The sequence below is a fragment of the Georgenia thermotolerans genome (assembly GCF_009193185.1).
Classification (GTDB): Bacteria; Actinomycetota; Actinomycetes; order Actinomycetales; family Actinomycetaceae; genus Georgenia; species Georgenia thermotolerans.
The window spans coordinates 56,785-113,241 of the sequence record NZ_VUKF01000006.1; the positions used below are offsets into that span (position 1 = coordinate 56,785).

Here is a 56,457-nt window from a genome sequence, read left to right on the forward strand (position 1 = left end):
CGGCGTCATCGAGCGCGCGGCGGTGGCCGAGCTGCCCGCCGGCGTCGCCGACGCGGCCGCCGTCTCCTACGCCCCCGCCTCGGAGAAGGTCACCGTCCGGGTCGACGTGCCCCTCGCCGCCCCGGGCCTGGCGCGACTGCCCTGGGAGGTCGAGGTCAGCCGCAACGTCGTGAAGGAGCCCCGGCTGTGAGCGGCGCCCGCGTCACCGCCGTGCGCCGCCCCGCCGCGGCGCCCCGGCGCCTGCGCGGCGCCGGGTCCGACCGCGGCTCGGCCGCCCTCGAGATGCTCGGCGTCCTCCCGGTCGTCGTGCTCGTGGCCCTGGCCACGCTGCAGGTCCTCGCCGGGGTCTACACCGTGCACGCCGCCAACCAGGCCGTGCGCGACGGCGCCCGTGCCGCGAGCCTGGGCGGGTCGGTGTCCGCGGCCGTCGACCGCTCGCTGCCCGGTACCCTCACGCCCCGCGAGCTCTCCGGCACCGGCGGGGAGGTCCGGCTCGTCCTCGACGTCCCCCGCATGGCGCCGTTCATCCCGGAGCTGCGGGTCACCCGCACGGCGGTCATGCCATGAGGGGCTTCAGCGACTGGGCGGGCGCCGGCGCCGGCGCCGGCGGCCGCACCCGCGCCGACCTCTCCCTGGCCAAGCAGGAGCTCGACGACGGGCTCGTCGAGAGCTTCAAGCGCAAGCTGCTCGACGAGGTCGACCTGTACGAGCTCGGCCGCCTCGAGCTGGCCCAGCGGCGCATCCGCCTCGAGCGGGTCGTCGCGCACCTGGTCTCCACCGAGGGCGTCATCCTCACCACCCGGGAGCGCAACGCCCTCATCCGGCGGGTCGTGGACGAGTCCATCGGCCTGGGCGTCCTCGAGCCGCTGATCGCCGACGAGACCGTCAGCGAGATCATGGTCAACGGCCACGGCACCATCTACGTCGAGCGGTTCGGCCAGCTCGAGCGCACCGCGAACGCGTTCGCCTCCGAGGCGCAGCTGCGCCAGACCATCGACCGGATCGTCTCCACCGTCAACCGCCGCGTGGACGAGTCCAGCCCCATGGTCGACGCCCGCCTGCCCCCCGACGAGCGCATGCCCCGCGGCGCCCGCGTCCACGTCGTCCTCCCGCCCCTGGCGCTGGACGGGCCGACGATGACCATCCGGCTCTTCCCCAAGGCCTACGGCCTGGACGAGCTCCTCGCCCGCCAGAGCCTCGACGTCGCCACCGCGAACCTGCTGGCGGCGTGCGTGCGGGCCCGGCTCAACGTCATCGTCTCGGGCGGGACCGCCTCCGGGAAGACGACGATGCTCAACGCGCTGTCGGCGTTCATCCAGCCCAAGCAGCGCATCATCACCATCGAGGACGCCGCCGAGCTGTCCCTGTCCCAGGAGCACGTGGTGCGCCTGGAGACCCGGCCGGCCAACGTCGAGGGCCACGGCCAGGTCACCATCCGCGACCTGGTGCGCAACGCCCTGCGCATGCGCCCGGACCGCATCATCGTCGGCGAGGTCCGCGGCGGCGAGGCGCTCGACATGCTCCAGGCCATGAACACCGGCCACGAGGGCTCCCTGGCCACCGTGCACGCCAACACCAGCTACGACGCGCTCAACCGCCTCGAGACGCTCGCCTCGATGAGCGACGTCGAGATCCCCTTCCACGCGCTGCGCGACCAGGTCAACAACGCCATCGACGTGGTCCTCCAGCTCACCCGCGGCTCCGACGGCACCCGCCGGGTGACCGAGGTCGGCTACGTCACCTCCCGCAACCGCGAGGACTTCGCCATCGCGCCGGTCATGTACTGGGACCCCGAGCGGGTGGGCGCGGACGGCCGGGAGGGGGCCTTCGTCCAGCTGCCGGTGCCCGAGCAGCTCCTCGACCGCCTCCGGGTGGCCGGCGAGCTCGACGACGACGGCCGCCCCCGTCCCGTCGTGGACGTCGGCGCCCGTCCCGTCGCCGACGTCGCGACCCCGGCGGCCGGCCCGGTCGACGCCGGCCCGCCGCCCCCGCCGCCGCTGGCCCAGCCCGCCGGAGCGCGGCCATGACGACGGTGCTGCTCGTCCTCCTCGGGCTGCTCGCCGCCACGGTGCTCCTGCTGGCGGGCCTGCGCGACCTCGCCCTTGCCTCCAACCGCCGCCGCGCCCTCGCCGAGGCGGTCGCGACCGCCGACGGCCGCGCCGGCCGCACGCTCGTCGCCCGGCTCGACCGCGCGGTGCGCGCCACCCGGCCCGGGCGCTGGCTCGAGCGCCAGCTCATGCTCGCCGGCATGCAGGACCGGCCGGTCGTCGTCGTCGTCGCCGTGGCGCTGGGCGCCGCCGCCGCGGTGGGCTGGGTGCTCGGCGCGGGGCTGGCCCCGATCTTCGGCCTCGGCGGCGTGGGCGCGTTCGTGCTGGGCATCCGCGCCTACATCGGCCGGGCGCGAGAGCGTCGCCGCGAGCAGTTCGTCGCCCAGATGCCCGAGCTCGCCCGGGTGCTGTCGAACGCGACGAACGCCGGGCTCTCCATCGCCACGGCCCTGGAGCGGGCCTCCCGCGAGCTCGCCGCGCCCGCCGGGCCGGAGCTGGCCCGGGTGGCCTCCCGCATGCACTTCGGGGCGAGCCTGCACACCGCCGTCGCCGAGCTGGAGGAGCGGCTGCCCTCCCGGGAGGTCTCCGTCCTCGTCTCCACGCTCGTCGTCAGCGCCCGCAGCGGCGGGTCGCTGGTGTCCTCCCTGCGCGACATCGCCGACACCCTCGACGAGCGCAAGGAGGTGCGCCGGGAGGTGCGCACCACCCTGGCCCAGTCCACCGCGACCGGGTACCTCGTGATCGTCCTGGGCATCGGGCTGCTCTTCCTGCTCAACCTGCTCCAGCCCGGCACGGTCCAGGCCATGACCCGGGAGTTCCTCGGCCAGGCCGCCCTCGTCGTCGGCGGAGCGCTGTTCGTGGGCGGGTTCGTCGCGATCCGCCGCATGACGAGGTTCGACGGATGAGCGCCGCCCTCGCCCTCGCCCTCGCCGGCGCCGGCGCGGGAGCCGCGGTGCTGTTCCTCGTCGGCTACCGCCTGCTGCGCACCGACCCCGCCAGCCACCTCGACGCCGAGGACCTCGTGCTCCTGCGCCGCGAGCAGCGCCGACGGGCCGAGGGCGTCTCCCCGCTGCGGCGCCTGGCGGCCGCCCTGGCCCCGCGGCTGCGGCGCCTGCTCACCCGCCGCCAGGTCGAGGCGCTGAGCACGCGGATCGAGGAGGCGGGCCGCCCCGGCGGGCTCACCGTCGACGGGTTCCTCGAGCGGACCGCCCTGTGGGTCATCCTCGTCACCCCCCTCGCGCTGCTGCTCCTGGCGATGGGCAACGTGCCCATCGCGCTGCTGTCGCTGACCGTCCCGGTCCTCATGCCGCTGGGGAGCCTGGCCGGGGCCCAGCGCCGCCGCCGTGAGCGCATCGACCGGGACCTGCCCGACTTCCTCGACATCCTCGCCGTCACCGTCAGCGCCGGGGTGAACTTCCGCGCCGCGCTCGTGCGCGTCGCCGAGCGGTTCAAGGGCCCCCTGGCCGACGAGGTCAACCTCACCATCTCCCAGATCGCCAACGGCCTGCCGCTGCGCGACGCGTTCCAGGCCATGCGCGGGCGCAGCGGCTCGGAGAGCGTGGGCCAGTTCGTCTCCGCCCTGCTGCAGTCCCAGGAGCTCGGCGCCCCGCTGGCGGAGTCCCTCAACCAGATCGCCGCGGACATGCGCCGCGACAGCGCCCAGCGCCAGCGCCGCAAGGCCGCCCAGACCGCGCCCCGGGTGAGCCTGGTGACCTCCGTCGTCCTCCTGCCCGGCGCCCTGATCTTCATCATCGTCGGCTTCATCGTGGGCTCCGACGTCGACTTCGGCGCCTTCCTGGGCGGGTGAGACCGGTGAGCACCAGCGCGCCGCTGCACCGCCACGCCGGGACGATGGTGCGCGCCGCCCTGCTGGCCCGCCTGGCCAGCCTGGGCGCCGCGCTGGTGTGGCTGGTCGTCGACGGCGCCGGCCCGGCCGCGCTGGTCGCCGTGGTCGTGCTCAGCCTGGAGACCTTCGCGGCCCTGGCCGTCCCCGGGGTGCGTGACCTCGTCGCCCGGCACCCGCTCGCCGTCGTCGCCGACTCGGTCATGGTCTTCGTGGTGCTGGCGATGGTGGGGACCACCTCGCCGGTGGTGCTCGCGACGCTGTCGACCGCCCTGATGTACGGCGTCCTGTTCGAGCGGCGCCTCGCCGCGCTCCTCGGGGTCATGCTGGTCGCGCTCTACGTGCTGGCCTCCGAGGCGACCCTGGACCCGGAGCCGTCCTTCATGGGGGTGCTCGGCATCCCCACCCTGTTCCTGTCCATGCTCGCGCTCGGCGTGGCCGCCCGCGGGTCCTACGCCCGGCAGGCCCGGCTGGCCGCGGCGGCCGCGGCCGAGAGCACGGCCCGCGCGGCCGCCGAGGAGCGGGCCCGGCTGGCCCGCGAGCTGCACGACTCCCTGGGCAAGTCCCTCCACGGGATCTCCCTGCTCGCCGACGGGCTGCCGCAGTGGATCGACAAGGACGTCGACAGGGCCCGGCAGTACGCCGCCGCCCTGGCCGACGGCGCCCGGCAGGCCGCAGCCGAGACCCGCCAGATCGTGACGATGGCCCGCATGGACCAGCCCGACCGGCCCCTGGCCGAGGTGCTGCACGAGATGTGCGCCCGCTGGGAGGCCGCCCAGGAGGTGCCCTGCACGTTCACCCACCGCTGCGTCGTCGACCTGAGCACCGACGCGCGGTACGAGGTGGTCGCCATCGTGGGGGAGGCGCTGGAGAACGTGGCGCGGCACGCGGCGGCGTCGCGGGTGCAGGTGGAGCTGGCGCGCCGGGACGACGGGGCCATCGAGGTGCTCGTGGCCGACGACGGCCGGGGGTTCTGCCCACGGCCCGACGGGACGAGCCCGCGCGGGCACTACGGCCTGACCGGCATGCAGGAGCGGGCGCGCCTGGTCGGCGCCGAGCTGACGATCGTCGCCGCGCCCGGCGAGGGCACACGGGTGCGGGTGGTCTGCCGAGAGGAAGGGCACGATGACTGAGCTGAGCGAGCTGGTCCCGCCGGAGACCGACCCGGCGGCGCTGTGGCGCGCCCAGGTGGGCGTGGCGATCGTCGACGACAACGCGGTGATCCGCATGGGGCTCCGGGCGCTGGTCGAGGCCTCCGACGCGCTGCGCTTCGTCGGCGAGGCCGGCGACGGGGAGGCCGCGGTGGACCTGGTGCGGGCGACCCTGCCGGACGTGGTGCTCCTCGACGTGCGCATGCCACGCCGCGACGGGGTCGCCGTCGCCCGTGAGGTGGCGCAGTGGACCAAGGTGCTCATGCTCACCTACTCCGACGCCCCCGAGGTGGTCGAGGCCGCCGTCGAGGCGGGCGCCGGCGGCTACCTCGTGCACGGCCAGTTCGACAGCGGGGAGCTCGAGGCGAGCATCCTCGCCGTCGCCCGCGGCGCGTTCCTGCTCTCCCCGCCGGCCGCGCAGGCGCTGCGCACCGCCCGGGCCCGGGAGCGGGAGCCGGCCGCGCCGCGGCGGCCCGAGAACTGCCTGAGCGAGCGGCAGCGGGAGGTCATGGAGGCCATCGCGCAGGGCAAGACGAACGGGGAGATCGCCCGGGAGCTGTTCCTGTCGGAGAAGACGGTCAAGAACCACGTCAACCGCATCTTCGCGAGCCTGGGGGTGCGCACGCGGGCGGAGGCGATCGCGTGGTGGCTGTCCGGGGCGTGACGCGGCGCGGCGGGCTTGGGCCCCGCGGCCGGACGGGCCTGGGTCCGGCACCGCGGCGGCCGGGCGGGGTTGGGCCCGGCGTTGGGCCCGTGGGCCCCACGGTTCCGCCGCCGCGCTTCCTAGCGTGAGGGCTGTCGGGGCGAGCCGTCCGGCTCGACCACCCAGGCAGCAGATGAAGGAGCAGACATGTCCACCCGACTCTACGTGCGGGCCAAGGTCCGCCTGCAGGAGCTGCTCGACCGCCGCGAGGCCGGTCAGGGCACCCTCGAGTACCTCGGCGTCGTCGTCATCGTCGCGATTCTCGTCGTCGCGGCGGTCACCGCGTTCAACAGCTTCAACCTCGGCGAGAAGATCACGACCCAGCTCGACAAGATCGGCAACGCCGGCTGACACCCTCGGCGGCCGCGGCCGCCGCGCCATGGACGCGAGGAGGCGCCGCAGGGGGGGGGCGCCGCCTTCGGTGCGCACCGCGCGGCGGGCAGGACCGGGCCACGCCCGGCAGGAGGGAAGCACAGTGCTCGACGTCGTCCGGCGCCGCCTCGGCGGCCGGGTCGCCGACCGCGGTGCCGCGACGGCGGGCCTGATCCTGCTGGGCGCGTTCGGCGCGCTGGCGCTCGTCTTCCTCGCCGTTCTGCCCCTGCTCAGCGGCACCGAGCAGAGCGCGCGGGCGCAGACGGCCGCCGACGCCGCCGCCCTGGGCGGCGCCGAGCACCTGCGTGACCACCTCCTGCGGGGCGTGGTCTCGCTCCGACCGGGCGACAGCCTGCTCGACCTCCTGCCGGGCACCACCGGCGACGCGACGGCGGCCGCGACCATGGCCGGCCGCAACGGCGCCACCCTCCGCGAGTACGACCGGTCCGGCCGCCGGGTGGAGGTCCGGGTGCGCCTGAACGAGCCGGGCGCCGCCGGCACCAGCCCCGTCGAGGCCCGGGCGGTCGCCCAGCTCGGGCGGAACGGGCTCAACCTGGGCGCGTGCCGGCTCGCCGAGGAGGACCCGGAGCCGACTCCGACGCCCTCGCCGACCCCTGAGGGCGAGGAGCCGACGCCGGAGCCGGCGCCCACGCTCTTCACGTTCACCTGCGCCGGCGTCCTGAGCTGGCAGGGCGAGGACCTCACGGACCTCGCCGGTGCCCTCCGCGACGCGCTCCGCGAACCCCTCCGGCCCCGCCTCGTCGCGTGAGCGGCCCGGGCACGCCCGCCCCGCACCGGCTTTAATCGGACTTGTCCGGACAGAACCACTCGAAGGGATCGTCCATGGAGATCGGGCCCCACCGCCGCCGCGCCGTGCGCGCGGCGGGTCTTGGCGTCGGCCTCGCCGTGCTGGCCGCCGGCCTGCCCGCGACCGCGCAGACCTCGGCGCCGGCCGACGAGCTCGGCTCCCCGGAGATCCCGGTGCGGGCGACGTTCAGCTACCCGTCGTTCTTCCTCGCCGCGAACCCCGAGGTGACCGGCGCCGTGCACGGCGTCAGGCGCGTCGACGGCGGGACGGCCGTCTACTTCTCGGTCGGGGTGGCCGAGGGACAGGCCGAGCACTTCGCCGGCACGACCGCGTTCGAGCCGGCCCCCTCGCCCTACCGGCTCAACGACGTCGCCAACCTCGCCCTCGTCGACACGAGCACCCTGACGGCCTACCGGCCGCTGCACGGCGACGTCGCCCTCACCTCGAGCACCATCGGCATGGAGGGCGAGCCCGGTCAGCTCGTCACGTTCTTCGCGGTGTTCCCCGAGCTGCCGGCGGCCACCACCTCCGTCGACCTGCAGTTCGAGTGGGGCGTCACCGCCTCCAGCGTGCCGGTCGAGGACGGGCCGCTGGAGCCGGCGGTCGACGAGTCGTTCACGATCCTCGGGGAGGGATGGCCGAAGCTGCCCTCGGCCGACCAGATCGCTGCCGCCGACCCCGCCGCCGTCACCTTCGACCTGGTGGCCCGCAGCGAGGACCAGGCCGGGACGGCCGCCGTGGCGGAGAGCCCCGACCAGGTCGAGGTGACCTTCGACGCCGACGTCCTCTTCGCCGTCGACTCCGCGGAGGTCTCGGCCGAGGCACGGGCCCGCGTGGAGGAGATCGCCCGCGACATCGCCGACCGCGGCGTGGGCGAGGTCGCCGTGACCGGGCACACCGACTCCGTGCGGGGCGCGGTGGACAACCAGGCCCTCTCGGAGCAGCGGGCCCAGGCCGTCGCCGACCTGCTCGCCCCGGTCGTCCAGGACGCCGGCGTCACCCTCGCGGTCGCCGGCCGGGGGCCGTCCGAGCCCGTGGCCGACAACTCCACCGAGGAGGGCCGCGCGGCCAACCGCCGGGTCACGGTGGTCTACCAGGTGAGCGAGGAGCGATGAGGATGCGACGGGTCGTCACGGGTGTGGCCGCGGTGCTGCTGCTGGCAGGCTGCAGCGAGTCCGCCGACGCGGACGGCGGCGCCGGCACGGCGCGCCCGACGGCCGGCCAGACACCCGAGCGCACGGCCGAGGAGGTCACCGAGGCGATCTTCGGCGCCGCCGGCGCCGCGGAGCCGATCGCGGAGGCCGAGGGCGAGATCCTCGACAACGGCTCGGGCCGTACACCCGCCCGCATCACGGTCGAGGCCGTCACCGCCGGCCCGGAGAGCACGCTCCTGCGCTTCACCCTCTACGCCACCAGCGGGGAGGAGTCGGTGTCGCTGCAGGCCTTCAACGCCCTCACCCCGCTCACGGCGGACATCCGGGACGTGAAGATCGGCGACCCGGCGTCCGGCACGACCTACGCGCCCTACCTCGGGTACGAGACCGCCGAGGAGAAGGACGAGGCCTCCTTCTGCCTGTGCTCGACGCACCCGAAGACCATCGACACCGACGGGGTGCACCTGTACGCGACGTACCCGGCGCTCGACCCCTCGGCGGAGACCGCGACGGTGTACGTGCCGGGCTTCCCGGAGCTCGAGGACGTCCCGGTCACCCGGACCGGGGAGCAGGGCGGGAAGTGACGCCCGGCGCACGGACGCCCGGCGCCGGGAGCTCGTCCGCCGCCTATCCTTGCCCGGTGAGCACCTCAGACCAGACCCGGCCCACGACCACCGAGCCCGAGGCGCCCGCCGGCACCGAGCGTCCCGTGCTCGTCGTCGACTACGGCGCCCAGTACGCCCAGCTGATCGCCCGGCGCGTGCGCGAGGCGCGCGTGTACTCCGAGATCGTCCCGCACACGATGAGCGTGGACGACATGCTCGCCAAGGACCCCGCGGCGATCATCCTCTCCGGCGGCCCGGCGTCGGTGTACGCCGACGACGCCCCGGGCACCGACCCCGCGCTGTTCGAGGCCGGGGTGCCGGTGCTCGGCATCTGCTACGGCTTCCAGTCCATGGCGCGCGCGCTCGGAGGGCGGGTGGCCCAGACGGGCTCGCGCGAGTACGGCTCCACCGTGGTCCAGCTGCAGCAGGCCGGCGAGCTCCTCGCCGGCTCGCCCACCCAGCAGACGGTGTGGATGTCCCACGGCGACGCCGTCCAGGCCGCCCCCGAGGGCTTCCAGGTGCTGGCCACCTCCGAGGGGTCCCCGGTCGCGGCCTTCGAGGACCCCGACCGGCGCCTCTACGGCATGCAGTGGCACCCCGAGGTCAAGCACTCGGTGCTCGGCCAGGAGGCCCTCGAGCGCTTCCTCTACGACGGCGCCCGGCTGGAGCCCACCTGGACGCCCGGCAACGTCATCGCCGAGCAGGTCGAGGCCATCCGCGCCCAGGTCGGCAAGGACCGGGTGATCTGCGGGCTGTCCGGCGGCGTGGACTCCTCGGTGGCCGCCGCGCTCGTCCACCGGGCCGTGGGGGACCAGCTCACCTGCGTCTTCGTCGACCACGGGCTGCTGCGCGCCGGCGAGGCCGAGCAGGTCGAGAAGGACTTCGTCGCCGCCACCGGCGTCAACCTCAAGGTGGTCGACGCCTCGCAGACCTTCCTCGAGGCCCTCGAGGGCGTCACCGACCCCGAGACCAAGCGCAAGATCATCGGCCGGGAGTTCATCCGCGCCTTCGAGCACGCCGCCCGCGAGATCGTCGCCGAGGCCGGCGACAGCGACGGCGACGTGAAGTACCTCGTCCAGGGCACCCTCTACCCCGACGTCGTCGAGTCCGGCGGCGGCGAGGGCGCGGCGAACATCAAGTCCCACCACAACGTCGGCGGGCTGCCCGAGGACCTGCAGTTCGAGCTGGTCGAGCCGCTGCGCACGCTGTTCAAGGACGAGGTCCGCGCCGTCGGCCTCGAGCTCGGCGTGCCCGAGCAGATCGTCTGGCGCCAGCCCTTCCCCGGCCCCGGCCTGGGCATCCGCATCATCGGCGAGGTCACCGCCGAGCGGCTGGAGATCCTGCGGGCGGCCGACGCCATCGCCCGCGAGGAGCTGAGCAAGGCCGGGCTGGACCGCGACATCTGGCAGTGCCCGGTGGTCCTGCTCGCCGACGTCCGCTCCGTCGGGGTCCAGGGCGACGGGCGCACCTACGGCCACCCCGTGGTGCTGCGCCCGGTCTCCTCCGAGGACGCCATGACGGCCGACTGGTCCCGGGTGCCCTACGACGTGCTGGCCACCATCTCCACGCGGATCACCAACTCCGTCCCGGAGGTCAACCGGGTGGTCCTCGACGTCACGTCCAAGCCCCCCGCCACCATCGAGTGGGAGTGAGCCCCCTCCGCGTCGCCCACGTCTCCGACTGCTACCCGCCGCGGGTCGGCGGGATCGAGACCCAGGTCCACGACCTCGCGGTGCGGCAGGCCCGCGCCGGCCACGACGTCCACGTGCTCACCGCCACGGGGGCGGCGGCGGCCGGCGTCGGCCACCCGGGCGTCGGCGGCCGCGGCGCACCCGGCGGGCCGGGCACGCCCACGGTGCACCGGCTGGCCACGCCGCTGACCCTCGGGGTGCCCGTGCACCCGCTGGAGGGGCCGCTGTTGCGCCGGGCCCTGCGCGCGCTGCGGCCCGACGTCGTGCACGTGCACGCCGGGGTGGTCTCCCCGTTCGCCTTCGCCGGCGCCCGGGCGGCCCGCCGCCTCGGCGTGCCGCTGGCGATCACGTGGCACTGCATGCTCGACGGCGTCGTGCCGCTGTACCGGGCCGGCGCCGCGCTGAGCGGGTGGCGCCGCGCCGCCGTCGCCCTCTCCGCGGTCTCGGCCGTGGCGGGGGAGCGGGTGGCGCGCGTGCTCGCCGTCGACCCGGCCGACGTCCTCGTCGTGCCCAACGGGCTGGACGTCGCCGCCTGGGCCGACCCCTCGCCCCCCGGCGCGCCGCTGCCGCCCGCGGGCCCGCTGCGGGTGGTCGCCACGCAGCGGCTGGCCCCGCGCAAGCGCCCGGTGCCGCTGGTGCGGCTCGTCGCCGAGGCGCACCAGCGGCTGGGGCGCGACGACGCCGGCCGCCCCCGTCTCCACCTGACCCTCATCGGCTCCGGGCCCGCCGAGCAGGCCGTGCGGGCCGAGGTCGCCCGCCGCGGCCTCGGCGACGTCGTCGACGTCGTCGGCCGCGTGCCGCGGGAGGAGCTGGCGGGCCGGTACCGGGGCGAGCACGTGTTCCTCGCCCCGGCGCGCCTGGAGGCCTTCGGCATCGCGGCCCTCGAGGCGCGCGCCGCCGGCCTCGCCGTCGTCGCCGGGCGCGGCACCGGGGTCAGCGAGTTCGTCCGCGACGGCGTGGACGGGCTGCTCACCCCCGACCGGGCCGACGGGCTCGACGACGGCGACGCCGACGCCGCGCTCGCCGCCGCGCTGGTGCGGCTGGCCCGCGAGGACGGCCTCCTCGCCGGGCTGCTCGACCACAACCGGCGCGTCGCCCCCGCCGCGGACTGGGCCGACGTCCTCGGCGCCGCGGACGCCCTCTACGCCCGCGCCCGCGCCCGGCGCTGACCTCAGGCCCGGGCCCAGGTGGGCCCTCCCTTGGGCCCACGGGCCCCACGACCCGTCCGTAATCGCCCCTAGCGTCGTGCCAGACCATCTGGCCGACGTGGGGGAGAAGCATGAGGGCGCTGCTGCGGGAGCGCGAGCGGGGTGCTGCGACGCTGGAGCACCTCGGCACCGTGGTCATCGTCGTGCTCCTGTTCGGCGGGGCCGTCCTCGGGTTCGCCACCTACGGACCGCGGCTGCAGCAGCAGCTGTGCGTGCTGGCGAGCGCGGTCGGGGTGGCCGGTCCCTGCGAGGGGACGCCGGTGGCCCAGCCGGAGGAGAGCGGGCCCACGGACGCGGACTTCCTGCCCGCCGTGTGCACGATCCGGGAGTCGACCACCCAGACCAACGCCAAGATCACCATCGCCTTCCTCGAGATCGGCCAGGACGCCGGGTTCATCGTCCAGGAGAACGCCGACGGCACCGTCCAGGTGACGGTGACGGACGGCGCGAGCCTGGGGGCCTCCGGCGGCTTCGGGGCCAGCCTGGGCGGGAAGGACTCCGGGATCGGCGGGGACGTGTCCTTCGGCGCGGGGCTGAGCTTCAAGAACGGCTCGCAGTGGAACTTCGCCAGCATGGACGACTGGACGGCCATGGAGAAGGACCTCAAGGCCTACCTGATCCAGCAGAAGCAGCTGCAGGGGGAGGGCGCGGTCGGGATGCACCTGTACCTCCTGCTCACCGACGGCTACCTCGACAAGCCCCAGGAGCCCGAGCAGACCTCCTGGACCCAGGCCATCGAGATCTCCGGGAACGGGAAGATCGGCCTGCGCGACACGATCCCGGGCAAGGACGGCGCCGAGCCGCAGGACATCGACCCCAACCTGGGGGTGTACGTGGACGGCAAGCTCGCCGACGAGTACGTCGTCACGGAGAACCACAAGACCGGCGAGACGTCGCGGACGTACTCCTTCACCGCCTCGGGGGAGGCCGGCGGGAACCTCGTCGTCGGGAACGCCTCCGCCTGGGGCGAGCAGAAGGGCGCGTACAAGATCACCGAGAACAAGGACGGCGAGGTCATCTCCATCGAGTTCATGGCCGAGCGCGCCGGCGGCAGCAAGGCCGGCCTCGGCGTCCAGCCCGTCACCGACCAGGGCGGCAGCGCGGGGATGACCGACGCCGCGAACACCCGCACGGTGGTCACGACGACGATCGAGGTCACCGACGCCAACCGCCACATCGTCGAGGACTGGGTCACGGCGGCCGACTCGAACGCCTCCTTCGGGCTGCCGGTGCCCGTGCCCGCCAACTCCCAGCGGCCCGACAGCCCCGTCGCGGACGACGCGTTCGCCAACCTCCTCTACCAGGAGGGTCGGACCAGCGAGCGGGTCTACGACAACGTCGAGGAGGGCTGGTCCTTCGGGGCCGAGTTCGCCCTGGGCATCAAGCTCGGCGCCAGCTTCGGCAGCGAGGAGAAGACAGCGACCATCCAGGACGCCAGCTTCCTCGGCGCCCCCGGGCAGGACGGCGTGCGCCCGATGGTCCCCGAGTCCGCCTGCACCGTTGACTGAGGAGCACCCGATGACGCTGCGGAACTACGTGCGGCCCTGGATCGCCGCGGCCCTGACCTGGGCAGTCGTCGTGCTGCTGAGCAAGCTGCTCTACGGCGCCCTGCTCGGCGCCGGGGACGTGCGACCGGTCGTGCTCATGGGCCTGGCGACGGTCGTGGCGCTCCCGGTGCTCAGCGCCGCCGTCGCCGTGCTGCTGCTCCCGGTGCCGACCACGCGCCGCCCGGCGGCCTGGCTGCTCGCCGGGGTGCCGGTGACGGTGGCGGCGCTCGCGGTCTCCGGGCTGGCCGTGGACGCGCCCACGGGGCCCGGCGTGGGGGCGCTGGCGGCTGTGGTGGCCCTCGCAGCGGGAGCGTCGCTCGGCGTGGGATGGTTGCGGGCGCGGCGCGCGGGCACGGCCCGGCGGTCCGCGCGGGTGGCCCGCACCGGCTACGAGGCACGATGACTGAGGAGAAGCGGCGGATGGCAGGCAAGGTGGCACGGGCGGTGGCCGCGGCGGTGGGAGCCGGGGCGCTGCTCGCCGGGTGCGCGTCGGGGACGCCGGACGGGTTCACCCGGCTCGAGCAGGGCTGGCTCGCGGTGGACGTGCCCGAGACCCTCGTCGAGGTGCCCGAGGCCGAGTCCGGCGCGTACGACGTCGTGCTGCAGGACGCGGTGGAGGACCCGAAGGTCCAGCTGGCCGCGGCCACGGAGTACGGGACCAACCCCGCCCGCGGCACCCTGAGCGCGGTGCGGGCCGAGCAGCCCTTCGGGCCCGTCGACGACGGCGACAAGTTCTCCGAGGTCGAGGGCCGCGGCGGGCAGCAGCTGTGGCGCTGGGACTTCACCTACGACGACGGCGGCTACCACGGCGTGACCTGGGTGGCGCACGACCCCGACGCCGAGCGCACCGTCGTCGTCGCGCTCAGCGCCGTCGAGCTGGACGACGCGACGGTGCAGGCCGTCGAGGACAGCATCGAGGTGCGCCCGCAGGACTCCTGACGGACGAACCTCTGACGGCGGATTGCCGGGACCAAGGTCGCGCCCAGGACCTTGGGCCCCGGGACCAACGTCGCGAAACGCGTGGACATGGCGGATCTACGTTGATGGTGTGCAAATCGGACGGGCACAACGGGTGCCGGGTCCGAGGCCGGAGGAGCCGGGCTCGCGGTGAGCCCGCCGCAGCGTCCTGAAAGGACCCGCCATGAACACCAAGCCCGCCAAGGTCACCGGGATCGTCGCCATCGTCGCCGGGATCGTCTTCATCCTCGCCGGCGGGGTGACGTGGGGGTTGATCACCTCCAACCTCGTCGAGCAGAAGATCGTGGTCGCGGAGGACTCGACGATGCTGCCCGGGGACGAGGTCAACGGCCCGTTCTCGGCGTTCGCCGAGGCGCAGATCATCAACGAGCACGCGATGCACGCCACCGAGGGCAAGACGTACGCCGAGCTGGGCGCGGAGGTCAAGGCCGCCGAGGCGGCCGGGGACACCGCGAAGGCGGAGGCGCTGCAGGGGCAGCGGACCACGGTGATGAACGCCTCGTTCCTGCGGGCCTCGCTGTTCACCTCGGTGATCGCCTACGGTGTGGCCGCCCTGGTCATGGGGCTGGGCGTGATCCTGACCCTGGTCGGCTGGGCCTTCACCACCCTCGCCGCCCCGTCCGGCGCCGTGGCCGCCACCAAGGCGGGGCGGCGCGAGGCGGCGCTGGTCTGACCTGACGCACCACACCGAGGACCCCGCGGGCACGCGCCCGCGGGGTCCTCGCGTCGCGTGGCGGGGCGGAGCGGTCCGCCGCGGGCGGGTCACTGCCCTGTCCTGCCGTGCGCGGACGCGGCCGCTCCGGTGTACTGCCTCCTGCAGGGAGCCGTGCCCGGCGCCGACCGGGGCGCCGGGCACGGTGACCGCGGAGGGGAATCCCGGTGGCGGGCACGCGGCAGGCCCCGTGGATCGAGCCACGGGGCCTGCCGAGGGGTGAGGGCGCTCAGTCGTGCGTCACGTCCGGGAGCCGGGAGCCCGGTCGCGTCCACGCCGCAGCAGCGGCGTCAGGAGCAACGTCACCGCCGCCAGCAGCAGCAGGGCGATGAGCGTGAGCTGCAGGTCGATCCGGTAGCCCAGGGCGACGACGACGGCCGCCGCGCCGCACACGGCCAGCACCAGGCCCAGGATGAGCGTCCCCGAGCGGGGACCGCGGGGTCGCTCGACCGGGGCGCTGTGCGCCGACCAGACCGGCGGCGCGGCCGTGTCGGGCCGCGTCGCGGCCCAGTGCGGCGGGGCGTCTGCCGACGGTGCGGACATGCGCGGCCCGTCCTCGGTGCGCGGCAGCGGGCGCGTGGCGTCCGCGGGCGGCCGCGGGCGCGTGGCGTCCGCGGGCGGCCGCGGGCTCGTCGGGAGCTCGGTGGTGGCGTCCGCCGCCGCCGGCTGGCTGGCGAGGCGCTCGGTGGGCTCGCCGGCGGGCTGCCGGCCGGCGACGTCGTCGGGCCCGGGGGTGATGCGCTCGGTGGGCTCGCCGCCGGGCTCGGGGCGGGTGCCCTCGTCGGGGCCGGGGCGGGTGCCCTCGTCGGACCCGGTGGTGTCGTGGGTGCTCATCGCTGCTCCTCCTCGTTCTGCACGGTGGTACCGCCGGGGCCGACCAGCGCGGTGGCCGCGGTGGTGGCGGTGCCGCTCGGCTCTTCCGTGCTCGCGCCGCTCGGCGCCTGGCTCGGCTGTTCGGTCGTGGCTGCGGGGACGTCCTCGATGACGTAGACGCGGCCCGCGCCCGCGTCGACCTTGACGACGATGTCCGGGCTGCCGGTCAGCGCCTCGGGCGAGGACAGGGCGGTGTCGAGGCCGAGGCCGTTGGCCCAGGTCTTGTGGACCCGGCTGCCGTTGTCCTCGGTGAAGACGGACCCGGTGGTGTCGGAGGACCAGCCCGGCCCGGTGCGCGACTCGACGCTGCCGGCCCCGACCTGGGCCTCGACGCGGACGGCGGAGCCGGCGGGCACGCGGATGGTGATGTCGCCGGCGCCGACGTCGACCGGGACGGTCAGGTCGCTGCCGGCGGGCAGCTGGCGCAGGTCGAGCTCGAAGTCGCCGGCCGCGAGGTCGTATCCGCCGGAGGCCTCCTCCACGGTGTGGGGAGTGACGGACATCGTCCCCACCCGTGCACCGGGACCGAAGTGGAGGTTGACCGGCAGCGCCGTGGTGGCGGCCGTGGCGGGCACGACGAGCAGGGCCAGCAAGATCCCGAGGACGGACAGCGCCCCGCCGCGGCGCCCGCGGGCACCGGAGATGAGCACGCCGAGGCCGAGCAGGCCGAGCACCGCGCCGCCGATGAGCAGCGGCAGCTGCCAGCCGATGGCGTTGACGCGGTCTAGGAGCAGCAGGGCCGCGACCGCGATGAGGCACAGCGCGAGGACGACGGCGACCACCGCCTGGCCCGGGCCCGGGGTCACCGGGCGCGGGGGGACCGGCGCCTGGGCGGCCGGGTAGGGTCCGCCCGGTCCGAGGGGCCCCGGCCCGCCGGATACGGGCCCGCGCGGCCCGCCGGGGGCGGCGGGCGCGGCGGCGCCGGACCACACCGGGCCACCCGTGCTGCGCCAGTCGTCGGGCTGCTTGCCCGGGCGGGGCGTGGCCGGCGGGGGAGTCGTCGACCGGGCCGCGGCGGGCACGGGAGCGGCGTCCGGGGCGGCCGCGGAGAAGGTCGGCCCGGATCCCTCGGGCGGCGTGCCGACCCAGCCCCGCTGGGGGGACGTGCCCGCCCACCCCGGCTGGGACGCGTTCCCCGGGCGGCCGGGGCCGGCGTTCGGCGGCCCGGCGAAGCCGGACGGGCCGGACCAGTCCGGCGTGGGGCGCGGCGGCCGGTGGCTGCCGCGCCGAGCGAGCGCCACGATGACGACGATCACGAGCGCGACGGTGGCGAGGGAGACCAGGGACCAGAAGAACCCGTCGCCCCACCACCACCAGTCGCCCCACCAGGTGCCGGGCCGGGACAGGCCGACGACGACGAAGGCGGCCGCCCCCGCGAGGGCGGCGTCGACGTTGCCGTGCAGCGCCTCCTGCAGGTGGATGCGCCCGTCCGACTCCTCGGGCAGGAGCGCCCAGCCGAGGCCGTACAGCAGCAGGCCCAGCCCGCCGAAGAGCGTCATGACCACGAGGACCCCGCGCACCAGCAGGGGGTCGACGTCGAGGCGCCGGGCGATGCCGGCGGCGACGCCGCCGATCCACCGGTCCTCGCCGCGCCAGATCCCGGTGCGGCGGAGGGACTCGAAGAAGCTCGCGGTGCTGGACGACGGGAAGCGGGGCGGCGGGCCGGACGGCACCGGGCCACCGGACGGGCCGGGGCCCGGGGGGACGGGGCCGCCGCCGAAGGACCCGGCGCCCGGGGGGACGGGGCCGCCCGCGGAGGGACCGGTGCCCGACGGGCCGGCGCCCTGCGGACCGGCCGCGCCGTCGCGGCGCTCGCCGCCGGAAGGCATGTCAGTGGTGTTCATGCTCCCAGCCAACCGCCCGGCGGGGTGCCCGGACCATCGGGGACCCCCCTGGGCCGACCCTGATCTTCATCCGGCACGACCCCGGAACAGGGCTCGGGACCTGGGGTGACGGCCCCGCGACGTGTGACGATGGGCCCGTGACCGCCTCCGCCGCCCCGCGCGCCCGCCTGCCGCTGCGCCGCCCGACCTCCGGGCGCGTGCTCGGCGGCGTGGCCGCCGGCGTCGCGGCGCACCTGGGCTGGCCGGTGGGCGCGGTGCGCTGGGCCTTCGTGCTCACCTCCCTCGTCGCCGGCGCCGGCGTCGCCATGTACCTGTGGCTGTGGGCCACCGTCCCGGCCGGTGACCCGCACGACGCCGCCCCGGCCGGCCGCACCCGTCTGGCGCCCCGGCTGCGGGTCGGCCAGCTCACGCCCGGCGCCCGGGACGTCACCCTCGCCGTCGTGCTGCTGGGCACCGCGGCGCTGCTGCTCCTGTGGCGCACCGACCGCGCCCAGCCGGCCACCTGGCTCGTCCCCCTCCTCATCGTCGCCGCCGGCGCCGCCCTCGCCTGGGGGCAGCTGGCCGAGGTGTCCCGCACCGGCGTCAGCGCCCGCCGCCGCGGCGCCGTGGTCCTGCGGGTCGTGGCCGGCGTCGGCCTGGCGGTGCTCGGGGCGCTGCTGCTGGTCGGCCGCGGGGAGAGCCTGGTGGTCCTGCTGCGCGGCGCCGCGGCGGGGCTGGCGATCGTCGCCGGGGTCGCCGTCGTCCTCGCCCCGCTGCTGCTGCGCCTGGTGCGCGAGCTCGGCGCCGAGCGCGAGGCCCGGGCGCGGGAGGCCGAGCGCGCCGACATCGCCGCCCACCTGCACGACTCGGTCCTGCAGACCCTCTCGATGATCCGCTCCCGGGCGGCGGGCAACGAGGACGTCGCCCGGCTGGCCCGTGCCCAGGAGCGCGAGCTGCGCGAGTGGCTCTACACCGACCGACCCGCCCCAGGCACCTCCACCGCCGACGACGTGCGCCGGGTGGCCGCCGAGGTCGAGGACCGCCACGGCGTCCCGATCGAGGTCGTCACGGCCGGCGACGCGGTCCCGGACGCCGGGACCCCGGCGATCACCGCCGCCACCCGCGAGGCGCTGGCCAACGCCGTCGTGCACGGGCGCCCGCCGGTCAGCCTGTACGTCGAGGTGGACCCCGAGCGGGTGGAGGTGTTCGTCCGTGATCGCGGCGACGGGTTCGAGCTCGACGCCGTGCCGGACGACCGGCACGGCGTGCGCGAGTCCATCATCGGGCGGATGCGCCGCCACGGCGGCGACGCCGAGATCCGCACCCGGGCCACCGGCACCGAGGTGCACCTCACCATGCCACGAAAGGGGCAACCATGAGCGAGACCACCGCGGGGGCGGCACCGATCCGCGTGCTCATCGTCGACGACCACGCCCTCGTGCGCGCCGGGGTGCGCGCCGAGCTGGCCGGGCACGCGCCGGACCTCGACGTCGTGGGCGAGGCCGACGACGTCGAGGGCGCGATCGCGGCGGTGCACGCCCTCCTGCCCGACGTCGTCCTCCTCGACGTCCACCTGCCCGGCGGCCGCGGCGGCGGCGGCGCGGAGGTGGTCGCCGGCTGCGGCGACGTGCTGGGCCAGACCCGCTTCCTCGCCCTGTCGGTCTCCGACGCCAGCGAGGACGTCGTCGCCGTCATCCGCGCCGGCGCCCGCGGCTACGTCACCAAGGCCATCAGCGCCGACGAGCTCGCCGACGCGGTGCGCCGGGTGGCCGCCGGTGACGCCGCCTTCTCCCCGCGCCTGGCCGGGTTCGTCCTCGACGCCTTCGGCACCGGGGTCGCGGACATCGCGGTGCACGACGACGAGCTCGACCGGCTCACCGCCCGCGAGCAGGAGGTCATGCGGCTCATCGCCCGCGGCTACGCGTACAAGGAGGTGGCCGCCGAGCTGTTCATCTCCATCAAGACGGTCGAGACCCACGTCTCGGCCGTGCTGCGCAAGCTCCAGCTCTCCTCGCGCCACGAGCTCACCCGGTGGGCCGCGGCCCGGCGGCTGCTGTAGCCGGCGGCCGGACGCGGCCGGCCCCGCCGCTGTGAGCAGGGTCTCCGGACCCGCTGCGCCACCGGGGCACGGCCCGGCGCCGCTTGTTCCCTAGGGTGTCCGGTATGAGCATCCTGCTGGGCATCCTTCTCGTCATCCACATGATCGGCTGGGCCATCGTGCTCGGCGGCACCCTGACCAACCTGCGCCCGCCGCGCATCGCCACGGGCGTCACGCACGGCGCGCTGACGGCGCTGGTCGCCGGGATCCTCATGGTCGGCGTGGCCGAGATGGGCGGCCGCGACCTCGACTACGCCTGGGTCGCGGTCAAGCTGGTCGTGGGGCTGGCCGTCACGGCCCTGGCGATCTTCGGGGCCCGCCGGGAGGAGAAGGTCACCACCGGCCTGGTCGGTGCCATCGCCGGGCTGACCGTCCTGAACATCGCGGTGGCCGTCCTCTGGCGCTGACCACCGCGCCGGCGCCGCGCGGCGCCGGCCCGAACCTGAGGAGGCACCGTGACACCGCTCGCTGAGGTGGTGGTCGGGCTCGTCGTCGTCGTGGGGCTGGTCGGCGCCGTCGTCCAGGTCTACCCCGGCGGGCTCATCGTGCTCGGCGCGGTGGCGGTGTGGGGCGTGGTCACCGGCGGGCCGGTCGGCTGGACGGTCCTGACCGTCGCCGCCCTGGCCGTGCTCGGCTCGGCGGTCGCCAAGTACCTGCTCGCCGGGCGCTACCTCACCCGCGCCGGCGTGCCCGGGCGGTCGCTGCTGGCCGGGGCGGTGCTCGGCGTCGTCGGGTTCTTCGTCGTCCCGGTGGTGGGCCTCGCCCTCGGCTTCGTGCTCGGGGTGTACCTCGCCGAGCTGGCCCGCCGCCACGAGCAGGGCGCCGCGTGGCGGGCCACCGTCGTGGCCATGAAGGCCACCGGGCTGACCATCCTCATCGAGCTGGCCGGGGCGCTGGTGGCCACCGGGGCGTGGGTGATCGGGCTGTTCCTCGCCGGGTGAGCGGGCCGTTCTGCGCCGGGTGAGCGGGCCGTTCCGCGCCGGGCGAGCGGCGTCTTGCCCGCCCGGTGAGGGGGCTGTTCCTCACATGACGGCGCCGGTGGCCCCCGGTGTCGGTGGGGCCGCATAGGCTTGCCGTGCGATGACCTCACTGTTCGACAACCTGCCCCTCGCCGGCCTCTCCGCCCAGGACCTGCCGCCGCTGCCCGCCGCCGTGCCCCCGCGCGACGACTCCGTCCCCAGCTGGGCGGTGGAGCCGCCGGCGCGCGACGTGCCCGAGGCGTCCCTCGTCGACGACCCGGTGGCCCGGGCGCGCCGCCGCGCCGGGCTCGACGGCGCCACCCCGCCGGGCCGGCCCCGCCTGGACCCCGCCACGCTGGTGGCCGACCTCAACCCCCAGCAGCGCGAGGCCGTCGTCCACTCCGGCTCCCCGCTGCTCATCGTCGCCGGCGCCGGCTCGGGCAAGACCCGCGTGCTCACCCACCGCATCGCCTACCTGCTGGCCACCGGACGGTCCCGGCCGGGGGAGATCCTCGCCATCACCTTCACCAACAAGGCCGCCGCCGAGATGCGCGAGCGGGTCGAGGACCTCATCGGCCCCTCGGCGAGCCGGATGTGGGTCTCGACCTTCCACTCGGCGTGCGTGCGGATCCTGCGCCGCGAGCACGCCGCCCTCGGCCTGCGCTCGAGCTTTTCCATCTACGACGCCGCGGACTCCCAGCGGCTCATGACGCTGGTGTGCCGTCAGCTGGACCTCGACCCCAAGCGGTACCCGCCCAAGACGTTCTCCCGGAAGGTCTCCGACCTCAAGAACGAGCTCATCGACCCCGAGGAGTACGCCCGCAGCGTCTCGGAGTCGAACTCCTTCGACAAGGCCCTCGCGCAGGCGTACGCCCAGTACAACGAGCGGCTGCGGCAGGCGCACGCCCTCGACTTCGACGACCTCATCATGACCACCGTCAACCTCCTGCAGGCCTTCCCGGCGGTGGCCGAGCACTACCGGCGCCGGTTCCGCCACGTGCTGGTGGACGAGTACCAGGACACCAACCACGCCCAGTACATGCTCGTGCGCGAGCTGGCCGGGGTGGACCGGGACGGCAACGGCGAGGACGATCGCGACGGGCTGCCGCCGGCCGAGCTCACCGTGGTCGGTGACTCCGACCAGTCGATCTACGCCTTCCGCGGCGCCACCATCCGCAACATCCTCGAGTTCGAGGAGGACTACCCCGACGCCCGGACCATCCTGCTCGAGCAGAACTACCGCTCCACGCAGAACATCCTCACCGCGGCCAACGCCGTCATTGCACGCAACCCCGGGCGGCGGCCGAAGAACCTGTGGACCGACTCCGGAGCGGGCCCGCTCATCGTCGGCTACGTGGCCGACTCCGAGCACGAGGAGGCCCGGTTCATCGCCGAGGAGATCGACCGGCTGGGCGACGACGACGGCACCCGGCCGGGCGACGTGGCGGTCTTCTACCGCACCAACGCCCAGTCCCGGGCGCTGGAGGAGGTGCTGGTGCGCACCGGCATCCCCTACAAGGTGGTCGGCGGCACCCGCTTCTACGAGCGCAAGGAGATCAAGGACGCCATCGCGTACCTGCGCGCCGTCGCCAACCCCGACGACGCCGTCAACCTGCGCCGCATCCTCAACGTGCCCAAGCGCGGGCTGGGGGACAAGGCCGAGGCGATGCTCGCCGCCCACGCCGAGCGCGAGCGGGTCTCCTTCGGCCAGGCCGTCGCCGACGCCGCCGCCGAGCCGGGGGCCACGCGCGACGGCGCGCCGGTGCCCGAGGTCATCGGGCTGGCCAGCCGGTCGCGCACCCAGGTGCGCGCCTTCCACGAGCTCATGAGCGGGCTGCGGGAGATGAACGACGCCGGCGCCACCCCGGCCGAGGTCCTCGACGCCGCGCTGGACCGCTCGGGCTACCTCGCCGAGTTGCGCGCGAGCGAGGACCCGCAGGACGCCACCCGGGTGGAGAACCTCGCCGAGCTGCACGCCGTCGCGGCGGAGTTCTCCGAGCAGGACCCCGAGGGCGACCTCGGCGACTTCCTCGAGCGGGTCGCCCTGGTGGCCGACTCCGACCAGATCCCCGACGCGCATGCCCAGGACCAGGGCCAGGTCACCCTCATGACGGTGCACACCGCCAAGGGCCTGGAGTTCCCGGTCGTGTTCGTCACCGGCCTGGAGGACGGCACCTTCCCGCACCAGCGCTCGCTCACCGAGGAGGACGAGCTCTCCGAGGAGCGGCGCCTGGCGTACGTAGCGCTGACCCGGGCCCGCGAGCGGCTCTACCTCTCCCGCGCCGCGGTGCGCACCGCCTGGGGCATGCCCCAGCAGCTGCCGGCCTCGCGGTTCCTGCAGGACATCCCCGAGGAGCTGGTGGACTGGCGCCGCGCGGAGTCCTCGATGGAGGCGCTGCGTGCCCGGCCGGGCGGGTGGGGCGGCGGGTACGGGTCCCACGGCGGCTTCGGCGGGCGCGAGGGCTACGGCGCGCGCACCCCGGGCGGGTCCGGCGCCCGCAGCGGCCCGGTGCGCACCGGCAAGCTCGGCGCCACGACGTCCACCGGCGCGAAGTTCGGTTCGGCCACACCCCGCCCGGAGGCGGACGTGCCGGGCCTGGACGTGGGGGACAAGGTCACCCACGACAGCTACGGCGTGGGCACCGTGATCGCGCTGGAGGGCTCCGGGTCCTCCGCCGTCGCCAAGATCGACTTCGGCGGCGGGCAGACCAAGCGCCTGCTCCTGCGCTACTCCCCGGTCACGAAGCTGTAGCGGGCCGACGACGGCGAGGCCTCCCGCGCGGGGGACGCGGCGCGCCCCAGCAGCGCCACGCCGAAGAACTGCAGCACCTCGGCGTAGCCGGGATGGGCGAAGTCCGAGCCCACCGCGCCGAGCAGGAGGGTCAGCGCGAGGCCGCCGCCCGTCGCCGTGAGCAGGACGGCCGGCAGCCGCATCTCCGGCCGGCGCAGCAGCAGGATGCCGAGCACGGTGCTGACCGGGAAGCCGACCACGAACCCGGCGGTCGTGAGGCCCAGCAGCCAGGCGGGCGCGTCGTCGAAGCGGATCGCCGTGTCGAGCAGGAACGAGACGGCCAACAGCGCCAGCAGCGCGATCAGCACGCGTCGCACCCACCGGACCGCGCCCCGGCCGGCGTCGATCCGGCTGCCGTTCACCACCAGGACGGCGGTGAGCAGCGCGTAGAGCAGCCCGTGCGTGACACCGGCGACGTAGAACGCCCAGGCGGGGCCGCCGTCGGCGAAGACCGAGAACTCCCCGGTCAGGCCGTGGGTGACGGCGTCGGTCAGGGCGATGAGGGCGACGGGGACGGCCGCCGCGAGGGCGGCCCAGGTCAGGCGGGTCATGGTGGGTCCTTCCGGTCCGGGGCGCACCGGTGTGCGCCGACCCCTGGACGGTAGGAACCGGCCCCGGCACGGGGCGTCCTGCGCGGCGCGCACGGTCCCGGCCGCCGTCGTCCTCCCCGGTGGGCGGGACCCGGACCCTCCGGCAGGACAGGGGGTCCTCCGAAAGGAGGACGCCCGCCCCGCCGGGCCGGGCCTATGCTCGCGCCGTGCTGGCGCCGCGGCGGGAGAACCTCGGCATCCTCGGGGGTGCCCTCCTCGTCGGCGCCCTCACCGGCGCCCTCGTGGGCGGCACCGTCACCGACGCGCTGTTCGTCTCCTGCCTCGCGCTGGGCCTGCTCCTCGCGCTGCGGCACCTCGCGCGAGCCACCCGGCGGTGGCGGGCGGCCCGCACCCGCGCCGCCGAGGTGGCCGCGCTGCAGCCGGGGGCCGTGGCCCGGGCGGCCGTCCGGGAGGAACGGGCCCGCCTGGCCGCGGACGTCCACGCCGTGGTCCGCGCGGCCGTGGTGGACATGCAGGACGGCGCCAGGCGGGCGGCCCGGTCCTGGGACGCGGATCCGGTCGCCGCCCTCCGCGGGATCCAGCGCGCGGGCACGGCGGCCACCAGCGAGCTGCGCCGCATGCTCGGGCTCCTGCGCGAGCCCGCCGAGCCGGCGCCCCCGGCGGCCCCGGACCCGGACGGCATGCGCATCCGCCCGGCCGAGGTCGTGCTGGCTGCCGTCGCGGCGGCCGACGTGCTCGGGGAGGCCGCGATCGCCCACCGGATGGCCTGGCCCGAGGCGGCGTACATGACGCCCGTGGCCCTCGTCCTGACCACCCTGGCCGCCCTCACGGTCCTCGGCCGCAGGCTCGCGCCGGGCGCGTCCACGCTCCTGCTCGCCGCCCTCGTCACCGCCGGGACCCTGGTGGGGCACTCGGTGGTCGAGGGGGTGTGGATGCTGGTCACGGTCGGTGCGCTCGGCTGGGCGTGCGGGGCGTGGGAGCGCCGGATGCCCTGGGCGCTGGCCGGTCCGGGGATGCTTGCGCTGGCCCTGGTCCACAAGCACGCCCAGGACCGGCCGGAGAACCTCTTCATCGCGCTCGTCATCCTGGGGGTGGGGCTGCTCACCGGGTTCCTGGTCCGGGCGGTGCGCTCCCGGGCGGAGCGCACCCGGCGGGCCACCGGCGCCCGTGAGGCCGAGCTGGGCGCTGCGTCCGCCGCGGCCGTGCGGGCCGAGCGGCTCACGGTCGCCCGCGAGCTCCACGACCTCGTCTCCGGCGCGGTCGGCGTCGTGGTCATGCAGGCGGGGGCGGCCGAGGTGCTGCTCGCCACGGACCGGGCCGGCGCGCGCCGGGCCCTCGACGTGGTCCTGACCACGTGCGCCCACACCCTCGATGAGCTGGACCGGTTCCTCGCCGCGAAGGACGGCGCGCCCGGCAGCGCCGGCCACGACCTGGCGGACCTGCGCGGCCTGGTGGACCGGATGCGGCTGGCCGGGCTCGCCGTCGACCTCACCATGGCGGGGGACGCCTCCGCGGCGATGCCGACGGTGTATCGGGTGGTGCAGGAGTCGTTGCTCAACACCCTGCGGCACGCGCCGGGCGCCCGGGCCGCCGTCAGCGTCGCCGTCGCGGGCGGCCGGGCGCGGGTCGCCGTCGTCGACGACGGGCCGGGACCCGGCACCGACGCCCCCCGCGGGTTCGGGCTCGTCGGCATCGCCGAGCGGGTCCAGTCCGATGGCGGCACGCTCACCACCGGGACGGGCCCGGAGGGAACCGGCTTCCGGGTGGAGGCCGAGCTGCCCCTGCCGGCTGGGCCGGCGCCGAGCTCACCGGCGCGTGCCGCGCCTCCTGTCGACACCGCGGCCGGCGCGGCGCGTCCGGCAGCGGGAACGGGGGTGCCGTGACCGTTCGGGTGCTGCTGGCGGACGACCACGACCTGCTGCGGCAGGGCCTCGCCGCGATCCTCGGAACCGACCCGGACCTGGAGGTGGTGGGGGAGTGCGCGGACGGTCCGAGCGCCGTGCGTCGCGCCCGGGTGCTGGAGCCGGACGTGGTGCTCATGGACATCGAGATGCCGGGCGGGGACGGCCTCGCGGCAACCGCCCAGATCCTCGCCGCGCAGCCGGGCGCGCGGGTGATGGTGCTGACCACCTTCGACCTGGACGAGTACGTGCTGGCCGCGCTGCGCGCCGGCGCGAGCGGGTTCCTGGTGAAGACGATGCCGCCGGCGAAGATCGTCGCCGCCGTCAAGGCGTGCGCCGGCGGGGAGCTGATGCTGGGGCCCACCGTGCTGGACCGGCTCGTGGCGAGCTACGTGCAGCGGACCGAGCCTGCCGCGTTCCCAGGCCTGGACGCCCTGACCGACCGGGAGCGGGAGGTGCTCCTCGCCATGGCGCAGGGGCTGTCCAACGTCGAGATCGGGCAGGCCCTGTACATGGCGGAGACCACGGTGAAGACCCACGTCACCCGGGTGCTGGCCAAGCTCGGGGTGCGCGACCGGGTGCAGGCCGTCGTCGTGGCGCACCGCAGCGGGCTGGCCCGGCGCGGCTGAGATTGCTCACGGTCCGCGTGCCGCGCCCGGTCGTGTGGGTGGGCACCCCTAACCTCGGCAAGCAGGAGGTCGGGCCCGGGGAGGCGAGGCGATGAGCACCCAGGTGCGGGAGCGGCAGGCGGACGATCGCGCCGCCGCGGGCGCGGGGCGCATCGAGGGCCTCGACGGCCTGCGTGCCCTGGCGGTGACCGCCGTGCTCGTCTACCACCTGAGGCCCGCCTCGCTGCCCGGCGGGTTCCTCGGGGTCGACGTGTTCTTCGTCGTCTCCGGGTTCCTCATCACCACCCTGCTGCTGCGCGAGCTGCGCGCGAGGGGCCGCCTGGACCTGCCGCGGTTCTGGGTGCGGCGCGTGCGCCGGCTGGTGCCGGCCCTGGTCGCCGTCGTGCTCGTGACGATCCCGCTCGCCTGGCTGGCCGACACCGACCTGCTCGTCGGGATCGGCCGGCAGACGCTGGGCGCGCTGACCTTCTCCACCAACTGGGTCGAGGTGGCCGCCGGCACCAGCTACTTCACCGCGACGGCGCCGCAGCTGTTCGTGAACTTCTGGTCCCTGGCGGTGGAGGAGCAGTTCTACCTGCTCTGGCCGCTGCTGCTCGCCGCCGTGGTGGCGGCGAGCAGCAGCGCCCGCCACCGCGCCCTCGCCGCGCTCGCGGCCGCCGTCGTCTCCGCCGTGCTCATGGCCGTCCTCTACGTGCCCGGCGAGGACGCCACGCGGGTGTACTACGGCACCGACACGCACCTGTTCGGGCTGATGATCGGCGCCGCGCTCGCGTTCGCGTGGGCCGCGCCGGGCGGGGGGCCGCTGGCGGCCCCCGCATGGCGCCGGCGCCGCGGGCTGGTGGCCGCGGGCGCGCTGGTGGGGCTGCTGCTCCTCATGCTCACGCTCCGGCAGGCCAGCCCGCTGACCTTCCGCGGCGGGATCCTGCTGGGCTCGGTGCTCAGCGCGGCGCTGGTCGCCGCCCTCCTCGGGCCGCCGACCCGGTTCCAGCGGCTCATGCGGCTGCGGCCCCTGGAGTGGCTGGGCCGGCGCTCCTACTCCGTCTACCTCTGGCACTGGCCCGTCATCCTCATCGCCGACGCCGTGGTGCCCACCGCGTACGACTCCGCCGCGCACTGGGTGCTGCGGGCCGCGGCGGTGGGCGTGACGCTCGGCGCGGCGGCGCTGTCGTTCCGCCTGGTCGAGGAGCCGGTGCGGCGGCTGGGCTTCCGCGCCTGCGTCCGCCGGGCCCGGGCCCTGCTCGTCAGCCGGGTGCCGGCCCGGCGGGCGCTGGCCCGCGCCGTGACCGGGGCGGGCGCGCTCGCGGTCGTCGCGTCCCTCGCGGCCATCGCTGTCGCGCCGGAGCGCTCGCGCACGCACGACCGGATCACCGCCGGGCAGGAGGCCGTGGACGCCTCCGCCGACCGGGCCGAGGTCGTGGCGCCGGCCCCGGCCGACTACTCGATGCCCACCGGGGAGGAGATCACCGGCTTCGGGGACTCCATCGTCGTCACCAGCGCCGACGGCCTGGAGGCCCGCTTCCCCGGGGTCATGCTCGACGCCCGGTCGATCCGGCAGTGGCCCGACGGCGAGCGGGCCGTGCGGACCCGGCTGGCGGAGGGGACCGTGCGCCGGGCGGTCTTCCTCGACTTCGGCACCAACGCCGGGGTGCGCGACGAGGCGCTCGTGCGACGGGTGCTCGACTCCCTGGGGGACCGGCTCATCGTCGTGGTCAACCTCTACGGCGGCAGCCACTGGGTCCCGGACGCCAACGCCACCCTCGAGCGGATCGTCGCGGACTACCCCAACGCGGTCGTGGCGGACTGGCACGCGGCGATCTCCGAGCAACCGGAGCTGCTGCAGGCGGACGGCATCCACCCGGGCATCGAGGGCGCGCACCTGTACGCCGACGTCGTCGCCCGCGCCTTCGCCGCCCTCTCCGAGCGCCTCACCGGGATGCCGGTCGACCCCGATGCCCCGGCCGCGGCCGACGAGCCGGGGGCCGACCCGGCCGGTTCGCCCGCCGCCGACGAGCCGGCGGCCGGCGCCGCCGAACCGTCCGCGGCGGCGACGCCCGCCACGAGTTCCGCACACCGCACGGGCTGACCGCACACCCCCAGGGCCATCGTGCGACCGCCCAGGTCAGCGCCCCGACGGGCCGTCGCTCGGCGGCCGCCGGCCCCGGGACCGGGCCGGCACGGGACCAGTGCGCTGCGCCGTCGGCGATGGCACCCGGTGTGAGACGCGCGCCACCGCGCGGTAGGCTCCCCCGAGATGTCTTGATGTCGAGGCATCTTGTGATGTCAACGGAAGGACGCAGCGGGGTGGACCTCTTCGAGTACCAGGCTCGTGACATGCTCGAGAAGCACGGCGTGCCCGTGCTTCGCGGGATCGTCGCGACGACACCGGCGGAGGCAAGGGCAGCGGCCGAGCAGCTCGGCGGCGGCACGGTGGTCGTCAAGGCGCAGGTGAAGACGGGCGGACGCGGCAAGGCGGGCGGGGTCAAGCTCGCCCACAACCCCGAGGAGACCGAGGCGCGCGCCGCGGAGATCCTCGGCATGGACATCAAGGGCCACACGGTCCACCGCGTGATGATCGCCGAGGGCGCCCAGATCGCCGAGGAGTACTACTTCTCGGTCCTGCTCGACCGCGCCAACCGCAGCTACCTCGCGATGGCGTCCGTCGAGGGCGGCATGGAGATCGAGCAGCTGGCCGTCGAGCGGCCCGAGGCCCTCGCCCGCGTGGCGGTGGACCCGCTCACCGGCATCGACGAGGCCAAGGCCGCCGAGATCGTCGGCCAGGCCGGCTTCGCCCCCGAGGTGGCCGACGAGGTCGCCGCCGTGATCCGCAAGCTCTGGACCGTCTACGACGCGGAGGACGCCACGCTCGTCGAGGTCAACCCGCTCGTGCGCACCGAGGGCGGCGCCATCGTCGCCCTGGACGCCAAGGTCTCCCTCGACGCCAACGCCGACTTCCGCCACGCCGACCGCGCCGAGCTCGAGGACAAGGCGGCCGCGGACCCGCTCGAGGCCAAGGCCAAGGACCTGGGGCTGAACTACGTCAAGCTCGACGGCGAGGTCGGCATCATCGGCAACGGCGCGGGCCTGGTCATGTCCACCCTCGACGTCGTCGCCTACGCCGGCGAGGAGCACGGCGTGCGGCCGGCGAACTTCCTCGACATCGGCGGCGGCGCCAACGCCGAGATCATGGCGAACGGCCTGGACGTCATCCTCGGCGACCCGCAGGTGAAGTCGGTCTTCGTCAACGTCTTCGGCGGCATCACCGCCTGCGACGAGGTCGCCAACGGCATCGTCAAGGCGCTGGAGATCCTGGGCAACAAGGAGACCAAGCCGCTCGTGGTGCGCCTGGACGGCAACAACGTCGAGGAGGGCCGCCGCATCCTGCGCGAGGCGAACCACCCCCTCGTCACCATGTCCGACACGATGGACGGCGCGGCCGCCAAGGCCGCCGAGCTCGCGGCTGCGAAGTAAGGACCCCAAGAATGTCGATCTTCCTCAACTCCGACTCCCGCGTCATCGTCCAGGGCATGACGGGCACGATGGGCCGGATCCACACCAGCCGCATGCTCAACGCCGGCACCCAGATCGTCGGGGGCACCAACCCCAAGAAGGCCGGCACCACGGTCGAGTTCGACGTCGAGCCCCTGGGCCCCGGCGCCGAGTCGCGCCAGGCCGGTCAGGTCTCCGTCCCGGTGTTCGCCTCCGTCGCCGAGGCCAAGGAGGCCACCGGCGCCGACGTCTCGGTCATCTTCGTGCCGCCGGCCGGCACCAAGGCCGCCGTCATCGAGGCCGTCGACGCGGGCATCCCGCTCGTCGTCATCATCACCGAGGGCGTGCCGGTGGCCGACACCGCCGAGTTCTTCACCTACGCCCAGTCCAAGGGCGTGCGCCTGGTCGGCCCGAACTGCCCCGGCGTCATCACCCCGGGCCAGTCCAACGTGGGCATCACCCCGGCCAACATCACCGGCCCCGGCCGCATCGGCCTGGTGTCGAAGTCCGGCACGCTGACCTACCAGATGATGTACGAGCTCTCCGACATCGGCTTCTCCACCTGCATCGGCATCGGCGGCGACCCGATCATCGGCACCACGCACATCGACGCCCTGCAGGCCTTCCAGGACGACCCCGACACCGACCTCATCGTCATGATCGGCGAGATCGGCGGCGACGCCGAGGAGCGCGCCGCGGAGTTCATCAAGGCCAACGTGACCAAGCCCGTCGTGGGCTACGTCGCCGGCTTCACCGCCCCCGAGGGCAAGACGATGGGCCACGCCGGCGCCATCGTCTCCGGCTCCTCGGGCACCGCGGAGGCCAAGAAGGTCGCCCTCGAGGCCGCCGGCGTCAAGGTGGGCAAGACCCCCTCCGAGACCGCCCGGCTGGCCCGCGAGATCCTCGGCGCCGCCGTCGCACGCTGAGCGGACGCGCCCCGCAGGCACGCACCGTCGCCGGACAGGCCCCGGCGGGCAGGACCTCCTGCCCGCCGGGGCCTGTCGCGTCCCGGCGGCACGGCAGGATGGGCGTCATGGCAGAGAACCTCACCCGGCCGACGACTGCGTCGGCCGCCGACCTCGTCGAGCGCGCCGAGCCCGCCGGGCGACGCGAGGACGCCCGCGCGCTGCTCGACCTCATGACCCGGGTGACCGGGACGGCCCCGGTCGTGTGGGGCGCGACGATGATCGGGTTCGGCGAGTACCACTACCGCTACGCCAGCGGGCACGAGGGCGACACCTTCGTCGTCGGATTCTCGCCCCGGAAGGCCTCGATGTCGGTGTACGGGCTGCTGCACCCCGACGCCGAGGACCTCCTCGCCGCGCTCGGTCCGCACCGCCGCGGCGCCGGCTGCCTCTACCTGGGCCGCCTGCGGGGCGTCGACCTGGCCGTGCTCGAGCGTCTCGTCGCCCAGGCGTGGGCGCGCGGCGGCCAGGCCTAGCGGCGGGCGACACGCCGTCGCGCCAGCCGGGTCCCGGCCCGCGCAGGTCGGACCATGGGGGTGATGCCCACCACCGGCCCCACCGCCCCGCACGTCATCGACGTCCGCCCGACCAGCCCGCGCCTCAGCATGCCCGCCGGCTGGCTCCGCGGCCTCGTCGCCGGCGTCGAGGCGGCCATGATCAGCTGGCTCACCGTGGTCGTGCCCGCCGTCGCCACGTACGTCGCCACCGCGGCGGCGCCGGCGCTGGGCGAGGCCTCCTGGCAGGCGGCGGCCGGGCTGGGCACCTCCGTGTGGCTGCTCGGCCACGGCGGATCCATGCGGGCGGCGGGGGCGACGGTCTCCCTCGTCCCGCTCGGCATCACCCTGCTGAGCCTCGCCCTGGTCTACGGCGCCGCACGGCGCATGCGGCTGACCACGGTGGGAGCCGGCGCGTTCGTCCCGGCGGGCTTCACCCTCACCACGCTCGTCCTCAGCGCGTTCGCGACCGTCCCCGGCGCCCGGCTGGCGGCGCTGGCCGGGGTGGTCCTCGTCGCCGTCGGCGGCACGGCGCTCGCGCTGTGGCGCGCCGGCGCGGCCGCGCCCGAGGCCCTGAACCGCTGGCGGGTGCCGTCCCCGGTCACCGCCGGTCTCGCGGGCGGCGGCTGGGCGCTCGCCGGGCTCCTTGCGCTGGCGACGGCGGCCGCGGTCGCCGCCGCGGTGGCCGGGTGGGACCGGGTGCTGCTCGTGCAGGGCTCCTTCGCCCCCGATGTCGTCAGCGCCGTCGTCATGTCCCTGGCCCAGCTGATCTACGTGCCCACCGCGGTGGTGTGGGCGCTCGCGTGGCTGGCGGGGCCGGGCTTCGCCGTCGGGCAGGGCACGGTCTTCAGCGCCACCGAGGTCACCGCCGCGCCGCTGCCGGCCGTGCCGCTGCTGGGGGCGCTGCCGTCCCCCGGGACCCCCGCGCTGCCCTGGGTGGTGCTGGTGCCCGGGCTGGTCGGGGTGGTCGTCGGGGTCTGGCTGCACCGGCGCCGGCCCCAGGAGTCCCTCGCGGGCGCGGCCGGCGCGGCGCTGACCACGGCCGCGGCCGTGGCGCTCGCGGCGCTCGTGCTCGCCGCGGCCGCGTCCGGCGGCATCGGGCCCGGCCGGATGGCGGAGGTGGGACCGGCGCCCGCGCCGGTGGCCGGCCTGCTCCTCGTCGAGGTGGGGGCCGGCGCCCTGCTCGGGGTGCTCGTGCCGCACCCGCGCACCCGTGAGGGCCTGCGGGCCGCGGTGGGGCGCGTGCGCGCCGACCGCGAGCGGACGACGACCGGGGACGCGCCGGCGGCCACGGGCCCGGTGCCGGGCGAGCCGACCGGCACGGCGACCCCGCCCACCGCGCACGGCTCGGCGGCCAAGCCGCCGGTGAACCGCTCGGCCGCGACCCCGGGCACCGCGCACGCCTCGGCCGCCACCCCGGCGGCGGCGCCCGAGCCGGCCGAGGACGCCGGACCGTCTCCCGAGCCGGGCCGCCGGCCGTGGGCCCCGCGCTTCCCGCGGCTGGGCGAGCACGACACGGACGGGCCGCCCTCGGGCCCGGCGTCGGGGGCCTGGGGCGGTCCGCGGCTCTCGGACTGGCCGCGCCCTCAGGACGCCTGACGCATCAGCTGCTCCATCTGCCGCACCCGCTCGTCGAGGGAGTGCTGCAGCCGGGCGTCGCAGGCGTCGCGCGCCTGCGCGGTCAGCGCCGCCCGCACGCACGAGGAGTACGCGGAGTACTCGCGCCAGAGCACCACCTGGCCCAGCGACGCGATGCCGAGCATCCCGGCGACCACCAGGCCCAGCGTCACGACGCCGGTGAGCGCCCCACGGATCCGCGCGCCGCGGACCTTGACGAGCGCGACGATGCCCACGGCGAGCGCCGCCATGCACAGCACGCCGGACAGCAGCGGCCACGGCCACGGCAGCGTGAACGCCCCGACGGCCAGCCCGGCCAGCAGCAGCAGACCGAAGCGCCGGACCCAGCGCAGGGCGGCCACCCGGCTCTCCCCGGGGGGCTCGGCGGGCGCTCCGGGCGGGCGGCCGCGATGGGGCCGGGGCTGAGGCGTGGGCATGGGAGCATCATCGCGCACGGCGCGGCTACGCTCGCGCACGTGAGCGTCTCCACCCCCCGCCCGGCCCGGCTCGTCGTCCTCGTCTCCGGGGGCGGATCGAACCTCGCGGCGCTGCTCGAGGCGACGCAGGACCCGGCCTACGGCGCCCAGGTGGTCGCCGTCGGCGCCGACCGGGAGGGCACCGGCGGGGTGGACCTCGCCCGGGCCGCGGGGCTGGCGACCTTCGTCGAGCGGGTCGGCGACCACGCCACCCGTGAGGAGTGGGACGCCGCGCTGACCGCCCAGGTCGCCGCGCACCAGCCGGACCTCGTCGTCTCCGCCGGGTTCCTCAAGCTCTGCGGCCAGCGGTTCCTCGAGCGGTTCGGCGGGCGCTACATCAACACCCACAACACCCTGCTGCCGGCCTTCCCCGGCATCCACGGCCCGCGCGACGCCCTCGCCTACGGCGTCAAGCTCGCCGGCGCCACCCTCTTCTTCGTCGACGCGGGGGTCGACACGGGCGCGATCGTCGCCCAGGTCGCGGTGCCCGTCCTCGACGACGACGACGTCGCGACGCTGACCGAGCGGATCAAGGTCGCCGAGCGCGCCCAGCTCGTCGAGCAGGTCGGCCGGCTCGCCCGGGAGGGCTGGCGCATCGAGGGCCGCCGGGTGCTGGTCGGGGCCGGGCGCTGAACGGGGCCGCGCGTTCGGGCGCCGCGCGTTCGGGAGCCGCGCGCTAAGATGGGTGGCGGCCGTAACTGGCGAGGAAGGTGGCGTCCACCACCGGGGAGCGGCCGGAAGTCCCCTGAGAGAGCACCGCGCGCCTGGGTGCCTGGGTCGGGTGCCCGCGGGCACCGCAGCCACGACCGCATCGAACCAGGAGCGCTTCATGAGCCAGACCTCCCAGCCCGCCGTCGAGCCCGTCGGTGACCGCGTCCCCGTGCGCCGGGCCCTGCTCTCCGTCTACGACAAGACCGGCCTCGAGCCGCTCGCCCGGGCCCTGCACGCCGCCGGCGTGCAGCTGGTCTCCACCGGCTCCACCGCCGCCCGCATCGCCGCCGCCGGCGTGCCGGTCACCCCGGTCGAGGAGATCACCGGCTTTCCCGAGTGCCTCGACGGGCGCGTGAAGACCCTCCACCCGCGCGTGCACGCCGGCATCCTGGCCGACCGGCGCAAGGAGACCCACCGCACCGAGCTCGCCGAGCTCGGCGTCGCCCCGTTCGACCTCGTCGTCGTCAACCTCTACCCCTTCACCCAGACCGTGGCCTCCGGGGCCGGGGTCGACGAGTGCGTCGAGCAGATCGACATCGGCGGGCCGAGCATGGTCCGCGCGGCGGCGAAGAACCACCCCTCGGTCGCCGTCGTCGTCGACCCCGCCCGCTACGACGACGTCGCGGCCGCCGCGGCCGGCGGCGGGTTCACCCTCGCCCAGCGCCGCGCGCTGGCCGTGGCCGCCTTCGAGCACACCGCCGCCTACGACGTCGCCGTCGCGTCCTGGATGAGCGGGGTCTTCGACACCGACGCCGAGGCCGGCGACGGCGCGCTCCCGGCCTTCACCGGCGGGGCGTGGCAGCGCCGCGCCACCTTGCGCTACGGGGAGAACCCGCACCAGCGCGCGGCCCTGTACACGGCGGAGGGCACGACCACCGGCATCGCCAACGCCGAGCAGCTGCACGGGAAGGCGATGAGCTACAACAACTACGTCGACGCCGACGCCGCCGTGCGCGCCGCCTACGACCACGCCGGGCCCGCCGTCGCCATCATCAAGCACGCCAACCCGTGCGGCATCGCCACCGGTGCGGACGTGGCCGAGGCGCACCGCAAGGCCCACGCCTGCGACCCGGTCTCCGCCTACGGGGGCGTGGTGGCCGCCAACCGGCCGGTCACCGCCGCCATGGCCGAGCAGCTCGCCCCGGTGTTCACCGAGGTCGTCGCGGCGCCGGGCTTCGAGCCCGAGGCCCGCGAGATCCTCGAGCGCAAGAAGAACGTGCGCCTGCTCGTCGTCGACCCCGGGGAGCGGACCGGCACGGACCTGCGGCCGATCAGCGGCGGCGTGCTGGCCCAGGACCGCGACGCCGTCGACGCCCCGGGCGACACCCCGGACGGCTGGACCCTGGCGGCCGGTCCCGCCGCGGACGAGGCGACCCTCGCCGACCTCGCCTTCGCCTGGCGCGCCGTGCGCGCGGTGCGCTCCAACGCCATCCTGCTCGCCGCCGACGGCGCGAGCGTGGGCGTGGGCATGGGCCAGGTGAATCGGGTGGACTCCTGCCGCCTGGCGGTCGAGCGCGCCAACACCCTGGGCGCGCCGGTGGAGTCGGCGGTGGACGCGGCCGGCGGGGCGGAGAACGCCGACGCCGCCGCGCGGGCCGCGGCGCCGGAGCGGGCCCGCGGGGCCGTCGCCGCCTCGGACGCCTTCTTCCCCTTCGCCGACGGGCTGCAGGTGCTCGTCGATGCCGGCGTGCGCGCCGTCGTCCACCCCGGCGGGTCCATCCGCGACGCGGAGGTCATCGCGGCCGCCGAGGCGGCCGGGATCACGATGTACCACACCGGCGTGCGCCACTTCGCGCACTGAGCCGCCGCCGCGGCCCCGGCAGGTCCGCCCTGCCGGGGCCGCGGCGTGCCTGGCTGCCTGGCGGTCAGTCCGCCCCGACGCGGTCGAGGAACGCGATGACGCGGGCGAGCATGAGCGCCGCGGCCTCGGGGTCGTGGTCCGGCAGCCCGGCGTCGGCGAACAGGTGGGAGTCGCCCGGGTAGACGTACGCGGTCCCGCCGGTCTCGGCCGCCACCGCGCGGGCCTCGGCCGCGTCGCACCACGGGTCGGCCTCGTGGGTGTGGATCTCCACCGGCAGCCCGGCGGGCCACGGCGCGCCGACCGCCTCGGTGGGCAGGCAGCCGTGCATGAGCGCCGCCCCGCGCGCGCCGGGCCGGGTCTGGGCCAGCACCTGCGCGGCCGCCGCGCCGAGGGAGAAGCCGGCGTAGACGAGGTCCGCCGGAAGGCCCTCGACGGCGGCCTGGGCGCGGCGGGCGATCTCCGCCTGGCCGAGGGCGTCGCGCTTGACGACGCCCTCCTCGACGGTGTCGAAGGTCTCCCCGTCGTAGTAGTCGGGGGTGTGGACCTCGTGCCCGGCCGCGCGCAGCGCGTCGGCGAAGTCGTGGACGGCGGGCCGCAGGCCCAGGGCGGAGTGGAAGAGCACGACGGTGGCCATGCCGGTGAGCGTATGGGTGACCACCGACACAGGGCACGGTTACGCCGGCCCGGCCGCGGGGCCGGCGCGGTCCGCGGCGAGGACCGCCTTGCGCAGGGGGACGGCGGCGTCGGCGGCCCGCGCGCGGTCGAGCAGCGGGCGGGCCCCGCCGGCGAGCAGCTTGCGCAGCGGGACGACGTCGCGCGGCCGGTCCACGGTGAACCCGGCGGTCAGCCGGCCGGTCCCGTCCGGGCCCGGCTCGACGAGCAACGCCGTCCACGCCCCGTCCGGGTCGCCGCGCAGGAGGACCGTCGCGGCGTCGGTGGGGGCCCCGACGAAGGCGAGGTCGTGGCCGAGCTGGGTGGAGAAGACGTACGGCGCGCCCGGCGCAGGCACCTCGTGCCCGAGCAGGCCCGCGACGAGCCCGGCGGGATGGGTCAGCGCCGCGTCCCAGTGCCCGCCGGGGACCAGGCCGAGCCCGGGGACCTCCATGTCCGCGCAGTCGCCCACGGCCCGCAGCGACGCCGGCGCGCCGGCCACGCGCCCCGCCGGATCCACGCGCAGCGCGCCGCGCCCGGTCAGCGGCAGGGTGCCGGCCAGCCACCGGGTCGCCGGGCGCACCCCGACGGCGGTGACGACGACGTCCGCGGCGAGCCGCTCGCCCGGCGCGCCGTCCGGCCCGGCCAGCGTGACCGCGCCCGGCTCGACCGCGGTGACGGGGGCGCCGCAGCGCAGCTCGACGCCCGCGGCGGCGTACCAGGGCGCCGTCCGGGCGCCCAGGTCGGCGCCCAGCTGGCGGTGCAGCGGCGTGGGCGCCGCCTCGACGACCGTGACCGCGCAGCCCTGCGCGGCGGCCTGGCCCGCGAGCTCGGCGCCGATCCAGCCGGCCCCCACCACGACGAGCCGGGTGCCGGCGCTCAGCCGCCCGCGCAGCGCGGCCGCGTCGGCCACGGTGTGCAGCTCCGCGGCCCCGGTCCAGCCCGCCGGGCGCACCGGCTCCGCGCCGGTGGCGAGGACGGCGACGTCGGCGTGCAGCGTGAGCGCCTCGCCCGCCGCGCCGTGCCCCTGGGCCGGGTCTCCGGCGTCCGCGGGGCCGACGGTGAGGTCGACGCCGTCGTCGTCCGCCCGCACGGCGGTGGCACGCCGCCCGGGCAGCACGCGGTCGGCGAGGTCGGCGAGGTCGCCGTAGCCCTCCCCGGACAGCCAGACCGGCTCGACCCGGCTGAACAGCTCCTTCGACAGCGGCGGGCGGTCGTAGGGCGGGACCGCCTCGGCGCCCACCACCGTCACCTCGCCGTCGAAGCCCTGCGCGCGCAGCTCGGCCACCGTGCGCAGGCCGGCCAGGCCGGTGCCGACGACGACGACGGAACGGGGGGCGGGGGAGGGGGCAGCGGGGACGGACACGCTGCCACGGTAGTCTCGCCCCATCATGTCGAGCACGAGAGCCGCCCGCCTCGCCTTCAAGGTGTTCCTGCTGCTGGCCGTCGCCGCGGTGTGCGGCCTGGCCGTGGCGGTCAGCGCCCGGGCGGCGGCGACCGGGCTGGCGGTGGTGCTCGGCGCCTGCGCGGTGCTGCGCGCGCTCGCCCCGGTCACCGTGGTGCCGCCGGCCCGCTCCCGCCGGGTCGACGTCGCCCTGCTCGCCCTCGCCGCGCTCGCCCTGCTCTACCTCGCGCCCTGGGGCGACGCGCTGCCCACCGCCACCCGGTGACCGGTTCGCCCGGGGCGGGCGGGAATCGCCGTGTGATGATGACGGCGTGAGCGATCTCGCCCTCAACATCGTCCTGGTGCTCTTCTTCGTGCTGCTGGGCGGGGTGTTCTCGGCCTCGGAGATGGCGCTGGTGTCCCTGCGCGACAGCCAGGTCCGCACCCTCGCCGGCCGCGGCGGCGCCGGGGCGCGAGTTGCCAAGCTCACGGCCGACTCCAACCGGTTCCTCTCCGCCGTCCAGGTGGGCGTGACCCTCGCCGGGTTCTTCTCCGCCTCCTTCGGCGCCGCGCAGATCGCGCCCGCGGTCGCCCCGCCCCTCAAGAGCCTGGGCGTGCCGGCCGGGCTGGCCTACGGCATCGCCTTCGTCGGCACCACGGTCGTCATCTCCTACCTCTCGCTGGTCTTCGGCGAGCTGGTTCCCAAGCGCCTGGCCATGCAGAGCGCCGAGAAGTTCTCCCTCGCCGTCGCCACGCCGCTGGACTGGATCGCCACCGTGCTGCGCCCGGTGATCTGGCTGCTCGGCGCCTCGGTCAACGTGGTCATGCGGGTCCTGGGGCGCGACCCCAACGCCCAGAGGGAGGCGATGGGCACCGAGGAGCTGCGCTCGCTCGTGGCCCAGCACGAGTCCCTCGGCGTCCAGGAGCGCGACATGGTCGTCGACCTGCTCACCGTCGGCGAGCGCACCGTCCAGGAGATCATGACCCCGCGCACCGAGGTCGAGTTCCTCGACGCCGGCATGCCGATCGCCGAGGCGCAGCCGCTCGTGCGCGACCTCGAGCACTCCCGCTACCCGGTGCGCGGGGAGAACAACGACGACGTCGTCGGCTTCATCCACATCCGCGACCTCATCCACCCCGACCCGGCGGTGCGCACGGTGCGCGACCTCGTCCGCGACATCACCTTCTTCCCCACCGGCACCCGGGTGCTCAGCGCCCTCACGGTCATGCGGCAGAACCACGCCCACCTCGCCGTCGTCGTCGACGAGTACGGCGGCACCGACGGGATCATCACGCTGGAGGACTGCGTGGAGGAGTTCGTCGGGCAGATTCAGGACGAGTACGACCGCGAGCCGCCCGAGTTCGTCGCCAACGGCGTCACCGAGGACGTCGCCGGCCTGCTCGGCCGCGCGGAGGTGGCCAAGGTGCTCGACCGCGAGCTGCCCGACGGCCCCTTCGACACCCTCGGCGGCTTCATCATGGCCCGGCTCGGCCGGCTGCCCCGCGTGGGGGACGCGATCACCTGGGACGACCTCGTCCTCACCGTCACCGCCCTCGACGGGCGCCGGGTGGACCGGGTGGAGATCCGCCGGGCGGCCGACGCCGTCGTCGCCTGACGCGGCGGCGAGGGGCTCGCCGCCTCGATGCCGACGGCGCCCGCGACCCGCCGTCGGCCCGCCGACAACGCACCCCCGGGCCGGCGGTGAGCACGGTCACCGAAATATCTCGATGTCGAGTAATCTGGTCGGCGGCGTCGGTGCCCCGGCGCCCCGCGAAGTCGAGGCGCCCCCTCCCCGGGGGTGGTCAGGAGTGTGGCAGGACATGGCGAAGATCAAGGTGGCGGGCCCGGTCGTCGAGATCGACGGCGACGAGATGACCCGGATCATCTGGCAGTTCATCAAGGACCGCCTGATTCATCCGTACCTCGACGTCGACCTGCGGTACTACGACCTGTCGATCCAGAACCGTGACGCGACGGACGACCAGGTGACCATCGACGCCGCCCACGCGATCAAGGAGCACCACGTCGGCGTCAAGTGCGCCACCATCACCCCCGACGAGGCGCGGGTGGAGGAGTTCGGGCTCAAGAAGATGTGGGTCTCGCCCAACGGCACCATCCGCAACATCCTCGGCGGCGTCGTCTTCCGTGAGCCGATCATCATCTCCAACGTCCCGCGCCTGGTGCCCGGCTGGACCAAGCCGATCGTCATCGGCCGTCACGCCCACGGCGACCAGTACAAGGCCACCAACTTCAAGGTGCCCGGCGCCGGCCAGCTGACCATCACCTTCACCCCCGAGGACGGCTCGGAGCCGATCCAGCACGTCGTCGCCAACTACGGCGAGGACGGCGGCGTGGCGATGGGCATGTACAACTTCAACAAGTCGATCGCCGACTTCGCGCGCGCCTCGTTCAACTACGGCCTGCAGCGCCACTACCCGGTGTACCTGTCCACGAAGAACACGATCCTCAAGGCCTACGACGGCGCCTTCAAGGACATCTTCCAGGAGATCTTCGACACCGAGTACAAGGACAAGTTCGCCGAGGCGGGCCTGACCTACGAGCACCGCCTCATCGACGACATGGTCGCCTCCGCCATGAAGTGGGAGGGCGGCTACGTCTGGGCCTGCAAGAACTACGACGGCGACGTCCAGTCCGACACCGTCGCGCAGGGCTTCGGCTCCCTCGGCCTGATGACCTCCGTGCTCATGACCCCGGACGGGCAGACCGTCGAGGCCGAGGCCGCGCACGGCACCGTGACCCGCCACTACCGCCAGCACCAGCAGGGCAAGCCCACCTCGACGAACCCGATCGCGTCGATCTTCGCGTGGACCGGTGGCCTCAAGCACCGCGGCAAGCTCGACGGCACCCCCGAGGTCATCGGCTTCGCCGAGACGCTCGAGGACGTGGTGGTCAAGTCCGTCGAGTCCGGGAAGATGACCAAGGACCTCGCCCTGCTGGTCGGTCCGGACCAGGGGTGGCAGACCACCGAGGAGTTCCTCGCGACCCTCGACGAGAACCTCTCGGCCCGCCTGGCCTGAGAACCGACGACGAAGGAGTTGTGCTTATGACCACGCCCGTGAACGTGACCGTCACCGGCGCCGCCGGCCAGATCGGCTACGCCCTGCTGTTCCGCATCGCCTCGGGCCAGCTGCTCGGCGCCGACACCCCGGTCAAGCTCCGCCTGCTGGAGATCCCGCAGGGCGTCAAGGCCGCCGAGGGCACCGCGATGGAGCTCGAGGACTGCGCCTTCCCGCTGCTCGCCGGCATCGACATCTTCGACGACCCGAAGGCCGGCTTCGAGGGCGCCAACGTCGCGCTGCTCGTCGGCGCCCGCCCGCGCACGAAGGGCATGGAGCGCGGCGACCTGCTCGAGGCCAACGGCGGCATCTTCGGCCCCCAGGGCGAGGCCATCAACGCCGGCGCCGCGGACGACATCCGCGTGCTCGTCGTCGGCAACCCGGCCAACACCAACGCCCTGATCGCCCAGCAGCACGCCCCCGACGTGCCGGCCGAGCGCTTCACGGCGATGACCCGCCTGGACCACAACCGCGCGCTGAGCCAGCTCGCGGCCAAGACCGGCGCGGCCGTCTCCGACATCGCCGACCTCACCATCTGGGGCAACCACTCCGCCACCCAGTACCCCGACGTCTTCCACGCCACCGTCGCCGGCAAGGCGGCCACCGAGCTGGTGGACCAGTCGTGGCTGGAGAGCGACTTCATCCCCACCGTCGCCAAGCGCGGGGCGGCGATCATCGAGGCGCGCGGGGCGTCGTCGGCGGCCTCGGCCGCCAACGCCGCGATCGACCACGTGCACGACTGGGTCAACGGCACCGCCGACGGCTCGTGGACCTCGGCGGCCATCGTCTCCGACGGCTCCTACGGCGTGCCCGAGGGCCTCATCTCCTCCTTCCCCGTGCGGGCGAAGGACGGGAAGTGGGAGATCGTCCAGGGCCTGGAGGTCAACGACTTCTCCCGGGCCAAGATCGACGCCTCGGTCGCCGAGCTCGTCGAGGAGCGCGACGCGGTGAAGGGCCTCGGCCTGATCTGACGCGCACGGCTGCCCGCCGGCGCCCCGCCCCTTCCGAGGAGCGGGGCGCCGTCGTCTGCCCCGGTCTGGCGCGGAGGGACGGGGGCCGGGCCTGGCCCGGGGACGGCGGCGGGCCCGGCCCGGGGCGGCGGCCGGCCGCGGCCGCGCCGGTCGGTCAGTAGCCGGCGTGCCGCAGGCAGTCCTGGACCGCCTGGGGGTTGTTGCCGTAGGTCTCCACGCAGCGCTGGAAGTCCGGGCCGAAGACCTCGGGGGCGACCTGGGAGAACAGGTAGGACCCGAAGATCGCCGAGGCGATGCCGAGCAGGACGGCGAGGGCGCCGAGGACGACGCCGGCGATGGACTGCGAGCGGTTGGTCGCCTCGCCGCGACCCACCCGGCTCAGCGACACGGCGCCGAGGATGATCGCGACGACGCCGCCCACGAGGCCCAGCAGCCCGACGAACGGCACCCAGGCGACGAGCACGGCGATGATTCCGATGACCAGCGCGGCGACGCCCAGGCCGTTGCGCGGGCCGCCGTGAACCGTCGCGCCGTACGGGGTGCCGGCATACGACCCGCCCGGCTGGCCGTACTGGCCGGTGCCGTAGCCGGGCTGGCCGTAGCTGCCGGGCTGGCCGTACGGGCCGGGCTGGCCGTACGGGCCGGGCTGGCCGTAGGGGCCCGGCTGACCGTGCTGCGGGGCGCCGTACTGGGGCTGTCCGTAGCCGGGCTGGCCGTAGCCGGGCTGACCGTGCTCGCCCGGCTGCCCGTAGGCGGGCGGCCCGGCTGGCTGGCCTTGCTGGCCCGGCTGGCTGGGCTGGCCCGGCTGGCTGGACGAGCCGGCCGGCTGGGCGTAGGGGCCAGGCGCGCCGGCCGGGGGGACGTCGTCGCGGGGGCCGCCGTCGGTGGGGCGCTCGTCCGGGTTGCCCGAAGGCGGTGGTGCGCTCATGATGACCCACTCTCGTCGTAGGACGCGTGGTCTCATCGTCGCACCGACGGTGGCGGGGCGGGACGTCCCCCATGTGCGGGGCGGCGTGCGGGGCGGCGGCCTCGGCTCGTCCGGCGGCTCAGGGGACGACGAACCGGGTGACCTCGGCGACGACGCCCGGGTCGCGCAGGATCCGCTGGTGCCCGAGGGACTCGGTGGTGTGCAGGCGCGCCGCCGGCCACGCGCCGGCGACCCGCACGCCGTCGGCGTAGGGCACCTCCTTGTCGTGGCGGTCGTGGACCACGAGCGTGGGGGTGGGCAGCGTCATCTCGGCGAGGTCGAAGTCGCGTACGGGTCGGCCAGCGAGCGCCTCGAGCCGGCGCTCGAAGCGCGTCCGGGTCCGCTCGCCGTAGCCGAGCACCCGGGCGAGCTCCGCGGTCATCGACATGACGTCCACGCTGGGCGCGACGAGCGCCAGACGGCCGACCGGCAGCCCGGCGCGGACGGCCAGCGCCGTCGTCGTGCAGCCGAGGGAGTGGGCGACGACGGCGACGGGCGCGCCGTGCACGTCCGCCACCGCCGTGAACGCCTCGGCGATCTCGATGGCGGTGCTGCGCCGGGGGCCGAGGTGCCCGGGCGGGGACTCGCCGTGGCTGGGGGCGTCGAAGGCGACCACGCGCCGTCCGGCGGCCACGAGCGGGGCGACGAACGCGCCCAGCTGGCCGCGCCACCCGCCCCAGCCGTGCGCCAGGTAGACCGGCTCGCCCGCGCCCCAGCTCTCCACGACGACGCGGCGCCCGCCCGGCAGCGGCACGGCGGAGGTCGTCCCGGGCTCGGGGCGCTCGTCGCGCCGTCGTCCGCCGTTGCGGGGCAGGGTGCACCACACCCGCAGCGCCCAGCGGGCGGCGAGGTCGGGGGCGAGCCGGTCGGCGGCGGCGAACGCCGCGCGCAGGGCCGCGAGCCGCGCGGATGCCCGGACGGCGGACGGCGTGGTCGTCATCGGTCCTCCTCGTGCGTGCCCGTGGGTGCCCGGTCCGGCCGTCGTCGGCCAGCGACGGCCGGTCCGCCCCGGTGAGGGCGGCGCCGTCAGCCCTTGACGGAGCCCGACATCAGGCCGCCCACGAAGTACTTGCCCAGGATGACGTACACGACGAGCGTGGGCAGGGAAGCGAACAGCGCGCCGGCCATCGAGACGCCGTAGTTCTGCAGCAGCGCGCCGTTGGCGAGGTTGTTCAGCGCGAGGGTGACGGGGCCGTTCTGGCTCGAGGAGAAGAAGACGGCGAAGAGGAAGTCGTTCCACGCCGAGGTGAACTGCCAGATGAGCACCACCACGAAGCTGGGGATCGAGATGGGCAGCACCACCGAGGCATAGGTGCGCAGCATCCCGGCGCCGTCGACCCGGGCGGCCTCGATGAGCTCCCTGGGCACCGACGCGTAGTAGTTGCGGAAGATCAGCGTGGTGATCGGGATGCCGTAGATGACGTGCAGCAGGATCAGGGTGGGGATGCCGCTGGGCAGCCCCACGGCCAGCACGATCTGGTTGAGCGGGATCATCACCGCCTGGTAGGGGATGAACATCCCGAACAGGATCAGGGTGAAGACGACGTTCGCGCCCTTGAAGCTCCAGCGGGAGAGCACGAAGCCGTTCATCGAGCCGAGGAAGGCCGAGATGACCGCGGCGGGGACGACCATCTGCACCGAGCGCCAGATCGACGGCGACAGCGCCTCCCAGGCGGCCCGCCAGTTGTCCAGCGTCCACAGCGTCGGCAGCGCCCACGCCCGGGCGGGCGAGGCGTCCCCGGTGCCCTTGAAGCTGGTGACCAGCAGGACGTAGACGGGGATGAGCACGATGACCACGGACAGGAGCAGCAGCGCGTAGCGCACCGTGCGGGCCACGGAGAACCGCCCGGCCGGCGGCCGCTTGGCGCTCGGGCGAGGGGCGCGCGCGACATCGCCCAGCGGGGCGGCCGTGGTGGAGGTGGTGGTCATCGCCCGGCGTCCTTCCGCGAGGTGTGGATGAGGTAGGGCACCACGAGCACCGCGACGATGATCAGCAGGATCGAGCCCACCGCGGCGGCGTTGGCGTAGTCGTAGCTGGACTTGAAGACGTACATGTCCACCGCCGGCACCTTGGTCTGGTAGTTCGACGGCTTGGAGATCGACATGATGAGGTCGAACGCCTTCAGCGACATGTGGCCGATGATGATCAGCGCCGACAGCGCCACGGGGGAGAGCTGGGGGAAGAGCACGTGGCGGTACAGCTGCCACTCGCTCGCGCCGTCCATCCGGGCGGCCTCGCGCAGCTCCTCGGGGATGCCCCGGAAGCCGGCCAGGAACAGGGCCATGACGTAGCCCGACAGCTGCCAGATCGCCGGGATGGCGATGGCGGCGATGCCCACCGAGATGTTGTTCCACCAGGGGTTCTGGAGGAAGTCGAGGCCGACCATCTGGAACAGGCGGTTCAGGCCCAGGGCGCTCTCGCCCTCGTTGGAGTTCAGCAGCCAGCGCCACACCACGCCGGAGGCGATGAAGGAGACCGCCATCGGGAAGAGGTAGACGGACCGGAAGAATCCCTCGCCCCGCACCGGGCGCTCGAGCAGCCAGGCCCAGACGAAGCCGATGACCATCGTGCCCACGAGGAACACCGCGGTGTAGAGCAGCAGGTTCTTCAGCGAGTGCTGGAAGTCCGGCGAGCCCAGGAGGTCGAGGTAGTTCTTCGCCCCGACGAGCGCCGTCGGTGCCTGCCCGGTGGCCTGCTGGGCGGTGTGGCTGTCCGTGAGGGAGGTCTGGAGGTTGACGACGATCAACCCGTAGACGAACACGCCGACGAGGAGGAGGGACGGGGCCAGCAGCAGCAGCGGGGGGCCCCAGCGCTTGACGGTCTTCACAGACGCTCCTGTGCGGTGGTGGTGCGGTGGCCGCGGGTGGTCCGGGCCAGGGCGCGGACGCGTGGCGTCCGAGATGTCCCGACGGCGGGCGCGGAGGGGGATCGCCCGCCGTCGGGGGTGCGCGCCGGGGCGCGCAGCTCGGTCAGGATCCGGCGACGGCGTTGGCCAGGTCCTGCTGGTAGGCGGCCAGGTCCGAGGCGCCGGTGGTGAACTTGCTGGTGGCGTCGGAGATGGCGTTGAGCACGGCGACCGGCGTGGCCGCGCCGTGGGCGAGCGACGGCACGATGGTGTCCTTGCCGTAGGCCTCGATCGCGCTCTGCTGGTACTCGGAGAAGTCCGAGGGGTTGGCGTCGGTGCGGGCCGGGATGGAGCCCTTGGCCTTGTTGAACGCCGTCTGACCCTCGAGGGAGCCGACCGTCTCCAGCCACGCCTTGGCGCCGTCGGGGTGCGGGGCGCCGACGGGGAGGGTGAAGGAGTCGGCGAGGAAGCCGAACATCGAGTCGCTGCCGGGCACCGGGAACTCGACGAAGTCGGTGCCGCGGGCCTTGTCCTGCTCCTCGAAGGCCGCGACGGCCCAGTCGCCCATCACGTTGTAGGCGGCGTTGCCGTCGATGACCATCTGGGTGGCCTCGGGCCAGTCCAGGCCGTCACGGTCGGAGTTGGTGTAGCTCATGAGGGTCTGGAAGTCCTCCAGGGCCGCGGTGACCTCGGCGCCCTTCCAGTCCGTCGTCCCGTCCCACAGGCCGTTGTAGGCCTCGGCGCCCAGGTCGGCCATGAGGACCGTCTCGAGCAGGTGCACCTGGGTCCAGGTGGTGGCCACGGACAGCGGCGTCTTGCCGGTCGCCTTGATCTTCTCCAGGTCGGCGATCCACGCGTCCATGTCGGCGGGCACGGCGGCCGCGTCCACCCCGGCCTCCTTGAGGACCGCGGGGTTGGCCCACACCACATTGGAGCGGTGGATGTTGGAGGGGATCGAGTAGATCTTGCCGTCCACGGTGAGCAGGTCGACGAGGTCCTGCGGGAACGCGTCGCGCAGCTTGAACTCGTCGTAGAGGCTGGAGACGTCCTCGAGCTGGGCGGCGTTGATGTAGTCGGTCAGCTCCTTGCCGGCGTGGGCCTGGAACGTGTCCGGCGGGTCGCCGGCCTGCAGGCGCGACTGCAGCAGGTCCTTCGCGGCGGAGCCGGCGCCGCCGGCCACCGCGCCGTTGACGAACTTGACGTCGCTGTGCTGCTGCTCGAACACGCTCACCATGGCGTCCAGGCCGGCCTTCTCCGAGCCCTGGGCCCACCAGGTGAAGACCTCGACCTCGTTGCCGCCGCCGCCACCGCTGGTGTCGCCGCCGGAAGCCTTGTCCGATCCGCCGCCGCATGCGGCGAGGACCAGGCTGGCGGCCGCGATCCCGGCCACCGCTGCGATCCGTCGCATCTGACACTCTCCTTCGAAACTTCGTCGTCCCGTCAGCACGGCGGGGGTGCCGTGCCGCAGCCTGTCGTCCCCGAGCTGGCCATCCTCATCGTCGGGCCAATCGCGGACTTTGTCACCGATTTGCTAGAAATCGTCGTCGATTTGTGATGTACGCGAGCCTAACGTGAGCGGCGGGCGAAGCGCGAACCCGAGCAGAACCGCACAGCACCGCTCACCGGAGGTCGTGCGTCAGCCGGTGCCGCCCGGCAACGGCGCCGATTCCAGGGCGAGGGCGAGCGCGCCCAGCACCGCCGCCCGGTCGCCGAGCAGGCCCCGTTCCACGCGCGCCCGGGCGGCCACCGACGGGATGGCGTCGCGCCGCAGGCCGGTGCGCACGGCCCCGAGGAACGCCTCCCCGGCCCTCACGAACGGGCCACCGAGGAGGATCAGCTCCGGATCGACGAGGTTGGCCAGCAGCGCGACGCCGCGGCCCACGTGGCGGCCGACGTCCTCGATCACCCGCCGGCACGCCGGGTCACCGGCGCCGCAGGCCTCGATGACCTGGTCGATCGTCAGGTCCGGCCCCAGCGTCGGGCGGAGCAGCTCGAGGGCGGAGGGGACGGACGCGACGGTCTCCAGGCACCCGCGGTTGCCGCACCGGCACACCGCCCCCGCCGGCTCCAGCGGGGAGTGGCCCAGCTCGCCGGCGGTGCCGCCGAAGCCCCGGTGGAGGTGGCCGTCGAGCACCATCCCCGCCCCGATGCCGGTGGAGATCTTCACGTAGACGGCGTTGCGCACGCCCCGGGCCGCGCCCCAGCGCGACTCGGCCAGGACGGCCAGGTTGGCGTCGTTGTCCGTGGCCGCCGGGACGCCCAGCCGGGCCCCGACCTCGCGTGCCATGTCGTACCCGACCCAGCCGCTGAGGATGGTGCCCGGTCCGACAGTCTGGGAGCTGCGCTCCACCGGCCCGGGCAGGCCCAGGCCGACGGCGCGCAGGTCGCCAGGTGCGCGCCCGGACGCCTCGAGGAGGTCGGCGAGCAGGTCGAGCACGATCGGGGTCGTCTCGGGCCCGGAGTGACCGAGGGGGAGCGGGACCTCGCGCTCGGCCACGACCTGGCCGTCCGCGGTGGCTAGCGCCGCCCGGACGTGGGTGCGCCCGACGTCCACGCCGCCCACGACGCCGCCCTGCGGCGCCAGTCCGAACGTGCGGGCGGGGCGGCCGCGTCCTCGGGTGACCGGGTCCGCCGGGTTCTCCACGAGGGTGCCGTCGGCGACGAGGTCGGCGACGATCCCGGCCACGGTGGTCGGGGAGAGCTCCAGGGTGCGGGCGATGGCCGCCCGTGAGAGCGCGCCGCGCTCGCCGAGCAGGCGCACCACGGCCCGCTGGTTGCGGCCGCGGGGGCCCGTGCCGGACGGCGCCGGGGTGGTCGCTTCTGTGCGGGCCACCTGACCCTCCAATTTACGTCAGTTTTGGACAATATTGCTGTCCCGGTGGCCGCATTATCCACCGACGTCGGGACTAATCGAGGCGGTTCGCGCTCGGCGCGCAGAAATAGACGCGCCCGTGGCGTGCCGGCACCGCTGAGCCTCGGCGGCGCGGGGGAGTGCTTTCAGACCGACGGCGCGGTGGGGCGGGCCGGCTTTCATCTCCACAGCGCGGCGTCGCGGACCGGCCTTCGGCCTCACGGGGCGGCGCGGCGGACCGCGAGCGAGGATGGTCCATGGCCGAGTGCACGCACCTCGACACGGTTGCCGACGTCCAGCCCTCCAGCACCGGGTGCGAGGACTGTCTGCGCATCGGCGGGCGGTGGGTCCACCTGCGGATGTGCATGCGCTGCGGGCACGTGGGGTGCTGCGACAACTCCCCGAACCGCCACGCCACCGCGCACTGGCGGGAGCACCCGGACCATCCCCTCGTCCGCTCCTACGAGCCGGGCGAGGACTGGTGGTGGTGCTACCTCGACCAGCTGCTCTTCGAGGTGCGCGGAGCTCCCCCTGCTCCCTCGCACCCGTGAGCGCCCGGCCGGGCCACCGCAGCCCGGCCTCGCGACGCGGTCACGGAAGGACGGCTGTGCGCAGAGTCAGGGGAAGACGACGGTGCGCTGCCCGTCGAGCAGCACGCGGTGCTCGGCGTGCCAGCGCACCGCGCGGGCCAGCACCCGCCGCTCGACGTCCTGGCCGCGGGCCACCATCTCCGCGACGTCGTCGGCGTGGGTGACGCGCTCGACGTCCTGCTCGATGATCGGGCCTTCGTCCAGGTCCGCGGTGACGTAGTGCGCCGTCGCGCCGATGAGCTTCACGCCCCGGGTGTGCGCCTGGGCATAGGGCCGGGCGCCCTTGAAGCTCGGCAGGAAGGAGTGGTGGATGTTGATGACGTTGCCGGCCAGCTCGGTGCACACCTCGTCCGAGAGGATCTGCATGTAGCGGGCCAGCACCACCAGCTCGACGTCGTGCTCGCGGACGAGGTTGAGCAGGGCCTGCTCGGCGTCCCGCTTGGTCTCCTTCGTCACCGGGATGTGGTGGAAGGGCGCGCCGTAGAAGGAGGCGATGGGCTCGAGGTCCGGGTGGTTGGCGACGACGCCGACGACGTCGATGGGCAGGCCCTGGAAGCGCTGCCGGAAGAGCAGGTCCACCAGGCAGTGGGCCTCCTTGGAGGCCATGATCAGGGTGCGGACCGGGCGGCCGACCTCGTCGAGCTTCCACGTCATGTCGAACTCGCGGGCCACCGCCGCCAGCGCGCCCTCGACCTCCTGGCGCGGGGCGCGGGTCTCGACCTGCACCCGCATGAAGAACAGTCCGGTGGAGGGGTCCCCGAACTGCTGGGACTCGGTGATGTTCCCGCCGTGCTCGGCGAGGGCCCCGGACACGGCGTGGACGATCCCGGGGCGGTCGGGGCAGGAGAGGGCGAGGACAAGGTGCTCGACGGGTGCGGCGCTCACCCGCCGGAGGGTAGCGCTCGGGCGTCGCCCCAGGTGGCGGCGTCCGCCTGGCGGTTAACGACGCGGTCCCGTCCGGCTGGATGCCACACTGGGGGCATGGACGACGTCAGGATCGACCTCATCACCGAGGACGAGGCGGGAGAGCTGCTCACCGTGCGCCGGGCGGCGTTCGTGACCGAGGCGCAGCTGTACGGGGACCCGAACCTCCCGGCGCTGACCCAGTCGCTCACCGAGCTGGTCGCGGACATCAACCGGCCCGACGTCGTCACCCTCGGGGCGTGGCTCGGGCACCGCCTCGTGGGCTCGATCCGCGTCGAGCTCGAGGCGGAGAAGGCCAACCTCGGCCGCCTCGCCGTCGTCCCGGACCTCCAGGGGCGCGGGATCGGCACCAAGCTGCTCATGGCCGTGCTGCAGTACCTGCCCGAGCAGACCAAGGAGGTCTGGGTGTTCACCGGGCAGGACTCCAAGCAGAACCTCGCGATGTACGCCAAGCAGGGCTACGAGTACCAGTACGACCAGCACACCGGCGACCTGACCTACGCCTACCTGCGGCGCATCCTGGGAGAGGACGAGCCGGGCGAGAGCCTCGCCGGCCTCGAGCCCTGACGTCCGGCGTGGGACGGCGCCGCCGGGGCCGCGCGCACTTGGTAGTCTCGTCGCCGTCGCGACTGGCGCCTGAGGTGGGGAACCACCGGGGAGCGACATCTGCACCAGATTCGAGGTCGTCCGCCTGGGCCGAGAGTCACCACACCGAGTGCGCACGCACACCGTGTGCGTGAGACCACCAGCGGAGGAAGCATGAGCCCGACCACTTCCGGCAGCGCCACGTCCGTGGCCAACCAGTCCCTGCAGGAGCTGGACCCCGAGATCGCCGCGGTGCTCGACGGCGAGCTCGCCCGGCAGCGCGAGACCCTCGAGATGATTGCCAGCGAGAACTTCGTCCCGCGCGCCGTCCTGCAGGCGCAGGGCTCCGTGCTGACGAACAAGTACGCCGAGGGCTACCCGGGCCGGCGCTACTACGGCGGCTGCGAGCAGGTCGACATCGCCGAGAACCTCGCCATCGAGCGGGCCAAGGCCCTTTTCGGCGCCGACTACGCCAACGTCCAGCCCCACTCCGGCGCCCAGGCCAACGCCGCCGTCCTCATGGCGCTGGCCAACCCCGGCGACAAGATCCTCGGGCTGAGCCTCGCGCACGGCGGGCACCTCACGCACGGCATGAAGATCAACTTCTCCGGCAAGCTCTACGACGTCGCCTCCTACGGGGTGGACGAGCACAGCCACCGCATCGAGATGGAGACGGTGCGCAAGACGGCGCTCGAGCAGCGGCCGAAGGTGATCATCGCCGGCTGGTCGGCCTACCCGCGCCAGCTCGACTTCGCCGCCTTCCGCGAGATCGCCGACGAGGTCGGCGCCTACCTCTGGACGGACATGGCGCACTTCGCCGGGCTGGTCGCGGCGGGCCTGCACCCCTCGCCGGTGCCGCACTCCGATGTCGTCTCCTCCACCGTGCACAAGACCATCGGCGGCCCCCGCTCCGGATTCGTGCTCTCGCGCGACGCCGAGACCTTCGGCAAGAAGATCAACTCCGCCGTCTTCCCCGGCCAGCAGGGCGGCCCGCTCATGCACGTGGTCGCCGCCAAGGCGGTGGCGTTCAAGATCGCCGCGGGCGAGGAGTTCAAGGACCGCCAGCGCCGCACCCTCGAGGGCGCCCGGATCATCGCCGAGCGGCTGAGCGCGAAGGACGTCGCCGACGCCGGCATCTCCCTGGTCACCGGCGGCACGGACGTGCACCTGGTGCTCGTGGACCTGCGCAACGCCGCCCTCGACGGCCAGCAGGCCGAGGACCTCCTCCACGCCGCCGGCATCACGGTCAACCGCAACGCCGTGCCGTTCGACCCCCGCCCGCCGCGCGTGACGTCCGGCCTGCGCATCGGCACGCCGGCGCTGGCCACCCGCGGGTTCGGCGCCGCGGAGTTCACCGAGGTCGCGGACATCATCGCCACCACGCTGGTGGGCGGCGCCGGGACGGACGTCGAGGCGCAGCGCGCCCGCGTGCAGGCCCTGACGGAGGGCTTCCCGCTCTACCCGGGCCTGCAGCAGTGACCGCGCGCGTCCTGGACGGGCGCGCGACCGCGGCCGCGATCAAGGCCGAGCTGACCACCCGCGTGGCCGCGCTGCGCGACCGCGGCATCAGGCCCGGCCTGGGCACGGTGCTGGTCGGCGAGGACCCGGGCTCGAAGGCGTACGTCGCCGGCAAGCACCGGGACTGCGCCGAGGTTGGCATCGCCTCCATCCGCGAGGACCTGCCCGCCACGGCGACGCAGGACGACGTCGCCGCCGCGGTGGCCCGGCTCAACGCCGACCCCGCCTGCACCGGCTACATCGTCCAGCTGCCGCTGCCACGCGGGATCGACGCCAACGCCATCCTGGAGACGATCGACCCCGCCAAGGACGCCGACGGGCTGCACCCGACGAACCTCGGCCGGCTCGTGCTGCGCGTCAAGGACGAGATCACCTCCCCGCTGCCGTGCACGCCGCGGGCGGTGCTCGAGCTGGTGGCCCGGCACGGGCTGTCGCTGGCCGGCAAGGACGTCTGCGTCGTCGGTCGCGGGACGACCGTCGGGCGCAGCATCGGGCTGCTGCTCACCCGCAAGGACGTCAACGCCACCGTGACGCTGACCCACACGGGGACGGCCGACCTCGCTAGCCACGTGCGCGCGGCGGACGTCGTCGTGGCGGCCGCGGGGCAGCCGGGCATCATCACCGCCGACATGGTCAAGCCGGGTGCGGTGGTGCTGGACGTGGGGGTGTCGCGCGCCGTCGACCCCGCGACCGGCAAGACGAAGCTGCGCGGTGACGTCGCGCCGGGAGTCGACGAGGTGGCGGGATGGCTCTCGCCCAACCCTGGCGGTGTCGGGCCGATGACTCGGGCGATGTTGCTGGCCAACGTCGTCGACACGGCGGAGCGCACTGCCGCCTGACGGGTCTCGCAGAGGGCGGGTCGCACGAGCGGCCCGCCCTCTTTGTCTGTGCGGTGGGCTTATCCCCAGGCCCGGCGCGGATGTCGGTGACCGTCGGTAGTGTGCTACACATGTTCGATAGGCGGGGTGGTCGGGACCGGGGTGCGGGGCAGCCCGGTGCTGACCCTGCCGCGGCGAGACCCTCGGCCCCGCCGGTTCCGTCGGTGCCTGCCGCGCCGCCGGCTCCCGCCCCTCTCTCCTCCGCCGACATCAGCGGGTGGCGCGAAGCCTTGGCGGGAGTGGATCGGGATGTCTCGGACGCCGAGCGGGTCGATCAGCTGCGGACGTTGGAGGAGCTGAAGGCGGCCGCGGCGGCGGCGCAGGCGCGGATCGCGGTGGACCTGGACGTCTCCCAGCGCCGGGCGCAGGAGGCGGCCGGGGTGCCCGCGAAGAAGCGCGGGCAGGGGGTGGGGGCGCAGGTGGCGCTGGCCCGCCGAGAGTCGCCCCACCAGGGCGGGCGGCTGCTCGGTTTGGCCAAGACCCTGGTGCTGGAAATGCCCCACACCTTCGCCGCCCTGCAGGCCGGGACGATCAGTGAGTGGCGGGCGACGCTGGTGGTGCGCGAGTCGATCTGCCTGGTCCGTGCGGACCGGGCCGCCCTCGACGACCAGCTGTGGGCCGACCCGGGCGCGGTGGAGCGGCTGGGCACCCGGGCGCTGGTGGCCCGGGCCAAGCAGCTGGCCTACCGCCTGGACGCCGCCTCCGTGGTGGCCCGGGCCCGCCGTGCGGAGGCCGAACGCTCCGTGAGCCTGCGCCCGGCGCCGGACACCATGACCTACCTGACCGGGTTGTTGCCGGTGGCCCAGGGGGTGGGGGTGTGGGCGGCGCTGACCCGGACGGCGGACGCGCTGCGCGCCCAGGGCGACGGGCGCAGCCGGGGGCAGATCATGGCCGACACCCTCGTCGAGCGGGTCACCGGCCAGGCCCGCGCCGCCGACGTGCCCGTCGAGGTCCAGCTGGTCATGACCGACCGCACCCTGCTCGCCGGCGACGCCGAACCGGCCCTGATCCCCGGGTACGGGACCGTGCCGGCGGACTTCGCCCGGGACCTGCTCGCCGCCCGCCTGCCCACCCCCGATGGCGCCGATGGCGCCGCGGCGACGGGCCCGGACGAGAGGCGGGTGCTGGCGTGGCTGCGGCGGTTGTTCACCGCCTCGGGCACCGGCGAGCTGGTCGCGCTGGACTCCCGCCGCCGCATCGCCCCACCCGGGCTGGCCCGGTTCATCAACACCCGGGACCAGGCGTGCCGGACGAGCTGGTGCGACGCCCCGATCCGCCACCGCGACCACGTCGTCCCCGCCGCCGCCGGCGGGCCGACCACCGCGCAGAACCTGCGCGGGGCCTGCGAGGGCTGCAACTACGCCCGGCAGGCCCCCGGCTGGGCCGCCCGCACCCTCCCCACCAGCCAGGACACGGTCACGAGCGGCGACGGCGACCAGGGCGACGGTCAGCGGGCCGGGCCCGGCGGGCACGTCGTCGAACTGACCACCCCCACCGGGCACACCTACACCTCCCACGCCCCACCCCTGCCCGGCCACCGACCCGCTCCAGCGACGGGGCCGCCGGGCCGGCAGCCAGCCGGACCACCGGGCGCTCCCGAGAGCGACAGCCGCCTGAAGCGACTGGTCGAACGCCACCGAGCCACCTTGGACCGGACCGCCTGAGAAGGTCGCGCCGCCGCGCGGCAGGAGCGGTCGTCGAGCCAGTCGATGTGAGTTGTCGCACGAGAGGGCCGGGAACGAGCGCCCTGGCTGGACCCGTGGGCCAACGTGTCGGTGGGCTCGGCGATACTGGCCGGGTGCTGAGCATCGCCACCGTCAACGTCAACGGCATCCGGGCCGCCTTCAAGCGCGGCATGGACGCCTGGATCGCCCATCGCCGCCCCGAGGTTCTCCTGCTGCAGGAGGTGCGCGCCAACGACGAGATCCTCGCCGAGCACCTCGGCGACGGGTGGCACATCGCCCACCAGGCCTGCGACATCAAGGGTCGCGCCGGAGTGGCGGTCGCGTCGCGGCTGCCGGCCTCCGCCGTCCGGGTCGGCCTGGGCAACGACGAGCCCGCGGTGGATACCGGCCGGTGGGTCGAGATGGACCTGGAGGTGCCCGGCACCGACCGGCCCCTGACGGTCGTCTCCGTCTACGTCCACTCCGGCACGGTCGGCACGGACAAGATGGACGCCAAGTACGCGCACCTGGAGAAGGTCACGGCCCGGATGAGCGCCCTCGCCGACCAGGCCCGCGCGGGGGAGCGCGACGTCGTCGTCGGCGGCGACATCAACATCGTCCACCGCGAGGTGGACATCAAGAACTGGAAGAGCAACCACAACAAGACCTCCGGCGTCCTCGACGAGGAGATCGCCTACCTGGAGAAGTGGTTCGCCGACGACTGGGTGGACCTGGGCCGCCGGCTCGGCGGGGACGGCCCCGGGCCGTACACCTGGTGGTCCTGGCGCGGCAAGGCGTTCGACAACGACTCCGGCTGGCGCATCGACTACCAGCTCGCGACCCCGGGGGCCGCCGAGCGCGCCACCTCCGCCGTCGTCGACCGCGCCGAGAGCTACGACCGGCGCTTCTCCGACCACGCCCCGGTCGTGGTCACCTACGAGATCTGACCCGCCGAGCGGCCGGGACAGCGGCCCTCAGTACCGGATGGCGTCGATCGGGCGCACCCGCACCGCGACGGCGGCGGGCAGCAGTCCCGCCAGCGCCCCCACCCCCGCCGCGGCCGCGAGCCCGGTGAGGGCCGCGGCGAGCGGGAACGGCGGGGTGTCCTCCAGGCCGAAGCCGAGGAGGGACTCCAGCGGGAGGTTGCGCACGGCGACCACCGCCAGCCCGACGCCGACGACGCCGGCCACCGCCGTCGCCACGACCGACTCGAGCATGATGGAGAAGAACACCCGGCCCGACGTCGCCCCGAAGGACCGCCGGATGCCGATCTCGCGGATGCGCTGGCGGACGGTGACGAGGGAGATGTTCACCAGGCTCAGCGCGCCGAGCAGGAGCACGAGCGTGCCGATGCCCAGCACGACCAGCCGGAAGGTGCGGTCGAAAGCCTCCTGGCCGGAGACGGCGTTGCTGTACACATCGACCATCGCCCCCTCGCCGAGGGCCGCGGTGAGGTCACGACGCACCGTCTCCATGCCCAGGTCGGCCGTCTCCGGAGGCACCCACAGCTCCAGCTGGGGGACGGCGCCCATCGCCGGGTCGACCTCGGGGGCGC

Annotated in this window: 55 protein-coding genes and 2 riboswitches (2 of these 57 cut by a window edge); of the genes, 41 read left to right on the forward strand and 14 right to left on the reverse strand. The window is 75.0% G+C overall.

Translation table 11 applies throughout. From position 1 onward, the window contains the following. The 17 genes from GD970_RS04260 to GD970_RS04345 form a co-directional block, all read left to right on the forward strand. Positions 1-190 carry the final stretch of an AAA family ATPase gene (locus tag GD970_RS04260; RefSeq protein WP_152201196.1) on the forward strand. It extends 1,424 nt beyond the left edge of the window, so the window shows 190 of its 1,614 coding nt (coding positions 1,425-1,614); its start codon lies off the left edge, out of view; its stop codon occupies positions 188-190. Then, positions 187-567, forward strand: a complete 381-nt coding sequence (locus GD970_RS04265) for a TadE/TadG family type IV pilus assembly protein (protein WP_152201198.1) — start codon at positions 187-189, stop codon at positions 565-567. Before GD970_RS04260 ends, GD970_RS04265 begins: the two co-directional genes overlap by 4 nt. Beyond that, positions 564-2,027: a CpaF family protein gene (locus GD970_RS04270; protein WP_152201201.1), complete on the forward strand. Its 1,464-nt coding sequence runs from the start codon at positions 564-566 to the stop codon at positions 2,025-2,027. The genes GD970_RS04265 and GD970_RS04270 overlap by 4 nt, the downstream gene beginning before the upstream one ends. Then, positions 2,024-2,953 (forward strand): type II secretion system F family protein, encoded by a 930-nt coding sequence (locus tag GD970_RS04280; protein WP_152201203.1) that lies wholly within the window; start codon positions 2,024-2,026, stop codon positions 2,951-2,953. Before GD970_RS04270 ends, GD970_RS04280 begins: the two co-directional genes overlap by 4 nt. Continuing rightward, entirely contained in the window at positions 2,950-3,855 is a 906-nt protein-coding gene (locus tag GD970_RS04285; protein ID WP_152201206.1) for a type II secretion system F family protein, read from the forward strand. Before GD970_RS04280 ends, GD970_RS04285 begins: the two co-directional genes overlap by 4 nt. A 5-nt stretch (positions 3,856-3,860) precedes the next feature. Further along, complete coding sequence (locus tag GD970_RS04290) at positions 3,861-5,024, forward strand: sensor histidine kinase (RefSeq protein WP_152201208.1); 1,164 nt, start codon at positions 3,861-3,863, stop codon at positions 5,022-5,024. After that, entirely contained in the window at positions 5,017-5,706 is a 690-nt protein-coding gene (locus tag GD970_RS04295) for a response regulator (RefSeq protein ID WP_152201210.1), read from the forward strand. Before GD970_RS04290 ends, GD970_RS04295 begins: the two co-directional genes overlap by 8 nt. 186 nt (positions 5,707-5,892) lie before the next feature. Beyond that, positions 5,893-6,096 (forward strand): hypothetical protein, encoded by a 204-nt coding sequence (locus GD970_RS04300; RefSeq protein WP_152201213.1) that lies wholly within the window; start codon positions 5,893-5,895, stop codon positions 6,094-6,096. Positions 6,097-6,220: 124 nt separating this feature from the next. Then, positions 6,221-6,886: a hypothetical protein gene (locus GD970_RS04305; protein ID WP_152201215.1), complete on the forward strand. Its 666-nt coding sequence runs from the start codon at positions 6,221-6,223 to the stop codon at positions 6,884-6,886. A 74-nt stretch (positions 6,887-6,960) separates the two neighbouring features. Further along, complete coding sequence (locus tag GD970_RS04310; protein ID WP_152201217.1) at positions 6,961-8,040, forward strand: OmpA family protein; 1,080 nt, start codon at positions 6,961-6,963, stop codon at positions 8,038-8,040. Beyond that, positions 8,037-8,663 (forward strand): hypothetical protein, encoded by a 627-nt coding sequence (locus GD970_RS04315; RefSeq protein ID WP_152201219.1) that lies wholly within the window; start codon positions 8,037-8,039, stop codon positions 8,661-8,663. Before GD970_RS04310 ends, GD970_RS04315 begins: the two co-directional genes overlap by 4 nt. A 56-nt stretch (positions 8,664-8,719) precedes the next feature. Next, positions 8,720-10,336, forward strand: coding sequence for a glutamine-hydrolyzing GMP synthase (gene guaA, locus GD970_RS04320; RefSeq protein WP_152201221.1), 1,617 nt, complete (start codon positions 8,720-8,722; stop codon positions 10,334-10,336). Further along, on the forward strand, positions 10,333-11,544 hold the full coding sequence (locus GD970_RS04325; RefSeq protein ID WP_152201224.1) for a glycosyltransferase family 4 protein: 1,212 nt from the start codon (positions 10,333-10,335) through the stop codon (positions 11,542-11,544). The genes guaA and GD970_RS04325 overlap by 4 nt, the downstream gene beginning before the upstream one ends. 110 nt (positions 11,545-11,654) lie before the next feature. Further along, complete coding sequence (locus GD970_RS04330; RefSeq protein WP_152201226.1) at positions 11,655-13,091, forward strand: hypothetical protein; 1,437 nt, start codon at positions 11,655-11,657, stop codon at positions 13,089-13,091. Between the two features lie 10 nt (positions 13,092-13,101). After that, positions 13,102-13,533, forward strand: coding sequence for a hypothetical protein (locus GD970_RS04335; protein ID WP_152201228.1), 432 nt, complete (start codon positions 13,102-13,104; stop codon positions 13,531-13,533). Further along, positions 13,530-14,069 (forward strand): hypothetical protein, encoded by a 540-nt coding sequence (locus GD970_RS04340; protein ID WP_152201231.1) that lies wholly within the window; start codon positions 13,530-13,532, stop codon positions 14,067-14,069. Before GD970_RS04335 ends, GD970_RS04340 begins: the two co-directional genes overlap by 4 nt. Before the next feature lie 202 nt (positions 14,070-14,271). Beyond that, entirely contained in the window at positions 14,272-14,781 is a 510-nt protein-coding gene (locus GD970_RS04345; RefSeq protein ID WP_152201233.1) for an aromatic ring-opening dioxygenase LigA, read from the forward strand. 279 nt (positions 14,782-15,060) lie between these two features. Here the strand turns inward: GD970_RS04345 and GD970_RS04350 are convergent, their stop codons facing one another. Beyond that, positions 15,061-15,654, reverse strand: a complete 594-nt coding sequence (locus GD970_RS04350; RefSeq protein ID WP_152201236.1) for a hypothetical protein — start codon at positions 15,652-15,654, stop codon at positions 15,061-15,063. Continuing rightward, complete coding sequence (locus GD970_RS04355) at positions 15,651-17,537, reverse strand: PspC domain-containing protein (protein ID WP_152201238.1); 1,887 nt, start codon at positions 17,535-17,537, stop codon at positions 15,651-15,653. The genes GD970_RS04350 and GD970_RS04355 overlap by 4 nt, the downstream gene beginning before the upstream one ends. 137 nt (positions 17,538-17,674) lie before the next feature. Here GD970_RS04355 and GD970_RS04360 point away from each other — a divergent pair, with 137 nt between their 5' ends. From GD970_RS04360 to pcrA, 5 genes are all read left to right on the forward strand, one after another. Next, entirely contained in the window at positions 17,675-18,895 is a 1,221-nt protein-coding gene (locus tag GD970_RS04360) for an ATP-binding protein (RefSeq protein WP_152201240.1), read from the forward strand. Further along, the gene (locus GD970_RS04365; RefSeq protein ID WP_152201242.1) at positions 18,892-19,575 is read left to right on the forward strand and encodes a LuxR C-terminal-related transcriptional regulator; all 684 of its coding nucleotides are present in this window, start codon (positions 18,892-18,894) and stop codon (positions 19,573-19,575) included. The genes GD970_RS04360 and GD970_RS04365 overlap by 4 nt, the downstream gene beginning before the upstream one ends. A 104-nt stretch (positions 19,576-19,679) precedes the next feature. Continuing rightward, complete coding sequence (locus GD970_RS04370) at positions 19,680-20,021, forward strand: hypothetical protein (RefSeq protein ID WP_152201244.1); 342 nt, start codon at positions 19,680-19,682, stop codon at positions 20,019-20,021. A 48-nt stretch (positions 20,022-20,069) separates the two neighbouring features. After that, complete coding sequence (locus GD970_RS04375; RefSeq protein WP_152201246.1) at positions 20,070-20,555, forward strand: DUF456 domain-containing protein; 486 nt, start codon at positions 20,070-20,072, stop codon at positions 20,553-20,555. 139 nt (positions 20,556-20,694) lie between these two features. Beyond that, positions 20,695-23,325 (forward strand): DNA helicase PcrA, encoded by a 2,631-nt coding sequence (gene pcrA, locus GD970_RS04380; protein ID WP_152201249.1) that lies wholly within the window; start codon positions 20,695-20,697, stop codon positions 23,323-23,325. Here pcrA and GD970_RS04385 read toward each other — a convergent pair. Beyond that, complete coding sequence (locus GD970_RS04385; RefSeq protein ID WP_152201251.1) at positions 23,301-23,915, reverse strand: hypothetical protein; 615 nt, start codon at positions 23,913-23,915, stop codon at positions 23,301-23,303. The genes pcrA and GD970_RS04385 overlap by 25 nt on opposite strands. A 206-nt stretch (positions 23,916-24,121) precedes the next feature. Between GD970_RS04385 and GD970_RS04390 the strand changes: the two genes are divergently transcribed. The 7 genes from GD970_RS04390 to GD970_RS04420 all read left to right on the forward strand — a co-directional run bounded on the left by GD970_RS04390 (position 24,122) and on the right by GD970_RS04420 (position 32,989). Then, positions 24,122-25,798, forward strand: coding sequence for a sensor histidine kinase (locus tag GD970_RS04390; protein WP_152201253.1), 1,677 nt, complete (start codon positions 24,122-24,124; stop codon positions 25,796-25,798). After that, positions 25,795-26,445, forward strand: a complete 651-nt coding sequence (locus tag GD970_RS04395) for a response regulator (protein WP_152201256.1) — start codon at positions 25,795-25,797, stop codon at positions 26,443-26,445. The genes GD970_RS04390 and GD970_RS04395 overlap by 4 nt, the downstream gene beginning before the upstream one ends. Before the next feature lie 91 nt (positions 26,446-26,536). Continuing rightward, on the forward strand, positions 26,537-28,528 hold the full coding sequence (locus GD970_RS04400) for an acyltransferase family protein (protein ID WP_152201258.1): 1,992 nt from the start codon (positions 26,537-26,539) through the stop codon (positions 28,526-28,528). Positions 28,529-28,746: 218 nt separating this feature from the next. Beyond that, positions 28,747-29,913 carry an ADP-forming succinate--CoA ligase subunit beta gene (gene sucC, locus GD970_RS04405; RefSeq protein WP_152201260.1) on the forward strand — a complete coding sequence of 389 codons (1,167 nt, stop codon included), beginning with the start codon at positions 28,747-28,749 and terminating at the stop codon, positions 29,911-29,913. A gap of 11 nt (positions 29,914-29,924) precedes the next feature. Continuing rightward, the gene (gene sucD, locus GD970_RS04410) at positions 29,925-30,857 is read left to right on the forward strand and encodes a succinate--CoA ligase subunit alpha (protein WP_152201262.1); all 933 of its coding nucleotides are present in this window, start codon (positions 29,925-29,927) and stop codon (positions 30,855-30,857) included. Positions 30,858-30,964: 107 nt separating this feature from the next. Then, positions 30,965-31,372 (forward strand): DUF1801 domain-containing protein, encoded by a 408-nt coding sequence (locus GD970_RS04415; protein WP_152201265.1) that lies wholly within the window; start codon positions 30,965-30,967, stop codon positions 31,370-31,372. Between the two features lie 63 nt (positions 31,373-31,435). Beyond that, the gene (locus tag GD970_RS04420; protein WP_152201267.1) at positions 31,436-32,989 is read left to right on the forward strand and encodes a cell division protein PerM; all 1,554 of its coding nucleotides are present in this window, start codon (positions 31,436-31,438) and stop codon (positions 32,987-32,989) included. Here GD970_RS04420 and GD970_RS04425 read toward each other — a convergent pair. Continuing rightward, complete coding sequence (locus GD970_RS04425; protein WP_170297352.1) at positions 32,977-33,444, reverse strand: hypothetical protein; 468 nt, start codon at positions 33,442-33,444, stop codon at positions 32,977-32,979. The two genes, GD970_RS04420 and GD970_RS04425, sit on opposite strands and share 13 nt — an antisense overlap. A 39-nt stretch (positions 33,445-33,483) precedes the next feature. Between GD970_RS04425 and purN the strand changes: the two genes are divergently transcribed. Continuing rightward, complete coding sequence (gene purN, locus GD970_RS04430) at positions 33,484-34,116, forward strand: phosphoribosylglycinamide formyltransferase (protein WP_226925153.1); 633 nt, start codon at positions 33,484-33,486, stop codon at positions 34,114-34,116. A gap of 51 nt (positions 34,117-34,167) precedes the next feature. Beyond that, a riboswitch (ZMP/ZTP riboswitch) is annotated at positions 34,168-34,260 on the forward strand. Positions 34,261-34,312: 52 nt separating this feature from the next. After that, positions 34,313-35,995, forward strand: coding sequence for a bifunctional phosphoribosylaminoimidazolecarboxamide formyltransferase/IMP cyclohydrolase (purH, locus tag GD970_RS04435; protein WP_152201275.1), 1,683 nt, complete (start codon positions 34,313-34,315; stop codon positions 35,993-35,995). Positions 35,996-36,059: 64 nt separating this feature from the next. Here the strand turns inward: purH and GD970_RS04440 are convergent, their stop codons facing one another. Together GD970_RS04440 and GD970_RS04445 are read right to left on the reverse strand one after the other, a co-directional pair. Then, the gene (locus GD970_RS04440) at positions 36,060-36,629 is read right to left on the reverse strand and encodes a dienelactone hydrolase family protein (protein ID WP_152201277.1); all 570 of its coding nucleotides are present in this window, start codon (positions 36,627-36,629) and stop codon (positions 36,060-36,062) included. A gap of 39 nt (positions 36,630-36,668) precedes the next feature. Further along, positions 36,669-38,012 (reverse strand): NAD(P)/FAD-dependent oxidoreductase, encoded by a 1,344-nt coding sequence (locus tag GD970_RS04445; protein WP_226925154.1) that lies wholly within the window; start codon positions 38,010-38,012, stop codon positions 36,669-36,671. Between the two features lie 25 nt (positions 38,013-38,037). Here GD970_RS04445 and GD970_RS04450 point away from each other — a divergent pair, with 25 nt between their 5' ends. The 4 genes from GD970_RS04450 (at position 38,038) to GD970_RS04465 (ending at position 42,079) form a co-directional block, all read left to right on the forward strand. Then, complete coding sequence (locus tag GD970_RS04450) at positions 38,038-38,316, forward strand: hypothetical protein (protein ID WP_152201279.1); 279 nt, start codon at positions 38,038-38,040, stop codon at positions 38,314-38,316. A gap of 46 nt (positions 38,317-38,362) precedes the next feature. Next, the gene (locus GD970_RS04455; RefSeq protein WP_152201281.1) at positions 38,363-39,646 is read left to right on the forward strand and encodes a hemolysin family protein; all 1,284 of its coding nucleotides are present in this window, start codon (positions 38,363-38,365) and stop codon (positions 39,644-39,646) included. Between the two features lie 205 nt (positions 39,647-39,851). Continuing rightward, positions 39,852-41,069, forward strand: coding sequence for an NADP-dependent isocitrate dehydrogenase (locus GD970_RS04460; RefSeq protein WP_152201284.1), 1,218 nt, complete (start codon positions 39,852-39,854; stop codon positions 41,067-41,069). 26 nt (positions 41,070-41,095) lie between these two features. Beyond that, the gene (locus GD970_RS04465) at positions 41,096-42,079 is read left to right on the forward strand and encodes a malate dehydrogenase (protein ID WP_152201286.1); all 984 of its coding nucleotides are present in this window, start codon (positions 41,096-41,098) and stop codon (positions 42,077-42,079) included. Between the two features lie 154 nt (positions 42,080-42,233). Here the strand turns inward: GD970_RS04465 and GD970_RS22040 are convergent, their stop codons facing one another. From GD970_RS22040 to GD970_RS04495, 6 genes are all read right to left on the reverse strand, one after another. Next, positions 42,234-43,007, reverse strand: a complete 774-nt coding sequence (locus GD970_RS22040; RefSeq protein WP_211489768.1) for a DUF4190 domain-containing protein — start codon at positions 43,005-43,007, stop codon at positions 42,234-42,236. 118 nt (positions 43,008-43,125) lie between these two features. Beyond that, positions 43,126-43,986 (reverse strand): alpha/beta fold hydrolase, encoded by an 861-nt coding sequence (locus GD970_RS04475; protein WP_152201289.1) that lies wholly within the window; start codon positions 43,984-43,986, stop codon positions 43,126-43,128. 86 nt (positions 43,987-44,072) lie between these two features. After that, positions 44,073-44,975 carry a carbohydrate ABC transporter permease gene (locus GD970_RS04480; protein WP_152201291.1) on the reverse strand — a complete coding sequence of 301 codons (903 nt, stop codon included), beginning with the start codon at positions 44,973-44,975 and terminating at the stop codon, positions 44,073-44,075. Then, positions 44,972-45,874, reverse strand: coding sequence for a carbohydrate ABC transporter permease (locus GD970_RS04485; RefSeq protein ID WP_152201293.1), 903 nt, complete (start codon positions 45,872-45,874; stop codon positions 44,972-44,974). Before GD970_RS04485 ends, GD970_RS04480 begins: the two co-directional genes overlap by 4 nt. 142 nt (positions 45,875-46,016) lie before the next feature. Continuing rightward, positions 46,017-47,300: an ABC transporter substrate-binding protein gene (locus GD970_RS04490; RefSeq protein ID WP_152201296.1), complete on the reverse strand. Its 1,284-nt coding sequence runs from the start codon at positions 47,298-47,300 to the stop codon at positions 46,017-46,019. A gap of 228 nt (positions 47,301-47,528) precedes the next feature. Beyond that, positions 47,529-48,725 (reverse strand): ROK family transcriptional regulator, encoded by a 1,197-nt coding sequence (locus GD970_RS04495; RefSeq protein WP_152201298.1) that lies wholly within the window; start codon positions 48,723-48,725, stop codon positions 47,529-47,531. 275 nt (positions 48,726-49,000) lie between these two features. Between GD970_RS04495 and GD970_RS04500 the strand changes: the two genes are divergently transcribed. Then, positions 49,001-49,294, forward strand: coding sequence for a UBP-type zinc finger domain-containing protein (locus GD970_RS04500; protein WP_152201301.1), 294 nt, complete (start codon positions 49,001-49,003; stop codon positions 49,292-49,294). A 66-nt stretch (positions 49,295-49,360) separates the two neighbouring features. Here the strand turns inward: GD970_RS04500 and purU are convergent, their stop codons facing one another. Further along, complete coding sequence (purU, locus tag GD970_RS04505; protein WP_152201303.1) at positions 49,361-50,218, reverse strand: formyltetrahydrofolate deformylase; 858 nt, start codon at positions 50,216-50,218, stop codon at positions 49,361-49,363. A gap of 96 nt (positions 50,219-50,314) precedes the next feature. Between purU and GD970_RS04510 the strand changes: the two genes are divergently transcribed. The 5 genes from GD970_RS04510 to GD970_RS04530 all read left to right on the forward strand — a co-directional run bounded on the left by GD970_RS04510 (position 50,315) and on the right by GD970_RS04530 (position 55,849). Beyond that, positions 50,315-50,824 carry a GNAT family N-acetyltransferase gene (locus GD970_RS04510; protein ID WP_152201305.1) on the forward strand — a complete coding sequence of 170 codons (510 nt, stop codon included), beginning with the start codon at positions 50,315-50,317 and terminating at the stop codon, positions 50,822-50,824. A 48-nt stretch (positions 50,825-50,872) separates the two neighbouring features. Beyond that, positions 50,873-50,961, forward strand: a riboswitch (ZMP/ZTP riboswitch). Positions 50,962-51,016: 55 nt separating this feature from the next. After that, positions 51,017-52,321, forward strand: coding sequence for a serine hydroxymethyltransferase (gene glyA, locus GD970_RS04515; protein ID WP_152201308.1), 1,305 nt, complete (start codon positions 51,017-51,019; stop codon positions 52,319-52,321). After that, on the forward strand, positions 52,318-53,199 hold the full coding sequence (locus GD970_RS04520; protein ID WP_152201311.1) for a bifunctional methylenetetrahydrofolate dehydrogenase/methenyltetrahydrofolate cyclohydrolase: 882 nt from the start codon (positions 52,318-52,320) through the stop codon (positions 53,197-53,199). Before glyA ends, GD970_RS04520 begins: the two co-directional genes overlap by 4 nt. 278 nt (positions 53,200-53,477) lie before the next feature. Next, positions 53,478-54,902, forward strand: a complete 1,425-nt coding sequence (locus GD970_RS04525; RefSeq protein ID WP_226925155.1) for an HNH endonuclease — start codon at positions 53,478-53,480, stop codon at positions 54,900-54,902. Between the two features lie 134 nt (positions 54,903-55,036). Then, positions 55,037-55,849, forward strand: a complete 813-nt coding sequence (locus tag GD970_RS04530) for an exodeoxyribonuclease III (protein WP_152201316.1) — start codon at positions 55,037-55,039, stop codon at positions 55,847-55,849. 27 nt (positions 55,850-55,876) lie between these two features. Here the strand turns inward: GD970_RS04530 and GD970_RS04535 are convergent, their stop codons facing one another. Continuing rightward, positions 55,877-56,457, reverse strand: partial view of an ABC transporter permease gene (locus GD970_RS04535; protein WP_152201319.1) — the 3' end only. The gene runs 625 nt beyond the window's last position; 581 of the gene's 1,206 nt are visible here — the last part of the coding sequence; its start codon lies off the right edge, out of view; its stop codon occupies positions 55,877-55,879.

Coding starts and splice junctions, on each gene's coding strand:
- GD970_RS04415 (WP_152201265.1), top strand. CDS start 30,965: ATGGCAGAGAACCTCACCCGGCCGACGACTGCGTCGGCCGCCGACCTC.
- GD970_RS04385 (WP_152201251.1), bottom strand. CDS start 23,915: ATGACCCGCCTGACCTGGGCCGCCCTCGCGGCGGCCGTCCCCGTCGCC.
- GD970_RS04465 (WP_152201286.1), top strand. CDS start 41,096: ATGACCACGCCCGTGAACGTGACCGTCACCGGCGCCGCCGGCCAGATC.
- GD970_RS04420 (WP_152201267.1), top strand. CDS start 31,436: ATGCCCACCACCGGCCCCACCGCCCCGCACGTCATCGACGTCCGCCCG.
- GD970_RS04475 (WP_152201289.1), bottom strand. CDS start 43,986: ATGACGACCACGCCGTCCGCCGTCCGGGCATCCGCGCGGCTCGCGGCC.
- GD970_RS04510 (WP_152201305.1), top strand. CDS start 50,315: ATGGACGACGTCAGGATCGACCTCATCACCGAGGACGAGGCGGGAGAG.
- GD970_RS04490 (WP_152201296.1), bottom strand. CDS start 47,300: ATGCGACGGATCGCAGCGGTGGCCGGGATCGCGGCCGCCAGCCTGGTC.
- GD970_RS04350 (WP_152201236.1), bottom strand. CDS start 15,654: ATGAGCACCCACGACACCACCGGGTCCGACGAGGGCACCCGCCCCGGC.
- GD970_RS22040 (WP_211489768.1), bottom strand. CDS start 43,007: ATGAGCGCACCACCGCCTTCGGGCAACCCGGACGAGCGCCCCACCGAC.
- glyA (WP_152201308.1), top strand. CDS start 51,017: ATGAGCCCGACCACTTCCGGCAGCGCCACGTCCGTGGCCAACCAGTCC.
- sucD (WP_152201262.1), top strand. CDS start 29,925: ATGTCGATCTTCCTCAACTCCGACTCCCGCGTCATCGTCCAGGGCATG.
- pcrA (WP_152201249.1), top strand. CDS start 20,695: ATGACCTCACTGTTCGACAACCTGCCCCTCGCCGGCCTCTCCGCCCAG.
- GD970_RS04310 (WP_152201217.1), top strand. CDS start 6,961: ATGGAGATCGGGCCCCACCGCCGCCGCGCCGTGCGCGCGGCGGGTCTT.
- GD970_RS04400 (WP_152201258.1), top strand. CDS start 26,537: ATGAGCACCCAGGTGCGGGAGCGGCAGGCGGACGATCGCGCCGCCGCG.
- GD970_RS04300 (WP_152201213.1), top strand. CDS start 5,893: ATGTCCACCCGACTCTACGTGCGGGCCAAGGTCCGCCTGCAGGAGCTG.
- GD970_RS04425 (WP_170297352.1), bottom strand. CDS start 33,444: ATGCCCACGCCTCAGCCCCGGCCCCATCGCGGCCGCCCGCCCGGAGCG.
- GD970_RS04440 (WP_152201277.1), bottom strand. CDS start 36,629: ATGGCCACCGTCGTGCTCTTCCACTCCGCCCTGGGCCTGCGGCCCGCC.
- GD970_RS04345 (WP_152201233.1), top strand. CDS start 14,272: ATGAACACCAAGCCCGCCAAGGTCACCGGGATCGTCGCCATCGTCGCC.
- GD970_RS04315 (WP_152201219.1), top strand. CDS start 8,037: ATGAGGATGCGACGGGTCGTCACGGGTGTGGCCGCGGTGCTGCTGCTG.
- GD970_RS04295 (WP_152201210.1), top strand. CDS start 5,017: ATGACTGAGCTGAGCGAGCTGGTCCCGCCGGAGACCGACCCGGCGGCG.
- GD970_RS04365 (WP_152201242.1), top strand. CDS start 18,892: ATGAGCGAGACCACCGCGGGGGCGGCACCGATCCGCGTGCTCATCGTC.
- GD970_RS04280 (WP_152201203.1), top strand. CDS start 2,024: ATGACGACGGTGCTGCTCGTCCTCCTCGGGCTGCTCGCCGCCACGGTG.
- GD970_RS04285 (WP_152201206.1), top strand. CDS start 2,950: ATGAGCGCCGCCCTCGCCCTCGCCCTCGCCGGCGCCGGCGCGGGAGCC.
- GD970_RS04340 (WP_152201231.1), top strand. CDS start 13,530: ATGACTGAGGAGAAGCGGCGGATGGCAGGCAAGGTGGCACGGGCGGTG.
- GD970_RS04500 (WP_152201301.1), top strand. CDS start 49,001: ATGGCCGAGTGCACGCACCTCGACACGGTTGCCGACGTCCAGCCCTCC.
- GD970_RS04480 (WP_152201291.1), bottom strand. CDS start 44,975: ATGACCACCACCTCCACCACGGCCGCCCCGCTGGGCGATGTCGCGCGC.
- GD970_RS04330 (WP_152201226.1), top strand. CDS start 11,655: ATGAGGGCGCTGCTGCGGGAGCGCGAGCGGGGTGCTGCGACGCTGGAG.
- GD970_RS04370 (WP_152201244.1), top strand. CDS start 19,680: ATGAGCATCCTGCTGGGCATCCTTCTCGTCATCCACATGATCGGCTGG.
- GD970_RS04460 (WP_152201284.1), top strand. CDS start 39,852: ATGGCGAAGATCAAGGTGGCGGGCCCGGTCGTCGAGATCGACGGCGAC.
- GD970_RS04270 (WP_152201201.1), top strand. CDS start 564: ATGAGGGGCTTCAGCGACTGGGCGGGCGCCGGCGCCGGCGCCGGCGGC.
- GD970_RS04450 (WP_152201279.1), top strand. CDS start 38,038: ATGTCGAGCACGAGAGCCGCCCGCCTCGCCTTCAAGGTGTTCCTGCTG.
- GD970_RS04335 (WP_152201228.1), top strand. CDS start 13,102: ATGACGCTGCGGAACTACGTGCGGCCCTGGATCGCCGCGGCCCTGACC.
- purH (WP_152201275.1), top strand. CDS start 34,313: ATGAGCCAGACCTCCCAGCCCGCCGTCGAGCCCGTCGGTGACCGCGTC.
- GD970_RS04355 (WP_152201238.1), bottom strand. CDS start 17,537: ATGAACACCACTGACATGCCTTCCGGCGGCGAGCGCCGCGACGGCGCG.